This window comes from Ensifer sp. GW101-20A05 (assembly GCF_059424735.1).
In genome coordinates this window covers 1-54497 of record NZ_JBWKZT010000022.1, presented here as the reverse complement: position 1 = coordinate 54497, position 54497 = coordinate 1, and the positions used below count along the sequence as shown (strand labels likewise).

General features: G+C 59.7%; 58 protein-coding genes and 9 pseudogenes (1 of these 67 running past the window's edge). 46 read left to right on the top strand and 21 right to left on the bottom strand.

The features are described 5' to 3' along the window. Positions 1-29: the 5' portion of a TetR/AcrR family transcriptional regulator gene (locus AC070A_RS31670; RefSeq protein ID WP_494773626.1), read on the bottom strand. 634 nt of this gene lie to the left of the window's left edge; the window shows 29 of its 663 coding nt (coding positions 1-29); it begins with the start codon at positions 27-29; its stop codon lies beyond the left edge, outside the window. 145 nt (positions 30-174) lie between these two features. Between AC070A_RS31670 and AC070A_RS31665 the strand changes: the two are divergent. Then, positions 175-710 (top strand): annotated as a pseudogene (locus AC070A_RS31665) (LysR family transcriptional regulator); the annotation flags it as partial. A gap of 57 nt (positions 711-767) precedes the next feature. On the opposite strand, the gene AC070A_RS31660 reads toward AC070A_RS31665, so the two are convergent. The 3 genes and pseudogenes from AC070A_RS31660 to AC070A_RS31650 all read right to left on the bottom strand — a co-directional run bounded on the left by AC070A_RS31660 (position 768) and on the right by AC070A_RS31650 (position 3018). Continuing rightward, the gene (locus tag AC070A_RS31660; RefSeq protein WP_113737996.1) at positions 768-1781 is read right to left on the bottom strand and encodes a methyltransferase; all 1014 of its coding nucleotides are present in this window, start codon (positions 1779-1781) and stop codon (positions 768-770) included. Between the two features lie 153 nt (positions 1782-1934). After that, positions 1935-2225 carry a hypothetical protein gene (locus AC070A_RS31655; protein ID WP_112997102.1) on the bottom strand — a complete coding sequence of 97 codons (291 nt, stop codon included), beginning with the start codon at positions 2223-2225 and terminating at the stop codon, positions 1935-1937. Between the two features lie 303 nt (positions 2226-2528). After that, a pseudogene (locus tag AC070A_RS31650) lies at positions 2529-3018 on the bottom strand (HIT family protein). Positions 3019-3053: 35 nt separating this feature from the next. Between AC070A_RS31650 and AC070A_RS31645 the strand changes: the two are divergent. Then, positions 3054-3224: pseudogene (locus AC070A_RS31645) on the top strand (Rrf2 family transcriptional regulator); the annotation flags it as partial. A 24-nt stretch (positions 3225-3248) separates the two neighbouring features. Here AC070A_RS31645 and AC070A_RS31640 read toward each other — a convergent pair. Then, positions 3249-4160 carry a LysR family transcriptional regulator gene (locus AC070A_RS31640; protein WP_057248437.1) on the bottom strand — a complete coding sequence of 304 codons (912 nt, stop codon included), beginning with the start codon at positions 4158-4160 and terminating at the stop codon, positions 3249-3251. A gap of 137 nt (positions 4161-4297) precedes the next feature. Here AC070A_RS31640 and AC070A_RS31635 point away from each other — a divergent pair, with 137 nt between their 5' ends. Continuing rightward, on the top strand, positions 4298-4627 hold the full coding sequence (locus AC070A_RS31635) for a nuclear transport factor 2 family protein (protein WP_112997101.1): 330 nt from the start codon (positions 4298-4300) through the stop codon (positions 4625-4627). Continuing rightward, positions 4624-5403, top strand: a complete 780-nt coding sequence (locus AC070A_RS31630) for an SDR family oxidoreductase (protein ID WP_057248435.1) — start codon at positions 4624-4626, stop codon at positions 5401-5403. The genes AC070A_RS31635 and AC070A_RS31630 overlap by 4 nt, the downstream gene beginning before the upstream one ends. A 29-nt stretch (positions 5404-5432) precedes the next feature. Here AC070A_RS31630 and AC070A_RS31625 read toward each other — a convergent pair whose 3' ends face one another. After that, complete coding sequence (locus tag AC070A_RS31625) at positions 5433-5900, bottom strand: MarR family transcriptional regulator (RefSeq protein ID WP_113133365.1); 468 nt, start codon at positions 5898-5900, stop codon at positions 5433-5435. 144 nt (positions 5901-6044) lie between these two features. On the opposite strand from AC070A_RS31625, the gene AC070A_RS31620 reads away from it, so the two are divergent. Continuing rightward, on the top strand, positions 6045-6842 hold the full coding sequence (locus tag AC070A_RS31620) for an alpha/beta fold hydrolase (RefSeq protein ID WP_112997099.1): 798 nt from the start codon (positions 6045-6047) through the stop codon (positions 6840-6842). Positions 6843-7056: 214 nt separating this feature from the next. Beyond that, the gene (locus tag AC070A_RS31615; RefSeq protein ID WP_162728189.1) at positions 7057-8667 is read left to right on the top strand and encodes a GMC family oxidoreductase; all 1611 of its coding nucleotides are present in this window, start codon (positions 7057-7059) and stop codon (positions 8665-8667) included. Between the two features lie 390 nt (positions 8668-9057). Here the strand turns inward: AC070A_RS31615 and AC070A_RS31610 are convergent, their stop codons facing one another. Beyond that, entirely contained in the window at positions 9058-9957 is a 900-nt protein-coding gene (locus AC070A_RS31610; protein ID WP_112997112.1) for a LysR family transcriptional regulator, read from the bottom strand. 106 nt (positions 9958-10063) lie between these two features. On the opposite strand from AC070A_RS31610, the gene AC070A_RS31605 reads away from it, so the two are divergent. The 5 genes from AC070A_RS31605 to AC070A_RS31585 all read left to right on the top strand — a co-directional run bounded on the left by AC070A_RS31605 (position 10064) and on the right by AC070A_RS31585 (position 13090). After that, on the top strand, positions 10064-10804 hold the full coding sequence (locus tag AC070A_RS31605) for an SDR family oxidoreductase (RefSeq protein ID WP_113133366.1): 741 nt from the start codon (positions 10064-10066) through the stop codon (positions 10802-10804). A 109-nt stretch (positions 10805-10913) separates the two neighbouring features. After that, on the top strand, positions 10914-11813 hold the full coding sequence (locus AC070A_RS31600) for an SDR family oxidoreductase (RefSeq protein ID WP_057248428.1): 900 nt from the start codon (positions 10914-10916) through the stop codon (positions 11811-11813). A gap of 114 nt (positions 11814-11927) precedes the next feature. Next, positions 11928-12422, top strand: a complete 495-nt coding sequence (locus AC070A_RS31595) for a DUF1097 domain-containing protein (RefSeq protein WP_112997096.1) — start codon at positions 11928-11930, stop codon at positions 12420-12422. Positions 12423-12495: 73 nt separating this feature from the next. Then, on the top strand, positions 12496-12765 hold the full coding sequence (locus AC070A_RS31590; RefSeq protein WP_113737013.1) for a hypothetical protein: 270 nt from the start codon (positions 12496-12498) through the stop codon (positions 12763-12765). A gap of 163 nt (positions 12766-12928) precedes the next feature. Then, entirely contained in the window at positions 12929-13090 is a 162-nt protein-coding gene (locus tag AC070A_RS31585) for a Thivi_2564 family membrane protein (protein WP_176707576.1), read from the top strand. Positions 13091-13468: 378 nt separating this feature from the next. Here the strand turns inward: AC070A_RS31585 and AC070A_RS31580 are convergent. Both AC070A_RS31580 and AC070A_RS31575 read right to left on the bottom strand, forming a co-directional pair. Beyond that, positions 13469-13701: pseudogene (locus tag AC070A_RS31580) on the bottom strand (leucine zipper domain-containing protein); the annotation flags it as partial. Between the two features lie 84 nt (positions 13702-13785). Then, complete coding sequence (locus tag AC070A_RS31575; protein WP_492383622.1) at positions 13786-14154, bottom strand: hypothetical protein; 369 nt, start codon at positions 14152-14154, stop codon at positions 13786-13788. 224 nt (positions 14155-14378) lie between these two features. Between AC070A_RS31575 and AC070A_RS31570 the strand changes: the two genes are divergently transcribed. The 7 genes from AC070A_RS31570 to AC070A_RS31540 all read left to right on the top strand — a co-directional run bounded on the left by AC070A_RS31570 (position 14379) and on the right by AC070A_RS31540 (position 18888). Beyond that, a complete protein-coding gene (locus tag AC070A_RS31570; RefSeq protein WP_492383621.1) occupies positions 14379-14558 on the top strand; it encodes a hypothetical protein in 180 nt (59 codons plus the stop codon). Between the two features lie 115 nt (positions 14559-14673). Then, a complete protein-coding gene (locus AC070A_RS31565) occupies positions 14674-14817 on the top strand; it encodes a hypothetical protein (protein WP_492383620.1) in 144 nt (47 codons plus the stop codon). Positions 14818-14852: 35 nt separating this feature from the next. Next, positions 14853-15002, top strand: coding sequence for a hypothetical protein (locus AC070A_RS31560; RefSeq protein ID WP_492383619.1), 150 nt, complete (start codon positions 14853-14855; stop codon positions 15000-15002). 351 nt (positions 15003-15353) lie between these two features. After that, entirely contained in the window at positions 15354-15644 is a 291-nt protein-coding gene (locus AC070A_RS31555) for a DUF1488 family protein (RefSeq protein WP_113737026.1), read from the top strand. Beyond that, a complete protein-coding gene (locus AC070A_RS31550) occupies positions 15638-16450 on the top strand; it encodes a transglutaminase-like domain-containing protein (protein WP_113737015.1) in 813 nt (270 codons plus the stop codon). Before AC070A_RS31555 ends, AC070A_RS31550 begins: the two co-directional genes overlap by 7 nt. A gap of 51 nt (positions 16451-16501) precedes the next feature. Beyond that, complete coding sequence (gene nhaA / locus AC070A_RS31545) at positions 16502-17815, top strand: Na+/H+ antiporter NhaA (protein WP_113737016.1); 1314 nt, start codon at positions 16502-16504, stop codon at positions 17813-17815. 497 nt (positions 17816-18312) lie between these two features. Beyond that, positions 18313-18888, top strand: coding sequence for a DUF1003 domain-containing protein (locus AC070A_RS31540; protein ID WP_113737017.1), 576 nt, complete (start codon positions 18313-18315; stop codon positions 18886-18888). A gap of 461 nt (positions 18889-19349) precedes the next feature. Here AC070A_RS31540 and AC070A_RS31535 read toward each other — a convergent pair whose 3' ends face one another. The 3 genes from AC070A_RS31535 to AC070A_RS31525 form a co-directional block, all read right to left on the bottom strand. Then, the gene (locus AC070A_RS31535) at positions 19350-21128 is read right to left on the bottom strand and encodes an SLC13 family permease (RefSeq protein ID WP_113737018.1); all 1779 of its coding nucleotides are present in this window, start codon (positions 21126-21128) and stop codon (positions 19350-19352) included. A 160-nt stretch (positions 21129-21288) separates the two neighbouring features. After that, a complete protein-coding gene (locus AC070A_RS31530) occupies positions 21289-21411 on the bottom strand; it encodes a hypothetical protein (RefSeq protein ID WP_113737019.1) in 123 nt (40 codons plus the stop codon). Positions 21412-21469: 58 nt separating this feature from the next. After that, the gene (locus AC070A_RS31525) at positions 21470-21811 is read right to left on the bottom strand and encodes a hypothetical protein (protein ID WP_162770933.1); all 342 of its coding nucleotides are present in this window, start codon (positions 21809-21811) and stop codon (positions 21470-21472) included. A gap of 514 nt (positions 21812-22325) precedes the next feature. Here AC070A_RS31525 and AC070A_RS31520 point away from each other — a divergent pair. The 3 genes and pseudogenes from AC070A_RS31520 (at position 22326) to AC070A_RS31510 (ending at position 23152) form a co-directional block, all read left to right on the top strand. Further along, a complete protein-coding gene (locus AC070A_RS31520; protein ID WP_113737020.1) occupies positions 22326-22607 on the top strand; it encodes a hypothetical protein in 282 nt (93 codons plus the stop codon). A gap of 38 nt (positions 22608-22645) precedes the next feature. Beyond that, a pseudogene (locus AC070A_RS31515) lies at positions 22646-22842 on the top strand (hypothetical protein). Between the two features lie 49 nt (positions 22843-22891). After that, the gene (locus AC070A_RS31510) at positions 22892-23152 is read left to right on the top strand and encodes a hypothetical protein (RefSeq protein ID WP_057248419.1); all 261 of its coding nucleotides are present in this window, start codon (positions 22892-22894) and stop codon (positions 23150-23152) included. A gap of 271 nt (positions 23153-23423) precedes the next feature. Here the strand turns inward: AC070A_RS31510 and AC070A_RS31505 are convergent, their stop codons facing one another. The 4 genes and pseudogenes from AC070A_RS31505 to AC070A_RS31490 all read right to left on the bottom strand — a co-directional run bounded on the left by AC070A_RS31505 (position 23424) and on the right by AC070A_RS31490 (position 28034). Then, a complete protein-coding gene (locus AC070A_RS31505; RefSeq protein ID WP_113737021.1) occupies positions 23424-24161 on the bottom strand; it encodes an NYN domain-containing protein in 738 nt (245 codons plus the stop codon). Between the two features lie 92 nt (positions 24162-24253). Continuing rightward, positions 24254-24486, bottom strand: a pseudogene (locus tag AC070A_RS31500) (hypothetical protein); the annotation flags it as partial. A gap of 9 nt (positions 24487-24495) precedes the next feature. Further along, positions 24496-26086 (bottom strand): annotated as a pseudogene (gene groL, locus AC070A_RS31495) (chaperonin GroEL). A 139-nt stretch (positions 26087-26225) separates the two neighbouring features. Next, positions 26226-28034, bottom strand: coding sequence for an adenylate cyclase (locus tag AC070A_RS31490; protein WP_492383618.1), 1809 nt, complete (start codon positions 28032-28034; stop codon positions 26226-26228). Between the two features lie 374 nt (positions 28035-28408). Between AC070A_RS31490 and AC070A_RS31485 the strand changes: the two are divergent. The 3 genes and pseudogenes from AC070A_RS31485 to AC070A_RS31475 all read left to right on the top strand — a co-directional run. Further along, positions 28409-28584 (top strand): annotated as a pseudogene (locus tag AC070A_RS31485) (OmpA family protein); the annotation flags it as partial. Positions 28585-28614: 30 nt separating this feature from the next. Next, positions 28615-29307, top strand: a complete 693-nt coding sequence (locus AC070A_RS31480; RefSeq protein ID WP_113737023.1) for a hypothetical protein — start codon at positions 28615-28617, stop codon at positions 29305-29307. Between the two features lie 446 nt (positions 29308-29753). After that, positions 29754-30194: an ion channel gene (locus tag AC070A_RS31475; protein WP_246806013.1), complete on the top strand. Its 441-nt coding sequence runs from the start codon at positions 29754-29756 to the stop codon at positions 30192-30194. A gap of 340 nt (positions 30195-30534) precedes the next feature. Here the strand turns inward: AC070A_RS31475 and AC070A_RS31470 are convergent. Beyond that, positions 30535-30732, bottom strand: a pseudogene (locus tag AC070A_RS31470) (Tn3 family transposase); the annotation flags it as partial. A 15-nt stretch (positions 30733-30747) separates the two neighbouring features. Between AC070A_RS31470 and AC070A_RS31465 the strand changes: the two are divergent. Together AC070A_RS31465 and AC070A_RS31460 are read left to right on the top strand one after the other, a co-directional pair. Beyond that, a complete protein-coding gene (locus tag AC070A_RS31465) occupies positions 30748-31293 on the top strand; it encodes a class I SAM-dependent methyltransferase (RefSeq protein ID WP_492383617.1) in 546 nt (181 codons plus the stop codon). Continuing rightward, entirely contained in the window at positions 31290-31463 is a 174-nt protein-coding gene (locus tag AC070A_RS31460; protein WP_492383616.1) for a hypothetical protein, read from the top strand. Before AC070A_RS31465 ends, AC070A_RS31460 begins: the two co-directional genes overlap by 4 nt. Positions 31464-32239: 776 nt before the next feature. On the opposite strand, the gene AC070A_RS31455 is transcribed toward AC070A_RS31460, so the two are convergent. From AC070A_RS31455 to AC070A_RS31445, 3 genes are all read right to left on the bottom strand, one after another. Next, the gene (locus AC070A_RS31455; RefSeq protein WP_057248406.1) at positions 32240-32596 is read right to left on the bottom strand and encodes a type II toxin-antitoxin system HicB family antitoxin; all 357 of its coding nucleotides are present in this window, start codon (positions 32594-32596) and stop codon (positions 32240-32242) included. After that, positions 32593-32847 (bottom strand): type II toxin-antitoxin system HicA family toxin, encoded by a 255-nt coding sequence (locus AC070A_RS31450; protein WP_113736978.1) that lies wholly within the window; start codon positions 32845-32847, stop codon positions 32593-32595. The genes AC070A_RS31455 and AC070A_RS31450 overlap by 4 nt, the downstream gene beginning before the upstream one ends. Before the next feature lie 256 nt (positions 32848-33103). Continuing rightward, on the bottom strand, positions 33104-33571 hold the full coding sequence (locus tag AC070A_RS31445) for an Lrp/AsnC family transcriptional regulator (protein WP_492383615.1): 468 nt from the start codon (positions 33569-33571) through the stop codon (positions 33104-33106). Between the two features lie 230 nt (positions 33572-33801). Here AC070A_RS31445 and AC070A_RS31440 point away from each other — a divergent pair, with 230 nt between their 5' ends. The 11 genes from AC070A_RS31440 to AC070A_RS31390 all read left to right on the top strand — a co-directional run bounded on the left by AC070A_RS31440 (position 33802) and on the right by AC070A_RS31390 (position 44478). Further along, complete coding sequence (locus AC070A_RS31440; protein ID WP_113736977.1) at positions 33802-34863, top strand: homoserine dehydrogenase; 1062 nt, start codon at positions 33802-33804, stop codon at positions 34861-34863. Beyond that, complete coding sequence (locus AC070A_RS31435; protein ID WP_113736976.1) at positions 34863-36272, top strand: aldehyde dehydrogenase family protein; 1410 nt, start codon at positions 34863-34865, stop codon at positions 36270-36272. Before AC070A_RS31440 ends, AC070A_RS31435 begins: the two co-directional genes overlap by 1 nt. Before the next feature lie 128 nt (positions 36273-36400). Continuing rightward, positions 36401-37180, top strand: coding sequence for an ABC transporter ATP-binding protein (locus AC070A_RS31430; protein ID WP_112996366.1), 780 nt, complete (start codon positions 36401-36403; stop codon positions 37178-37180). Between the two features lie 41 nt (positions 37181-37221). Beyond that, the gene (locus AC070A_RS31425; RefSeq protein WP_057248400.1) at positions 37222-37992 is read left to right on the top strand and encodes a transporter substrate-binding domain-containing protein; all 771 of its coding nucleotides are present in this window, start codon (positions 37222-37224) and stop codon (positions 37990-37992) included. Between the two features lie 112 nt (positions 37993-38104). Beyond that, complete coding sequence (locus tag AC070A_RS31420; RefSeq protein WP_113736975.1) at positions 38105-38827, top strand: ABC transporter permease; 723 nt, start codon at positions 38105-38107, stop codon at positions 38825-38827. An 11-nt stretch (positions 38828-38838) separates the two neighbouring features. After that, positions 38839-39528 (top strand): ABC transporter permease, encoded by a 690-nt coding sequence (locus AC070A_RS31415; RefSeq protein ID WP_057248398.1) that lies wholly within the window; start codon positions 38839-38841, stop codon positions 39526-39528. A gap of 101 nt (positions 39529-39629) precedes the next feature. Beyond that, positions 39630-40895, top strand: coding sequence for an aminotransferase class I/II-fold pyridoxal phosphate-dependent enzyme (locus tag AC070A_RS31410; protein WP_113736974.1), 1266 nt, complete (start codon positions 39630-39632; stop codon positions 40893-40895). A gap of 13 nt (positions 40896-40908) precedes the next feature. After that, a complete protein-coding gene (locus tag AC070A_RS31405; protein ID WP_113736973.1) occupies positions 40909-42300 on the top strand; it encodes an aspartate ammonia-lyase in 1392 nt (463 codons plus the stop codon). A gap of 59 nt (positions 42301-42359) precedes the next feature. Next, a complete protein-coding gene (locus AC070A_RS31400) occupies positions 42360-43106 on the top strand; it encodes a phosphotransferase (RefSeq protein ID WP_492383614.1) in 747 nt (248 codons plus the stop codon). Next, positions 43103-43546, top strand: a complete 444-nt coding sequence (locus tag AC070A_RS31395) for an Lrp/AsnC family transcriptional regulator (protein ID WP_057248394.1) — start codon at positions 43103-43105, stop codon at positions 43544-43546. The genes AC070A_RS31400 and AC070A_RS31395 overlap by 4 nt, the downstream gene beginning before the upstream one ends. 20 nt (positions 43547-43566) lie before the next feature. Continuing rightward, the gene (locus AC070A_RS31390) at positions 43567-44478 is read left to right on the top strand and encodes a homocysteine S-methyltransferase family protein (RefSeq protein WP_113736971.1); all 912 of its coding nucleotides are present in this window, start codon (positions 43567-43569) and stop codon (positions 44476-44478) included. A gap of 197 nt (positions 44479-44675) precedes the next feature. On the opposite strand, the gene AC070A_RS31385 is transcribed toward AC070A_RS31390, so the two are convergent. Then, positions 44676-45704: a LacI family DNA-binding transcriptional regulator gene (locus AC070A_RS31385; RefSeq protein WP_113736970.1), complete on the bottom strand. Its 1029-nt coding sequence runs from the start codon at positions 45702-45704 to the stop codon at positions 44676-44678. A 294-nt stretch (positions 45705-45998) separates the two neighbouring features. Between AC070A_RS31385 and AC070A_RS31380 the strand changes: the two genes are divergently transcribed. From AC070A_RS31380 to AC070A_RS31340, 9 genes are all read left to right on the top strand, one after another. Next, complete coding sequence (locus AC070A_RS31380) at positions 45999-47021, top strand: sterol desaturase family protein (RefSeq protein WP_057248391.1); 1023 nt, start codon at positions 45999-46001, stop codon at positions 47019-47021. Positions 47022-47139: 118 nt separating this feature from the next. After that, positions 47140-48114, top strand: coding sequence for a substrate-binding domain-containing protein (locus AC070A_RS31375; RefSeq protein ID WP_113736969.1), 975 nt, complete (start codon positions 47140-47142; stop codon positions 48112-48114). Positions 48115-48232: 118 nt separating this feature from the next. Then, a complete protein-coding gene (locus tag AC070A_RS31370; protein ID WP_113736981.1) occupies positions 48233-49255 on the top strand; it encodes an ABC transporter permease in 1023 nt (340 codons plus the stop codon). 8 nt (positions 49256-49263) lie between these two features. Beyond that, entirely contained in the window at positions 49264-50091 is an 828-nt protein-coding gene (locus tag AC070A_RS31365) for a sugar ABC transporter ATP-binding protein (protein WP_113736968.1), read from the top strand. Positions 50092-50147: 56 nt separating this feature from the next. After that, positions 50148-50459 (top strand): MocE family 2Fe-2S type ferredoxin, encoded by a 312-nt coding sequence (locus tag AC070A_RS31360; protein ID WP_057248471.1) that lies wholly within the window; start codon positions 50148-50150, stop codon positions 50457-50459. 4 nt (positions 50460-50463) lie between these two features. After that, positions 50464-51243: a TIM barrel protein gene (locus AC070A_RS31355; protein WP_113736967.1), complete on the top strand. Its 780-nt coding sequence runs from the start codon at positions 50464-50466 to the stop codon at positions 51241-51243. Positions 51244-51248: 5 nt separating this feature from the next. Beyond that, on the top strand, positions 51249-52073 hold the full coding sequence (locus AC070A_RS31350) for a 3-methyl-2-oxobutanoate hydroxymethyltransferase (RefSeq protein ID WP_113736966.1): 825 nt from the start codon (positions 51249-51251) through the stop codon (positions 52071-52073). Positions 52074-52091: 18 nt separating this feature from the next. Further along, positions 52092-53093 carry an inositol 2-dehydrogenase gene (gene iolG / locus AC070A_RS31345; RefSeq protein ID WP_113736965.1) on the top strand — a complete coding sequence of 334 codons (1002 nt, stop codon included), beginning with the start codon at positions 52092-52094 and terminating at the stop codon, positions 53091-53093. A 51-nt stretch (positions 53094-53144) separates the two neighbouring features. After that, positions 53145-54338 (top strand): NAD(P)/FAD-dependent oxidoreductase, encoded by a 1194-nt coding sequence (locus tag AC070A_RS31340; protein ID WP_492383612.1) that lies wholly within the window; start codon positions 53145-53147, stop codon positions 54336-54338. The last annotated feature ends 159 nt before the right edge of the window (positions 54339-54497 follow it).

The window sequence follows — 54497 nt, the reverse complement described above, 5'->3', positions numbered from 1 at the left end:
GCGCGCACCGGCTTTGGGGCCACTTGCATGTCCGTCTCCTCTCCATATGCAACATAAAACATCATATCAATGATGTTTTATGTTGCAACCATTTTCGGCCGCCACAAGGTGGCGGCTTGATCGTGGAGGCAACAAGGCAGGTTTTCGAACGGGCACAGCCATCAGCCCTCCGGAGTGCCGCAGGAGAACTTCAACGATCTGGTCGCTTTCGTAGCGGTCGCGCGCGAGGAAAGCTTTACGCGGGCGGCAGTGAAGCTCGGAGTTTCGCAGTCCGCGCTCAGCCAGACAGTCCGGGGGCTTGAGGAACGCGCTTGGCCTGCGTCTGCTGACGCGAACGACGCGCCGCGTATCGCCGACGGTTGCGGGCGAACGTCTTCTCCAGACGGCGGGTCCGCGCTTTGAGGAAATCCAGGCGGAGCTTGCGGCGCTCAGCGAGATGCGTGACAATCGCGGTCAAGATCGGACGCGAGATGCGCATGGCTGTCGTCGACGCTCCGTCCTCTTTCCGCCAGCACCCTTGGCCGGAAGTCCCGGAGAACCTCACGGCCCACAACTGCATCCAGATCCGCATGCCGACCTACGGCAATATCCTGGCGTGGGAATTCGAAAAGGATGGGGTCGAGGGGAAGATGGTGTTCAACAACATCGCAATGCGTCTCGATGCGGTGAGACGCGGTCTCGGTCTTGCGCACATGCCCGATGACCTTGTGGCGATTGCGGTGTCAGCGCAAGGCAACCGATCTTGCGCCCCGGGTCTCGTTCTCCGCTCAGTCGGGCTTGAAGCCGATCACCATCGAGTCCGGCCCCAGCAACGGCTCGACGCGTGTGGACACGAAACCGGCGTCGCGCATCCAGGCCTGGCAGTCGGCGCCAGTGTAGTCGAAACCTCCACGGGTCTCGATCAGCATGTTCAGGCTCATCAGCAGGCCGAAGGCGTTGCTGCGGCGCTCGTCGTCGATGACAGCGTCGTAGACGATGACGGCCCCGCCTTTGGGCAGCGCGGCGAAGGCCTTTTCCAGCAGCATCCTCTTTTCGGCTAGATCCCAGTCATGCAGGATATGCCCCATCACGATCACATCCGCATTCGGCATCGGGCCGTCGAAGAAGTTGCCGCTTTGGAAGCGGACGCGGTCAGCGAGGCCCTGCCGGGCGATGAACTCGTCGAATATCGGCTGCACGGCGGGCAGGTCGAAGCCGATAGCCTGGAGATGCGGATGGGCTCGCGCAATCACCACCGGCACCATGCCCTGCGCCGCGCCCACATCGGCGAAGGTCGTATATTTCGACCAGTCGAACCTGGCGGCGATCGCCTGCGCCGCACCTGCGCTGATCCCGCTCATCGCTTCGAGGAACCCGCGCAGCCGTGCCGGCTCCGCATAGATCGCGGCGAAGAAGTCCTCGCTGTGCTTGGCTTCGTTCTGCGGCTCTCCGGAGTGCAGGGCTTCGGTCAGCGAGCCCCAGAAACCGTAGAGCCGGGCATTGGCCATTTCGAGGATGCCGCCGATATAGGACGGCTTCCCCTTGTCGAGGAAGAGGTCGGTATCCGGGGCATTGCGATAGCGGCCATCCTCGCGTTCGAGCAGCTTCAGGGCCACCAGGGTGTCGAGGAAGTCGCGGGCCGAGCGGGGATGCAGTTTCAGCCTGGCCTGCAGGTCCGGCAGGTCGGCCGGTCCGGCTGCGAGCTCGGTGAAGACGCCGAGCTCGACGGCGCTGAGCAAGGCTTTGGAGGCCCAAAACCCCATACCGAGCTGCATGATGTTGTCCGGCGTCGTTGCGCCCATCGCTCGTCTCCTCGTGGATCGGGTCGTCGAACTGCGCCTGGGATTGGTGCGGAAACCGAAGCGGTCCGGCGGCGCTGCGAAGCCGAGGACGTTCCGTCTCGTCGAGGACACCCTGCCAGGAAAATAGAGCGTTTCGCGATGGGCTGCAATTAATCAAGAATCACTAGCTAAGCCCACCCGAAAAGCGAGGTGAGTGATCTCAGGTGGTAGGCGGAATTGCTCGCGCAGTGTTGTGCTGATGATTTCCTCGGTCCCGCCCGCAAGCCGCTTGCGCCGGGTTTCGGTGGTGCGGGGCAGTAACGTCGTGATCGTCCACTCGACGCGATACCGGCCGAGCAGATTGTAAACCTGGCGGGTGGACAGGCGCAGCTCGGCCGCCGCTCGAGCAACGGCAGGCTGTCGTGGACCGAAGTGGTCGAGGATCTTGTCCAGCTCGCGCGCCATGCGTCGCGCCGTCGACCATTGCTCATCCGAAATCGCTCGAGCAGCCGGTGAGGTTCGATTGTGCAATCGCTTTGGCAAAGTAGGCGTTTCGCTGAAATCGTTAGCGGAAAATTAGGTCGCGTCTATCGGCTAAAGCTTACTAGCATATGACATTTTGCCGTTTGAAGTGACGAAGTAAAACCCACATTTGGCGGCAGTGCCGATTTTGTATCCGACCACATGGCAATGTGGCTCCGATCGGAGGCAGCACGGGGTCGGTTTCGGTAGGGGGCGAAATGAAATTGGTCGAGCGTTGGATGACTGCTAGGAAAATTGGATTGTCCGACGCAAGAGCTCAGTAGCTTCGGCAACAGAGGGCCCCTTGATCGGCGGGGGAGCAGCTCGTTCGCAGAACTCGCGCCAGACGAATAGCGTCAGTTCCGTTCCGTCAGTAGGGGTCTCTCCCGGCCCTTCCGCGAAAGTTTCTAGTAGCCGGTATCGGTCATCCTTCCAGAATAGCTCCTCAACCCACCCGTATATTGGGATGACATGGAAATGGATGGGGTACTCCGGCGCATGCCCGTAGCGGCCGATGTAAACCCGTTAATACACGCTTCAATGCATCTTGGACCTTTGCGAACAGCAAGCCAAGTGAGCATAACGCTTCGCTGGGGAGGTCGCTCAGGTCGTTGGTGAAAGTCTTCGAACTTATCATAAGGTAGCCGGGGAGCGACGAATTGATACGGTGGTTCACAGACCAACCTGTTGTCTCGCCAATGTGATACTGCTCTGGGACGTCGCGATTTTCAGGCATGCCTTTAGCCTGTCCGTCTTGCGAACGACACCCCGATGAGGCTCACCAAATATACCGACTACGCAATGCGATTGATGATCTATTTGGGATCACGGCCATCGGGGCTTAGCTCGATCCGGGAGATATCGGACACGTTCTCTGTCTCGCAAAACCATATGATGAAGGTTGTTCAGGACCTTGCGAACGCTGAGTTCCTGGAGTCCGTGCGCGGTCGTCGACGAGACGTTGATTTATGCACCGGGCGATTGCCCATTCGCAAATTCGCGCGCAGCCTGAATGAACGCACTAAAGGCGGCCGGCGGGTTCTTTCTGCCAGGGTAATACAGCGCGAGCGGTGCCAAGGAAGGGGTCCAATCCTCGAGAACGCGCACCAGTCGACCGGCCGCAATGTCATCGCGCACATCCGCCTCCATGACGTATCCGAGCCCAACTCCATTTTGAGCCGCTATCCTGACAAGGCTTGACTCGTCGAGGGTTATTGAGCCCTGCACATCGATCTGGACAGCGTTCCCGTCCTTTTCAAATTTCCACCGAAACAAGGCGTTGTTGGGCAGACGCGCACGGATGCAGCGAAACCGATATAGGTCGGTTGGTACGGTTGGACTGCCATGAGTGCGCAGGAAGTCTGGTGATGCGACAACGGCATTACTGCGCTTCAAACCAAGCGAGACGGCGATCATGTCGCTCGGCACCAGATCGGCTGGCCTCAGGCCTAGGTCGAAGCCCGCCGCAACGATGTCGACGATCCGTCCCTCCGTGACCAGATCGATATGCACCTGAGGATAGCGCTGCATGAACGACAAGATGAGCGGTTCGATCACCTCCCGGGCTGCTGTCGCGAAGGCATTGATGCGCAATGTGCCTGTCGGAGTTTCCTGAAGCGATTGGACCGTAAGCATAGCATCGTGGATGTCCGTGATCGCCGGCCCAACCCGCTCGACAAAGGTCCTCCCCGCATCGGTGAGCGAAACACTTCGCGTCGTACGGTTGAACAGGCGAACGCCCAGGCGCTGCTCAAGCTTTGCGATGGCATTGCTAAGTGCTGTCGTGGACATGCCAAGCTCGAGCGCGGCTGCCCGAAACGACCCGAGGCGAGCAATGCTTAAAACGGCGTCCAGGTCGGCGAGTACAGATCGCGTCATTATCCCTCTTTTCGTAATTCCTCATCCTTCTTTATCCTAGTTATCGTGTCAACCATCTTGCCCTAGGTTGTCCTTGTCGACCTCCAAAGGGGGCGAGGCCCCTAGCCGGCAAGGCTGGAAATTGATGGAGGACCAAAATGACAATCAAACTACCCAAGGGCATCGAAGCCTATTTCGACGCCGACCGGGACGGCAGCCCCGACGCTATTGCTGCCACCTTCACCGAAAACGGCATCGTGAAGGATAAGGGCAAGACCCACAGGGGCCGTGATGCCATTCGCAAGTGGATGGCAGAGGCTTCGCAGGAATACAGCTACACGGTAGCGCCCTTCTTCATCGCCACTGAAAACGGGAAAACCCAGGTGACGGCCCATGCGGTCGGCACGTTCCCAGGCAGCCCGATCGATCTGCGCTTCTTCTTCGTCCTCGTGGGCGACAAGGTCGCCGAACTGGAGATCACCGTATGACCCCGTTCCTCACCTTGCAGGGGCGTCGCGCCCTGATCACCGGCGGCACTTCGGGCGCCGGAGCCGCAACCGTGGCCCTCTTCAAGGAGCTTGGCGCCCGTGTGCTGACCACCGCACGCACCAAGCCGGCAGATTTCTCCGGTGCGGCATTCGTTGAAGCCGACCTGACCACCACGACGGGGGTACAAACCGTCGTTGACGCGGTGCATCGGGAGCTCGGCGGCCTCGATATTCTTGTGAACGTACTGGGCGGCTCGTCAGCTCCATCAGGCGGCTTTGCTGCGCTCATCGACGAGGAATGGGACAAGGAGTTCAACCTCAACTTCTTTCCGGCGGTCAGGCTCGATCGTGCTCTGATCCCTGGCATGGTCGCTCAGGGAAGTGGTGTCGTCATCCACGTCACCTCGATCCAGAGAAATCTTCCGCTACCGGAGGCGACGACCGGCTACGCTTCAGCCAAGGCGGCCCTCAACACCTACAGCAAGAGCATCTCCAAAGAGGTCTCTCCGAAGGGAGTACGGGTGGTGCGGGTTTCTCCCGGCTGGATCGCAAGCCCGGGGTCCAATGGTCTGGCCCTGCGCATAGCTGAGCAAGCCGGTATCAGCTACGATGACGCGGTGCAGGTCATCATGAACTCGCTCGGCGGCATACCGCTGGGACGACCGGCCGCGCCGGAGGAGGTCGCTGATCTGATCGCGTTCCTTGCCTCGGATCGAGCAACGTCGATTACGGGAACAGAGCATGTGATCGACGGTGGGACTGTTCCGACCGCTTGAGCATCTAGGCCCTCTACCGCCATTGCAGGTCAGGCGGGTGCGTCCCACCCGCCGATCTGGGAGTAAATCGCGTCACGAAGATACCGCACGTCGCGGTTCAAGGCAGCGAGTTGCGGTGGTGTTTGGGTCGAGGCTGCAAGCAGGGTATCGCTGAGGCAGCCTGCCCTGTGCTGCAAGGCACGACCCTGGTCTGTCAGCCCAACCAGTACCTGCCGTTCGTTGTTCAGGTTGCGTGTCCGACTTAAGTGTCCGGCTGTTTCAAGACGCTTTAAAAGCGGGGTGAGCGTGCTGGATTCCAGAGCAAGTCGGTCGGCAATTGAAACTACGGTCAGCTCGTCTTGAGCCCAGAGGACGTTCAGGACGAGATATTGGGGATATGTCAGCCCAAGTTCGTCGAGAAAGGGCTTGTATGCGCGCTGAATAGCAATGCCGGCGGTGTAGATCGCATAGCAAAGTTGGTCGGGCAGAGGCGGGGGATCGTTATAGCGTTGGGTCATTTTGAACTCCTGTACTCATTCATATAATCGAAAATATCACGAAAACCAATATCGCGATAAGAATCATGTTGACGCGCATCTCAAGATATGAAAGCTGAGAGATATCGCGATAACAATTATCGCATACGGCCAAAGGAGAGATCAATGACACGCAAGTCCATCACCACCGTTTCCGCAATCGCAGCTGCAGCCTCAATGTCGGTTGCGCTACCAGCGGCGAATGCCGCCGACACCATTCCCAAAGATCAATCCGTAAGAAACGTCGTTCTGGTTCACGGCGCGTTTGCGGACGGTTCCGGCTGGAAGGGCGTTTACGACAATCTGACGAAACGCGGTTATCGCGTCACCATCGTGCAAAACCCTCTGACGTCGCTTGCAGACGATGTTGCCGCCACCAGACGTGCGCTTGAGCGGCAAGATGGTCCTGTCATTCTCGTCGGACATTCCTGGGGCGGAACCGTCATCACGGAAGCTGGCATCTATCCGAAGGTTGCGGGCCTCGTCTATGTCTCCGCTCTCTCCCCAGATGTCGGCGAGACAACGGCTCAGCAATACGAAGGATTCGCTCCAGCAGCGGAGTTCGTCATCGAGACGACAAAGGATGGTTTCGGCTATGTCAGCCCGGCAAAGTTTAAGGCTGGGTTCGCTCATGATGTAAGCGATGCCGATGTTGCGTTCATGAGGGACGCACAGGTCCCGATCAACATGTCGGCGTTCGCCACGAAGCTCGAGAATGCAGCTTGGCGCACTAAGCCCAGCTGGGCTGTTATTGCCACCGAGGACAAGGCCTTCGATCAGGCCATGCTGATCCACATGGCTGAGCGCATCAATGCCAAAATCACCAAGGTGTCGGCAAGCCACGCGCTGTTCATGACGCAGCCGGCGGTCATCGCCGATACCATCGATCAGGCCGCCAAGACCGCGTCGGCAAAAAAGCAATGATCGCCTTTGCGTCATCGGGACAGTCCGTACGGTCCCGATGACGCTAAGCAGGGCCTACCGAACACGCGTCCCAGCGACAAAGCGAGAAACCTAGTAGGACGCCAGATCTTGACCGAGATTTAAAGCATCCCTCCCCGGCCGGCGTCTCAGCACTTGGTAAATTCTAATTAAATCCATTCACGGAGATAACCACGTGAAACTGCACCCCCATGACATGCCCTTACCGGCAAATCCGTCCTTTCCACAGAAACCGGCCGGTGACGTCTTCGACTTCATCGTCTGTGGTGCTGGGTCCAGCGGCTCGGTTGTCGCAGCGCGACTGGCAGAGGATGGAAACGCGAGCGTTCTGCTGCTAGAGGCCGGCGGAAATGATGTACCCGAGACCGTTACGAACCCTGCGCAGTGGCCGCTCAACCTCGGATCAAGCCGGGACTGGGGCTTTGTCGGACAACCGGCACCTGATCTCGATGGCCGACGACTTCCTCTCAGCATGGGCAAAGGACTTGGCGGCGGTTCGAGCATCAACGTCATGGTGTGGGCGAGGGGACATAAGGAAGATTGGAATCACTTCGCCGCAGAGGCAAGTGATGATGCGTGGGGGTATGAGTCGATCCTCCGCTACTATCGTCGGATAGAAAACTGGCAAGGCACTCCCGACCCGACGCGTCGCGGAGCAGGTGGGCCAGCATATGTGTCGCAGCCTCGGTCTCCACAGCCAGTGGCGGAGGCCCTATTAAACGCGGCGTCAGCCATGGGCGTTCCGGTCTTCGATTCAACGAACGGCGAGATGATGGAAGCCCCCGGAGGCGCATCGATCGCTGAACTCCGCATCCGGGATGGCAAGCGGGAAACCGTGTTTGAATCCTATGTTCGTCCGCTGCTGTCGCGCCCGAACCTGACGGTGATAACCGAAGCGCTTGTTACGCGTCTTGTCTTCGATGGTCAGCGGGTAAGAGGGGTGGAAGCTCTGGTAGATGGTCGGCCGCGTAAGTTCATGGCGCATTGCGAAACGGTGCTGTCACTGGGGGCGATCAACACACCAAAGGTCCTTATGCAGTCCGGTATCGGCCCGGAAGACGAGCTGCAATCTCATGGGATCCCCGTCGTGCAACACTTGCCAGGCGTTGGTCGCAATCATCAGGATCATCTGGCATTCGGCTGCACCTGGGCCTACCGGAAACCGGAAGCAATCGGCGGTAGTGGCTGCGAGGCGAACATCTACTGGAAAAGCGACGCGCGTCTGTCCCAGCCAGACATCCTCCAGTGCCAATTAGAGTTTGCGGTTCCTTCGCCGCCAGACACAGGCCTCGAAACCCCAGAGCACGGCTGGACGATGTTCAACGGTCTTGCACAGCCTAAAAGCCGCGGTCGGCTGCGGCTCTCTGGTCCCGATGTAAACGATCCCGTCCTGATCGAACCGAACTCACTTAGTGAGCCGGAAGACATGGTAGCCGCGTTGGCCGCAGTGGAATTATGCCGCGAACTCGGAAATAGCGATGGCTTCCAACCGTTGGTGAGTCGCGAAACCGCTCCAGGTCCGCGCGACAGATCAGGCATGATCGATTTTATCCGGCGCTCGGCCGTTACCTATTGGCATCAATCTTGCACCGCCAAGATGGGACGCGACACCATGTCGGTGGTCGATAATGAGCTCAAGGTCTATGGTATCGATGGCCTGCGCATCGCGGACTCATCGATCATGCCGCGGATCACTACCGGCAACACGATGGCGCCGTGCGTTGTCATCGGAGAGCGCGCGGCGGATTTAATCCGAGCGGCACATGGTTTGACCATTCACAGCAAACCCGTCGCTCAGTCCGTCTGATTTCAATAAAGAGGAGCTCGGCGCTTCGCTACGCGGATCGCCGAGTTTCACAGTATCAGCCTATAGTTTCGGCTCGCAAACGCTCCCCATTCCCGCTTTATTCACGCGCAGTGAACAGGTCGACGGTTCATATCCTTTCAAGGCGTAGGATAGAGACATCCGGACCGGGCGGCATGTTGCCGGCTTCGCGTTGTAGGAGCGGATGCTGGCCAGTATGATCCGAGCGTCTCAATTGGAGCCGTGAGCGGACCGTCCGCTGCCAGGCCACCACCACGAAAAGCGGACATCAGCGTTCTTACCGCCAGGGTCCGGGTTGGGGCACACAGCAGACCGTCTGGTTGTGGTCCGATTACACTCGATCCTTCAACCTGACAGGGCGTGCGGGGCCGACTATTCCTGGAGCCGTGCTTCACGGAAGACGCCGGCTAACCAGTCAATAAACACTCGGACCCGCGGAGACAATTGCCTGTTGCGGGGGTAGTAAAGTGACACTGGCGTAGGTGTGGGTGGAATGTTCGGTAGGACGTGGACCAATGAGCCAGTGTCGAGTTCCATCTGGGCGTGATAGAGCGGAATTTGTATCAGTCCGAGACCCTGTCTGGCTGCGGCAATGAAGCTTTCCGCGGCATTGACCGAAACGATCGTCGGAAGCTGACGATAGATGACTTTGCCGTTCACTGAAAACTCCAAAGGGATCAGTGTGCCGGTCGCTGATGACCGAAACCCAACCATGACATGCCCATCAAGCGCATCGGCGCTTTGCGGCGTACCATATCGCTTCAGATAGTCGGGCGAGGCGCATGTTACCTCTTCCAGCACGGCGACACGTCGTCCGATCATATCTCCGCCCTGTGGCTCACCAACACGCAGAACACAGTCGATGCCTTCGCGAACGAGATCCACAAACCGATCGCCTTCAGTCATGTAAAGTTCGATATCCGGATATGACTTAAAGAAAGAGGGAAGGTTCGGCATGACGAAGTGCCGCGCAAGCGTCCCATGGACATCAACGCGGAGAAGCCCTTTCGGGACCGCTCCTGCAAATGCTCCTTCCGCATCCTCGATGTCATCAAGGATTGAGATGCAGCGCTGGTAATAGGCTTCACCGTCGAGCGTTGAGCTGACATGCCGGGTTGTTCGTTGCAGAAGGCGCACCCCAAGGCGCGCCTCCAATTGTTTGACGGCATCCGTGACGGTGGAGCGTGGAAGCCCAAGATCCTCTGAGGCCGCAGTAAAGCTTTTGCGCTCCACCACACGGCTGAAAATTCGCATCGCATCCAGCCTGTCCATTGTTCGCTGTCCCCGCATAGTATTGGCGGATAATGCATGATTATCCGCAGAACGGATAGTGACATCTTCCTCCTTGTCAAAAGCGCTGAGCGCAAAGGAGAACAAAATGTCCATCACCACGAACCAGGTCGCCATCGTTACCGGCGCATCCCGCGGAATCGGCGCAGCAATTGCTGAGCGCCTTGCAGCCGACGGATTCACGGTTGTCGTCAACTATTCGGGCAGTGCAGCGCCTGCTGAGGATCTCGTCCGCAAGATTGAAGCCAAGGGTGGCAAGGCAATCAGCGCCCAGGCTGATGTGTCCGACGCGATTGCAGTGGCTCGCATGTTCGACTCGGCGGAAGCCGCGTTCGGCCACATCGATGTACTCGTCAACAACGCCGGGATCCTGAAGACACTGCCCCTTGCTGAAACCAGCGACGAAGATTTCGACCGCCACTTCGCCATCAACGCCAAGGGCACGTTCAACACGATGCGGGAAGCTGCAAAACGCCTCCAGAGCGGCGGCCGCATTGTCAACTTCTCTTCGACGACGCTGGCTCTGAACATGCCGGGCTACGCGGTTTACAACGGCACCAAGGCCGCCGTTGAGGCCTTCACCCACGTCTTCGCCAAAGAACTGCGTGGCCGCAACATCACGGTCAATGCTGTGGCTCCCGGCCCCATCGCGACCGAGCTGTTCCTGAACGGCAAGTCCGATCAGCTGATCGCCCAGTTTGCGAAAATGCCGCCGCTCGAACGCCTCGGCCAACCGGACGACATTGCCAACGTCGTATCTTTCCTCGCCGGCCCTGACGCTGGCTGGGTTAACGGCCAGATCGTTCGCGCCAATGGCGGCGTAGCCTGACCTCGGTCGGTTCCCCAGATTTCAATCATTGAGCCGGGCGGGTTTGAACACTCGCCCCTCCTTACCGCCCAACATTCCCCCAATCTGACAGATACGAAGGATAGTTCCCATGACTAAGCAAGTTATCGTCATCACCGGTGCCTCCAGCGGTTTCGGTGCCCTCACGGCCCGCGCGCTCGCCAAGGCCGGCCACACTGTCTACGCCGGGATGCGCGCTACCACCGGACGAAACGCCAAGGCCGTTGCCGACGCGGCGGCCTTCGCCAAAGACAACGGCGTCGACCTTCGCTCCGTGGAACTGGACGTCGGCTCCGACGCATCGGTAGAAGCAGGAATTGCCACGATCATCGCAGATGCCGGTCGCCTCGATGTCGTTATGCATAACGCCGGTCATATGTCCTTCGGGCCGGCAGAAGCGTTCACGCCGGAGCAGTTCGCCGAACTCTTCGACATCAACGTTCTGTCCACACAGCGCGTGAACCGCGCCGCACTTCCTCACATGCGCCGCCAAGGCAAGGGTCTGGTCGTTTGGGTCTCCTCTTCGAGCACTCGCGGCGGTACTCCACCGTACTTGTCTCCCTATTTTGCAGCGAAGGCGGCTATGGATTCGCTTGCTGTATCTTACGCAGCCGAGTTGACCCGTTGGGGGATTGAGACATCCATCATCGTTCCGGGTGCGTTTACCAAGGGCACCAATCACTTTGCTCATTCCGGCTCGCCGGCCGACACAGTGCGTGCAGCTGAATACAACGAAGGCCCTTACAAAGGCGTTCCGGAACAGGCTTTGCAAGGTCTTGCAGCGCTTGAGCCCGCCGATGCGGATGCCGGATCGGTGGCTGTCGCAATCGTCGACGTGATCGACATGCCATTCGGCAAGCGGCCCTTCCGTGTTCACGTCGATCCCTCACAGGATGGTGCTGAGATCGTCAATGGCGTTGCCGATCGCGTGCGGGCGGAAATGTTCCGCAACATCGGCCTGCAGGACCTGTTGAAGCCGGCCAATCTGTAAACATCGCAAACGTTGAAGCAGTCCCAATCGTGACGGTGGGGCTGCTCCTCCAGATCGCGCACTATCACCTCCCGATTGCGGGTTTTCCACCACCGATGAAAACTGGAAAACGAGATGACTGACAAATCGAAAAACAAACCCATCCTGACGACCCTGAGATTCCATGCCATTACGCTAATCGCCGCCGTAGTTGCCGCGTTCGCGGCCACGTCTTCAGCAAGCCTTGGCTGGCCGGTTTGGGCAATGTTTATGGGATGGGTCGCGTTCTACACGCGTGGGCACTCTGCAAAGGACGCCTTCTGCAGCTATCTTTGCCTGGCGGCCGGAATAGCCATGGGAGTGGCAGCCGTGCTGGCAGTAGGAATGTTAGTCCCCGCGACTGGGCCATTGGCTTTCGGGATTGTCGTGTTCGTCGTTGCGATGATTGTTGTATCGCTGCGAGTGGCCGCTCCACTCAACAACATTCCAGCCTACTTCCTCGGCTTGATCACCTTCTTTGCAGCGCATCTCGAACCAGGTCTCCTCGCAGTCGCCGAACTCCTATCCGTCAGTGGTCTCGGTTCCGTTGCGGCCTGGTGGGCATCCCGCCTTCAGCGGCAGGTGGCGTAAAGGAACATTCCTCGCGTCCGGTCGCCGGCTGATTGGAGGCGAGGTCTCTCATCAAAATAGAGGATGTCGTGAAATGCATACCATCAAAGTCATTGCGGCGGGGCTCTTTGTTTGCGCCGGCATAATGCTGCTTTCCAAACTGTGGACGACAACAAAATCTTTGACGGGTGCAGCATTAAGCGTCTTCCTGGCCATCTGGTTGATCATTTCTGTCGTCAATCTTTGGATCGGTGTCTACCGTGCCGGCTATTCGATCGCAGACGAACTTCCGATCTTCGCTCTCGCGTTTTCCGTTCCCGCCATCGCAAGTCTGTTTGCCGCCTGGTTTCTGATAAATAATTAGACCTCCGGGGACGGCGAAGGGTACGGCACCAACCTGGAGCTGAACGAACCTTTGTCGACGTGGCCTCGATGCCGCCGCGTCCATGCCGCTCTTCCCTTTATAGAATTCAGCCATATTTACACCTTCACTGCCGGAAGGCGGTTCCTTCAAAGGGACCTGGGGCATGTCCATCATAATCAGCATCCTGATCACGGCCCTTGTCATCGCCTTGGTGCTGTACCTCGTGCAAAAACTTCCGATTGACTCGACGATGAAGCAGATGGCTCAGATCGTCGTTGTAGTCGTCGGCATAGTCTTGTTGCTCAGCTCGCTGGACGTATTCTGATCAGTGCACGGGGCTTGCCACTACTCGACTCAGCCGACGCCACCGGCCGGGAGTTGCTCTCAGCCCGCTTTTCCCGCCTTTGCGGTGCGGATTGGCGAAGGCGTCAACAAACCTGCGCGCCAGCCGGGGTTGCAAATCGCAAAAGGCTCAATTGTCGAACTGCTGAGCCGGCTCGCTTGAGCAGCGCTAGATGTGGAGCCTCAACAGGTTGTCTTCGGTTAGACCGAGGCGACTGATGGGTGTTTTGGACTTTAGGCTGAGGGTTTTCCTGAGGTGCTTGAGACCGAGGTGACGGCAAGCCCTGGCGAAGGCTTTCGATCTGTAGCAGGAGCCATAGCACCTACGGAAGGAGCGAGTGGACGCCGCTGAGACAGCGGTGCGCTCGACGACAATCCTTCCGGTCTGGCGCGGCATGCGGCCCGGCCGCAACGAGCGGTCCGCCATGCCGGCGCGTCCATCGCACTGGTAGCGCTCGATCCACCGCGCCACAATCTTCGCCGACACGCCGTAGACCTGCGCCGCCTCGGCCTTGAAAAGACGGCCTTCGCTGACGACCGTGCCATCTCCTCTCGACGCAATGGCGCCAAACGGGCGTTCTTGTGGATGTTCATTCGGACCCTCCGGTGCGTGCTGAAGCCTGGTAACTCCAGTCTCCCCGGTCCGCTCCGAACGGACAGCCTCCTGAAAGCTCACCGCTAGAGCAACTCATTCCGGTCCTTGGTCGCTCTTGCCCGCCGCCTTCTGCCCTGCGTGTCATCACCACTCCTGCCTTGAGTCTCGCTGCTCGGCGCGCCGCCTTCATTATCCCATTCTTCAAGCGAAACCCTCCTCCGCGCCGCGGAAGCAGGATCCGGGGTGTCGACGTCAAAACCCGCCACGGATGCTTCGCTGGTGATTGCATCCATGAGATCCGTGTCTGAAATATCCAGATCAGGGAATACGCGCCGCACTGCACCTAGGGCTTCAGACGTCGCAAAAGGCCGGGCTTCTTTTTGACACGCGCTCAGAAAGGCGCCGATCGCCGCGCGCACCTCAGGCGATATCGTTCGGGAGTGCTTTCTCATCATCACCTCCCAGTGCATGAGGCCTCTGAATCTAAACGCCGCCTGCGTCTCATAGTTCCTGGTTCCTGGCGAACTGCTACCGCCGGCGCAGACGGATGGGAGGCCTTCTCGCAGCAAACCCTGCGGATTAAGGGAGTGAATTGTATCCAGTTGAGACCTCTCCTTACTGTCGGCCGAAAACAAAGACGCCGAGGACCTTGTTTAAAGCCCATTTGAGGCCAATGATGAACGCTACAGACATTCTGCAGCGCAATGGCAACCCGACCCGCCGCGACGCAGCAACACATCTCTTTACCGTCGGTCAAGCCGTTCGGCTGAAGGGCGAGCATCGTGGATCGGCTCTGCCAGCGGACATCTACCACTTCACCTTCATGCGCCCGCCGAGCGACGGTTCGACGCAATAGCGCATTCGAAACGACGACGAACGTCATGATCGGGCGACGACGAAGGGCAGGCTCGAACCGGTGTGCATGGCGTCGGCCGATGACGGCGCAACTCTCACCGAAAGGATGTTCGGTCATGGCCAACGGACAGAAACGCAGCAATCGCGAAATCAGAAAGCCGAAGCAGAAAAAGGCTTCGCCCAATCTTGAAAGCCAGTTCGGCAACCAGGTCAGGGCCGCCGCGACCGCCAAAGCATCGTTCGGCAAGGGCAAGCACTGACAATACGACGCTTCTGCAGAACGGAGAGCATGGCGATGAAGATCGTGATTGAGTTCTACCGGGTCCGAAATGTGGACGACGCGCATGCGGTCCTCGACCGCGAGAGCGTGGAAGCTGCCGATCTCGACGAGGCGATAGAGTTTGCGCTGGATCTTTCGAGGACGCTCGACATGCCACAGCCATGACCATCGCCGACGGTGATGGAAGCACGATCCATTCAAGCAGGCTCGGCTCCATCGAAAATCTTGATGAAAGGCCACCATCATGAACGCTCGCCGCAATGAAATTGAAGCCGGGCGACATGCACTTGCAATCAGCATTTGGGAAAATGAAGGTGGGACGTCAGCACCCGAGCTAATGGATCATCAATACGGCCGCCACATTGAAACGGATCGCCCCTGGAGGATCTATCACGTCTCCATAGGCGCACCGGCGCCTGTCGACGACAACCTTCGCTATATAGAGCGGCGGATAAAGCGGATCAGCCTATCGGCACCAACGCGGCCCGCGTCGCGCGAAACAGAGGTTCGCTAATGATGACGCTGTTACTTCCGAATCCGAGCCGCAGCGTCGATGAAAAGCGAAACGCCGTCCGCTTCATCGGCCATGACGGTATGTTCGAGGTGCGGTTCTTCGTCGAGGCCGAGGCGCTCGTGATGGCGGATGCCGAATTGGGCAGGTCGGAAATCTCGGAATCGAAGCTCCTTACTGCTTTCGACGCGTTGCGCCTTTCCATCTACAAAGTCGGACGCAAGGCCTATTCCAGTGGCCGCGATTCCTACACACTGACCGCCGCCGATTTCCGCCAGGATGGATTCAGATGCTGATCCGCTACGGCTATGAGATCACGCTGAACTTCCAACAACCGACCGCGTTGGTATGCCTGCTGTCGGTCCACGAGGATCGCGCGGCCGATATCCGGGTTCCTGAAACGATAGTCACTGCCCCCGATGTGCCGACATCGACCTATCGCGATCTCTTCGGCAACCGATGCCGGCGGCTTGTCGCGCCGGCGGGTGACCTGACGATATGGGGCGATGCCACAATCGAGGACGACGGCAAACCGGATAAAGTGCTGCCAGCCGCCCAGGAGCTCCCGGTGCCGGAGTTGCCGGACGATTGCCTCACCTACCTCATGGGCAGCCGCTATTGCGAAACCGACCGTCTCAGTCAGAGCGCTTGGGACATGTTCGGCACGGTCGCGCCCGGTTGGGGTCGTGTGCAAGCGATCTGCGATTTCGTCCACCACCATATCCGCTTCGACTATATGCAAGCCCGGTCGACGCGGACGGCCTTCGAAGTCTTTCATGAGCGCGTTGGTGTCTGCCGCGACTTTGCACATCTTGCGGTCACGCTTTGCCGCTGTCTCAACATTCCCGCGCGCTATATCAACGGTCATCTCGGCGACATCGGCGTCCCGGTCTTCGACCCGATGGATTTCAGTGCCTGGGTCGAGGTCTTCCTGGACGATGGATGGCACACGTTCGATCCGCGCAACAATACGCCGCGTGTCGGCAGGATCGTGGTTGCGCGCGGCCGTGACGCGGCCGATGTCCCTCTCATCAACTCGTTCGGGCCACACGTCCTCAAGTCGTTCCGGGTGTGGACTTATGAGGTGCCGGCCTTGCAATAGCCCGCTGGGAACATTGCCAGTCGCGATCAAAACGCAGGAGCGGTTCACGGCATGAAGGACAGCCTCTCACAGCTTCCAAGGGAACCCGCGGATCGGCTTACTAAGCCATTCATTCGATTCCTCCGCATTGAGGCTACGGCGGGCATTATCCTGCTGCTCAGCACGCTCTTGGCGCTAGGCCTCGCAAACACAGCGTGGTCGTCGTCGTTCCTCGCCTTATGGGAGATGCCCGCGGGCGTCAGAGTTGGCGACATCGAGACCTATCGTTCTCTGAAGCACTGGATCAACGACGGGCTGATGACGCTCTTTTTCTTCGTCATCGCCCTTGAGCTAAAGCGCGAGCTGGTGCTGGGGGAGCTACGCAATCCGCGAATAGCCGCTCTACCCATCGCCGCCGCTCTCGGGGGAATGGCTGTGCCGGCCGGACTGTTTTCGCTGCTTGTCGGCGGCGGGCCGGGTGCGAGCGGCTGGGGCACTGTGATGTCCACGGATACGGCCTTCGTCATCGGGTGCCTTGCGGTGCTCGGTTCGCGCGTGCCAGGGAGCTTGCGGCTGTTCCTGCTCTCACTTGCGATCTTCGATGACGTCGGCGCCATCCTGATCGTGGCGATCGGCTATGGCGAACCCTTGAATTGGGTCGCACTCGGAACCGCCGGTCTCGGCCTTGCCGTCGTATCTGGAATCGCGCGTCTGGGCATCCGCAGCATTCCGGTCTATTTCGCGATAGGTGGCGGCATCTGGCTGGCATTCGACGCATCGGGCGTCCACGCGACGCTCGCCGGAGTGATTCTTGGCTTAATGACGCCGGCGCGGAGGTGGGTAAGTGACACCCGCCTCCATGCGATACTCGACCGGGTGATCGCTCATCCGCCCGGCGACCATTGGAGCCGCGACACCGTGGCACGCAGCGACCTCCATCGGGCAGACGTCGCGACCCGCGAGGCACTGTCGCCGATCGAGCGCCTCGAGATTGCTCTCCATCCCTGGGTCGCATTCATGATCATGCCGTTTTTTGCCCTCTCTAACGCGGGCGTTCCGATAGGCGACGCAAACTTCGACATTCCCCTCACGATCGCAATCTTCGCCGCCTTCGTGGTTGGCAAGCCCGTTGGCATTGTGCTCTTCAGTTTCCTCGCCGTGAAACTGCGCTTTGGGACTCGTCCAGACGAGCTATCGTGGAGTCTGTTGGCAGCCGGAAGCCTGCTGGCCGGGATCGGCTTCACCATGGCTCTGTTCATTGCCGACCTTGCTTTCGAGCCCGAGCTTCTGAACTCCGTCAAGCTCGGCGTTCTCGGCGCTTCCATCATCTCGGCAGCCCTGGGTCTCCTGGCATTGACCTTGCTGACGTCTCCTGGCAGACGGTAGTCCAGCTCGCTCCGTCGGCAGGCCCCTTGCCGATCTGCGTTCCGGCCGGCCCCACGGCCGTTATGGTCAGGACCCCCACGCCGCAGCAGGATACCGATCCGCGTTCTATTGTCTGGATCGGCGATTGCCTGCCCTCAACTCGCGATAGACGCGGCGGCATAGTAGCAGCCCGTCTTCCCGATGTTCGAACAGCCACTGCCCCTCGATCGCGGGAGCATGAGCGCAGTTCATTGGGCTAAACCTCACAGAGTCCGGATTACCTGATTGAAAAGCGTAGTAATATTCCGATTCTGACGTGCTGGTCTGCGCGCCACCTTCCGAACCAGGCTCAGGATCCTTCCTCCTTGCGTGGATCGTCGCCAACCTGACGCAAGAGCTGGGTCGAGTAATGGTTCAAGCTTTGGAGTGACCGTTTTGCATGCGACTGTTGCTCCGTTGCGGAACCAGCGATTTGGTGAAGGCTGCAACTGGTGAGCGCCTGAATCGTGGAGGAAGGTATGTCCAGGGAAACAGAAGAGAACATCGACGAACGGCAAGAGATTGCCGACCGTGCGAGCCGCTATTTGGGAAGGCCGGCCGCGTTGCTTACGGATCGAGAACGCGCGGTTTTTCGACGCCATCTCGCCCGACGCGCAATAACGCGGGACCCGAATCGCTCTTTTGACGAGAAGCTGACGTCCGGGCAACGTTTGGCAGACAAAGTGGCCGAGTTCGGTGGCTCGTGGACCTTCATCATGACTTTCGCGCTAGTACTCGCGCTGTGGGTCGGAGCGAATGTACTTGCAACTACCCGCGCCTTCGATCCTTATCCCTTCATCTTTCTCAATCTCATTCTATCGATGCTGGCAGCCGTTCAAGCACCCGTGATCATGATGAGCCAGAACAGGCACTCAATCAAAGATAGGGTCGATGCGACACACGACTATGAGGTTAACCTGAAGGCGGAAATTGAGATCATGGCGCTGCATGACAAGCTGGATCAGATGCGCGACATTGAACTGAAATCCCTGATTGACAAGCAGCAGCAACAAATCGAGCTGCTGGCAGGACTTCTCATCAATCGCAGCAAATAGGTCGTTGGCGCATGTCACTCAGATAGTCATTCGGACGAATGACAATTCCCTTGGCTACCTTGGGTCGAACAGGTAGACCGCAATCAGCAAGGCCCATGGTTTGAGACATTCGCTAGCCTGCAAAGAACGAACTCACAAGCGCTTCACGGCCCGTCACTTGTCCATGGTCATGGCGAGAAAATGGGAAGCTATCCCGGTGGCTTCTCCTCCGCGCCCCAATTAAGGGCACCGGGTTCCCACCAATCCATCGGTGGCGTACTGCGCATGAATTCACTCTTGCTTCCCGGCGTCGGAAAGCTGAAAATTCGACGCTCTCGGTCTTATCGTATTTCTATTGGGCGGACACGGCGGCATTGGCGCCTTGGCGTCGTGGCGATCGATCTGCTCATTCTGGTCCCGACGGGCAGACTTTAGGCTGACGCCACGGTGAACCTGAAATCGGAATTGAAACGACGCTTGCACTAAACGGGCGGCCAAAACCACAGGATCAGTGGCACGCCGATTAAGACCACAATGAACGAGAGCGGCAGCCCCAACTTCCAATAGTCGCCGAAGCGATAGCCGCCCGGGCCCAGCACCAGGGTGTTGCACTGGTGTCCAACAGGCGTGAGAAAATCACAAGCCGCCCCCACCGCGACTGCCATCAGAAATGCATCCGGATTGTAGCCAAGGCGCTGAGCAAGGGTGACCGCGATCGGGGCGACTACGAGAACGGTGGCTGCATTGTTCAGAAACGGGGTTGCTGCCATTGCGACCACCATGATCATTGCAAGGGCCCCATAGGGGGGCAAGGTGGTAGCAAGTTGAGCAAGGCCTCCGGCGATAAGGTCGGCACCACCGGTCGCACGGATCGACTCGCTGACCGGAATGAGAGCGCCCAGCATTATCAGGATGGGCCAATCGACAGCCTCGTAAGCTTCCCGAAGCGAAAGTGATCCGAGCAGTACCGTCAGCACAGCAGCCGTAAAGAAGGCCGTGGCGACGGGCAACAGGCCGAATGCCGTTAGCACCATGGCACCAGCCAGGACCACCACCGGAATCAGACCTTTTCGGGGATTCCCCAAGCGGATTTCGCGCCCGGCCAACGGAAGAAGTCCGAGTTCCATCAACCTGTTCGGGAGAAGCACGAGATCGCCCTTCAAAACGAGAACGTCGCCTGATCTTAACACGATGTCGCGCAATCGATCAGTGAAGCGCTCGCTGCTTCGGCTTACTGCGAGCAGATTGATGTTGAAGCGATCATGCAGCGCCAAACGCTTGGCGGTTTGCCCGATCAAGACTGATTTCGGGCCGATCACCGCCTCAATTCCTGCAATTTCCTCGTCGGTTCCCTTCGCTTCCGTGGGGCGGTCGTGCCCCTCCAGTTCCAGACGTGCACGACTGATGCCTCGCTCGAGCGCCTGAGGGTCTCCCTCCAACAGAACGATATCCCCTTGGCGGAGTTCCACGTCCGGCAGTGGAGTCACGCGCTCGACCCGATTGCGAATGAGGCCAGTGACAAGGACCTCCTCGTCCAACAAGATCGACAGGTGGCTGATCGACTTGCCGATGACGGACGAAGTGGCAGTAACACGCGCCTCTGTCATGTAGTCCTTGATGTTCAGCGCCTTCTCCATTGTCGCGACCGCCTTGCGTTCCTTGGGAAGCAGCCGGTAGCCAAACGCCAGAAAGACTACTCCCGCTGCGGCAAGCCCTATGCCGACGGGGGTGAAATCGAACATGTTGAATGGGCGGCCCGTCAGTTCTTCGCGCATTCGGGAGACGACGATGTTCGGCGATGTGCCGACGAGGGTCATGAGCCCACCAAGCAAGGAACCAAACGCCATCGGCATGAGAAAAGACGAGGGGGAAGCTTTCGACCGGCGCGCCATCTGGAATGCGACTGGGATCATCATCGCCAGTGCGCCGATGTTCTTAATGAAGATGGAGAGAACCGAGACAGTCGTCACGAGAATGACAACCTGACCCTGCACAGAGGTCACGCTGGGCGCCACCCGATGGAGCAATGCCTCTATGACGCCACTGCGCTCAATCGCGGCGCTGACGACAAGCGCGCTGGCTACAATGATGACAATATCGTCCCCGAAGCCGGAGAACGCTGCCTTGTGCGGCACGATACCGGTGAAAACTGCGGCAAGCAGCGCGAGAACTGCAATGAGGTCGTAGCGGAGCCGTCCCCATATGAAAGCGACCATCAGGCTGATCAGAATGGCGAAGGCGAACGCCTGAGCCTGTGTCATGGATAAAGTCCCGACCTACTTTTCCCAATGCCAGGTCCATTTTACTCGCCTGAAAGATCTAATGTCGGGATAACTTACCGGCCTCATTCAACAGCGCGGCACCTCGAAAGTCCGTGCAGGGTGTTTTCCAGCTTCGTAAAGCGGATGCACGCATAGACGACTACAGGATGCTTCCGAACAGGACCGAATAGACAATCACAGCAATCGCCAGCGTAAACGCAAGCGATACGGACAGGCGCGTGAAATCGTAGGTACTGAAGCGGGCGGGGATGAAGTTTTTCATTGCGATCTCCTATTTTCCGTTCTGGTTGGTCTACCTATTACGCGGCGTCTGCTGCGCTTCAGGATAGTGAGCGACGGCGGCTCGTGCTGACCTTGCCGAGGACGTCCGCTGGAACTTGGATATCGGTCATAATGGTTGCTACCAGTTCGTCGCGCTTCGCACGATTGTCGTAGCCTTTAAGTGCTGCGAGGTCCGTGCTGCTGGCAGTTGCCATTCGCCCTGCCGCACTTGAACAGATGCCCGCAAGCGCAGCCACTCTGGCCTCGTCGGACGCCTGAGTGCTGGCAGTTGTGGTGGTAATCCATCCAGCATTGAAACCGATGATCGGTGCCGCGAAAAGTCCAACGACTAGACCGATTGCATAGGGCTTTGTCCGCTCAAGGACTTGATCGAGTGTCATGATTGCATTCCCTCTAATCAGGTGATTATCGGGATCGTTGCGGGCCCGCGCTCCGACCAGGAGCCAATGGCAACCCAGATTTTTTACAGTGCGCTTTAAAAGAATTAATGTAAACAACCAATTAAAATCCTCATTCAAGAATATATTTCAACTAATGATCGTGCATGATTTTGGGCCGAAAACGACAAATTTCGATTTTATCAGTGCTACTATATTTATAGTGTCCGAACATTTTTTCGCTAAAACAGATTTTCAATCAATAAACATAGTAAAGCCGTTTTCAAGGCATACAGATTTATGATGGTTTTGAGGCCAGCTTGGCTTTTTGCTTCATCAGAGGCAGTAGGCCCGCCAAACTCACCAATCTCGATTCCGCATGTTCAGGTGCGGGGCCGTCGTTACGAGCGTCGTCCGTTGAGGCTATAGCGACGGTAGCTGTTCGCGCTACTATTGGCGGCAAACGGCCGATCCTGGCTGAATCTCGCCGACGTATGCCACAGAAAAGGAGGGCAGCATGTTTGCCCGGACGAAACATCGAACAGTCCATTTCGACCAACCATTCTGGATGCCAAAGCTCGGTGAGATAGTGGCTCCTGGCGACTACCAAGTCGATGAGGACGAGGAGTTGATCGAAGGCATCTCGTGGCTCGCCTATCGCCGTGTGGCGACCTTTATCACGATACCAGCCACGGCCGCGAACAAATACCGAATGCGTCTGGTAGCGATTGATCCCGAGGATCTTGAACGCCTGATAGCCGTCGATCGCCACGAAGCCGCAATCTCGCCGTCACCCTAACCGTGACCGCAACGTTAATGCGTCAGCATTGATTCCCGATCGGTCTGTTGGCGCGCCTTAAAGATCGCGCAAATATTTCACCCCGTCCGGCGGAAACGATCACATCATGGCCAAACTCCCCTTCAGGGACAACTCGCCTCGGTATCGCATCCGCAATGATGAAGTCGGCCAAGAGCGGGTGAGCAACGAAGATAATCTGCGGCCGATTGAACGGGGCATGGCGCTCGATAACTGAGCAGCGTCGCCAGTCGTGGCACAGGCGACCGCCGCAAGGAGGGCCGCAGATGAAAAGCAAACACGAAGAACACGCGCTCGTCATCAGCGCATGGGAATCCGAAGGGGGCGCGCCGAACAGATCCGGACAGCTCGATCAGTATGGTCGCCGTTTCGACGGAGACGGAACCTATTCGATCTATCACGTCTTCACGGGAGAGACCGCAGAAATAGGCCCTTGGAAGATGGAGGGGCTCAGCCCTAAAAATGCAGTGCGGGCGCTGCGTATTCTCAATACCCCCAAGCTGGCCGGCGATCGCCTCCACCTGTGAACAAACACCCGTAGCGCTTTTTTTGACGGGAGGCCCCGCGGTACGGCGCGTCCTTAACATACCGTCGGCTGAAGCCCAATTATGTCGGAGATCGCTACTCCATGCTGCAGAGCCCGCTACGGAGCTGATACGGCCGTTTGCACTCCCAGGCGTTAGCGGAAGAATCGATATGCGCATTCTCTGGAATACTTGATCTCTGAACGCGGCGACCGCAACGGCTGATTTTGGCGTCTGGTGCGAATTTAGGTTGGAAGGCGTATGCCTGCAATCGCTACTGGGCCTTGGTTCCTTGCTTCAGGCGAATGCTGACGGGTCTACCCTCCGCCTGCTGGACCTCGAACTTGTTTGTCTTTCGGATGAGGTCGCTGAGCTTTCGAAACCCGAAGGTACGCGGATCAAAGTCTGGTGCCAAGTTGAGCAGTTGCTTGCCAACGGTACCGAGGTTTACCCACCCTTCCTCGGTTTCTTCTTGGGCAAGAACTTTTTTTATCAACGGCACGGCGGCGCTCACCGGTTGCAAAGACTTTGCGGCTGATCCGGCATTCTGTTCGTCTTTCACCGCGCCTGGGAGCAGGTTCTCAGTGTAGATGAATCGGCGGCAGGCCTGCCGGAAGCTCTCCGGAGTCTTTTGTTCGCCAAAGCCAAAAACGTCGATGCCCTGCTCGCGAATACGGGCGGCCAGACGCGTGAAATCGCTGTCGGACGAAACGAGGCAGAAGCCATCAAAACGACCACTATGCAGCAGATCCATGGCGTCGATCACGAGCGTGATATCTGAAGCGTTCTTGCCGGTCGTGTAGGCGAACTGCTGCTGCGGAATGATCGCGTGTTTCGCAAGCACATCCGCCCATGCCTTGGAACGCGTGCCCGAGAAATCGCCGTAAATGCGGCGGACGCTGGCCTCCCCGATCTTTGCCACCTCTTCGAACAACCCGTCGGCGATCTTTGCCGAGGTGTTGTCGGCGTCGATAAGGACCGCAAGGCGTGGTGATCGAGGCTCAGACGGCATGCTTTGCTCCTCTCGTCCAATCGTCTAAGCTTAGCAGCCGCTTCGCCATCGCACTATCCGGCTTTCGAGCCAGCACTCTTGTTCGCCCGCATCAGTGCCATCAGCATTGGGCCGAGCGAGAATTCCCCTCGCCGCGCCGCTGCGCGTGACGTGCCGCCCGTCACCCAGCCGCCCCAGCTGAATCCGATGATCATTGTGGCGAGCGCCGTGGCGACGCAGGCCCATACGAGAAACTCTTGGATTGCTGGTAGCTCTCGAAACGCTGGGCGATCGAAACGGTTCTGTTTGGGCTCCGCCGCCCAGCCGTGCTGACCGAACGATCCAGGCACTGTTCTCAGTATCCCATCCCACCCATGCCGCCGTTACCGGCCGGCCGGGCGGCTTCTCTTGAGGGAATGTCGGCGATCATCGCTTCGGCAGTGATCAGAAGTGCCGCGATTGAGCCGGCGTCCTGCAAAGCGGTCCGCACGACCTTCGCCGGGTCGACGATGCCAGCTTTGATCATATCGACATAGGTCTCCCTCTGCGCGTCAAAGCCCTGGTCGTGATCCCTGCTGTCGGTGAGTTTTCCCACGACGATCGAGCCTTCGACACCGGCGTTCTCGGCGATCTGCCGGATCGGGGTTTCAAGCGCCCTGAGCACGATCGAGATGCCCGCTGTGACGTCCGCATTCGCTCCCGTCAGTCCGACCAGGACCGACCTGGTGCGCAACAGGGCAACACCACCGCCAGGAACAATGCCTTCCTCAGCCGCGGCGCGTCGTGGCGTTTAGGGCATCGTCGATGCGGTCCTTCTTTTCCTTGACCTCGATTTCGGTCGCGCCGCCGACGCGGATTACCGCGACGCCGCCGGCGATTTTCGCCAGGCGTTCCTGCAGTTTTTCTTTGTCATAGTCGGAGGTCGTCTCCTCGATCTGTGCCTTGATCTGCTGGATGCGCGCCTGGATGGTCGCTTTATCGCCGGAGCCGTCGATGATCGTGGTGGTGTCCTTCTCGATCAGCACGCGCTTGGCGCGGCCGAGCATGTCGAGCGTAACGTTCTCGAATTTGATGCCGAGATCCTCGGAGATCATCTGGCCGGCCGTGAGGACGGCAATGTCTTCCAGTATGGCCCTGCGGCGGTCGCCGAAGCCCGGCGCCTTGACGGCAGCGACCTTCAGGCCACCGCGCAGCTTGTTTACGACCAGCGTCGCCAGAACCTCGCCCTCGACATCCTCGGAGAGGATCAGCAACGGTTTGCCGCTCTGCACGATCGCCTCGAGTATCGGCAGCACCGCTTGCAAATTGCCAAGCTTCATTTCGTGGATGAGGATGTAGGGGTCCTCCAACTCCACGCGCATCTTCTCGGCATTGGTGACGAAATAGGGCGAGAGATAACCGCGGTCGAATTGCATGCCCTCGACAACGTCGAGTTCGGTCTCGGCAGTCTTGGCTTCCTCGACGGTGATGGCGCCTTCATTGCCGACCCTGTCCATCGCCTTGGCGATCATCTCGCCGACTGTCGCGTCGCCATTGGCGGCGATGGTGCCGACTTGCGCAATCTCGCCCGAGGACTTGACCTTCTTGGCCCGCGCCTGGATTTCCTTGACGACAGCAGCGACACCAAGGTCGATGCCACGCTTGAGATCCATGGGGTTCATGCCGGCGGCGACGAGCTTGACACCTTCGCGCAGGATGGAGGCAGCGAGCACAGTCGCCGTCGTGGTGCCGTCACCGGCGAGGTCGTTGGTCTTAGAGGCCACCTCGCGCACCATCTGCGCGCCCATGTTCTCGAACTTGTCGGCCAGCTCGATTTCCTTGGCAACGGCGACGCCGTCCTTGGTGATGCGCGGCGCGCCATAGGCCTTCTCGATGACAACATTGCGCCCCTTGGGACCCAGCGTCACCTTGACGGCGTTGTTGAGCAACTCGACACCGCGTAGCATGCGATGGGTTCGCCCTCGATTGAAACCCAACACATCCGAAGCTTACTTCGGCGAGAAAACCTATCTCTCAAAGGCGTATAGCGCCCGTAATTATGGTATGTTCCTGTGTCGTGACGGCCGTCTTTGTGTGGATCAGCCCCTAGGGCCGAGAGACCGGGGCCCCCTTCGGAAGCAGCATCGATGCCTGAACTTCGTCCACCGCTGGCAGCCCGGCCTTCCTGATGTCGGCGACCATTCTCGCCCGATCAGCGGGCTGGAAGTTGCGCGATTTCAGTTCAGCCACGATGTTCGGAATGAAATCGGGGTGCATCTCGTCCAATTGCTTGGCCTCCCGGCGGGCGTCGTCCATCATGTTCGCGTTCACGTAAATGACTGCTGCAACCGCGTGGTAGAGCGGAAACGTCTGCAGATCCGCCTGGCGGATTTCGATCACTGCAGTTCGGTTGTCACGCAACATATAGGCGGCGAGCGCACGTGTCCCGTGATAGTAGCCACCGCCGCTGGGGTTGAGCTCGATGGCGCGATCCAGTAAAGCTGCCCCACGCTCCCATTGCCCACTTTGGGCAACAAGAGTGCCGAACTCGCCCAGAAGCTCGGTATCGTTAGGGTTGGTCTCCAACGCTTGTTCGCCGACTTTGAACGCCTCCGGAACCTGCTGGTTGAAGAACAGCGCAGTCATTAAAGCCTGCAGGGCACGGGTGTTGCCCGCATCCAGTTGAACTGCGCGCCGAGCGGCGCCTAGGCTGCGCTCGACCGGCGTCGGCGTGCCGGACCTTGTGTTGAACCGAAAACGTTCCTCGTCGAGATAGATGATCGAGAGCATGGCCCAGCCCGTAGCGAAGGTTGGGTAGCGTTCGATGGCGTTCTCGAGGCAACTCCGCACGTTCGCATGCTGCTTCACCGTCAACTCGGCGCGATAGGCGTAGAAACCAAGCGTGCAGGTGTATAGGCCAACATCGTCAGGGGGAGGGTTGACGGCATCCGCTTGGGCCATGATTCCATATGGCTGAGCGACCGTGGTCGCAACCTTGTTGGCAACGTCGGATTGAATACTGAACAGATCGCGGCTGTGAATGTCGTCGTCGTAGGTCTCGGACCAGAGAATCTTGTCTGTCTCGGTATCAACCAGACGTGCTGTCACGCGCACCCGCTGGCCTGCAACACGCACGCCCCCGGCGAGTAGGAACCGCGCACCAAGCTCGCCGCGCACCTGAGAGGCGGGCACTCCCGGCAACAGCGATTTGGACATCTCACGCCCGAACACGTGGATTTCCTTGAAGCGAGGGAGGACCGTCAGCAATTCCTCGGTCAGACCAGCCGAGTAAAGCTCCGCTTGTGGCCCATCGCCAAGATCGGTGAACGGGGCGACGAGCAGCGTCGGACCTCCCTCGGAGAGGAGGGCGTTCGACCGGCCGGGCAACAGGAGAGAGGATAAGGCGAAAGCGGCAATGCTAATGCCGAGCATTGCGCCAGCCCCGATCCCTACTGCCGTCATACGGCGCAACTGGACGCGAAAGCCGCGCACTGCAAGTGTCTTGGCTCCCTCCGCAGAACTAGCTTCGAATGCGCCGTTCCACTCGAAAGACGGCGCGTATCCACCTTTGGGGATGTCGATCCTTATCGGATCACACTGGCCCGCGACCAAGTAATAGCGCTCCAGCATGCGACGGAGGCGTCCCGCCTCGATCCGGACAACGGGATCGTCCTGCGTGAACCCTTCGCTCCGCTTGAACACCTCGACCGCAATGGAGTAGCCCTTGAGCCGCCCCGCACGACCCGCGAGAGCTTCTTCCGTGACATAGGTCAGGAACGCGGCACTACGACCAACATGCGGGAATTCGGGGCTGGTAATGATGCGGTCGAGTTGAGCGCGGATGTCATCCGGGCTCGGAGCAGGGCGAGATGGGGGCGACGCAGCCTCGTCCCAGGCTGACAATTCGTTCTGCATGGCTTGCACCTCAGCCACTTTACTACAGATTATATTCACTTTCGAATGCAACCTACTGCTGAAACTGGTCTTCGTCCAGAGAGGCCCCTGAACATACTGGCTGCGTCCAGTTCTCCTGATCCGAAGCAACGTGCTCCTGTCGAAATGGCCGGCACACGATCTACCGAAACTACGTCCTGCCGGATTGTAGGTTACTGTTAGATACCTTGCACTTTCGACTTCGCAGTTCACAGGTTGATGGGAAACCTTCCATCTCCAAGTCAAACCTTAATCGAGGGCGAGACATGCGCAGGTCCAACCGGGTCATATTGTTGCTTTCCTCAACCATCCTCGCAGTTGCTATGGTTGAGGCATCTGCCCAGGAACGCCACGCCTACTTCAGCCAGAAACGCGCCGACGCTATCAATGAGGCGCTCTCGACCACTTTTGCGGTTTCCCCGACCGCCTTTTTTCAGTGGGTGCCGGAGAGGAATGGCCGATCGATCCGGATCATCCGGGGTCGGCCGACAACCGGCGCGTCCAGTTGATCAACCTGGGACTTTTGAAGTAGCGGGCTCGTGGCCCAACCGGAGGACGAACATTGCCTAGGATCTCACATATCTGCATAGCCGCTTTCGCGGCGGCCTTCGTTTCCACGTCGCCGGCCCTCGGGCAGGACGCCATCTCGGCTCCCGCCCAGAAGACGATCGGGGCGACGAAATCTAAAATGGTGCCGTCGCTGGCTGTCCTCAATTCCGCAGGCGCAAAGCTTGAGAACGGCAAGCTGACGATGAGCGGTATTTCCGCGGTTTCAATCGTCTTCGCCGACCGCCCGGTGCGCTCTGCAGGTCATGTCCTGACCTCCGAATTCATCAATCAATGGGGCGAGGGAGCGGACAGCTTCGCCAAGGACCCGCCCAATGCGACGATATCGGTCTTGAGTGCCAAGGGAGATTCCGTTGCCGATGCGGTGGTCGTCCTGAAGACGCCGAAGCTCGAAGGCGCAAACCTGACCTTTGAGGTCGCGGTCCTCGAAGGCGATCTCGCCGGAGCAGATGGCCCCGCGTCGCTATTCATCGACTGGTTTGCGGCACGCGGTCCTTATGGCGGCGTTGCGGTTGGAGGCGCTGGTTTTCGTGCTCCTGTCTGGCGTGGCGCCTACTATGCGCACCCGGCCTATGGGGGAGCCGTCGCAGCGGGGGCCGTGCTGGGAGCGGCTGCTGTGGCGTCCGAATATCACCCGTACTATCGCCCGCCGACATGCGGGTACTACCCCTATCCGCCCTGCTACTGAACTCTCAGGGGGAGGGACGCAAAACTAGGCAAACATCGGCGGGCGCTGGCCGCAGATCCTGACAGCCGATGGAGACCCAGCCATGCCGTTGACGTTGCTGTTCAGAGTAACAGCATTCGGGAAGCAGTTTAGCCCTCGCTCCACACCCGGCGTTCACTGCGATGGTGACGTACAATGTGCTGGCCCAGCTTTCTGGCGATCCTCTTCGTCAAAGGCGGCCTGGTCGGCGAACTGCTGCTGCGCGCGGTCGTATTACACGCGGTGTTGGGACTGTTGCTCGTCCAGACGTAGTTGTCTTCGAACGATCGAGTTCTGTGATGGTCGCCACTACCCTGATCAGCGACGCCCCTGCAGACTGCCGCGCCTACGGATGGCAAACATCAAGGATGCAACGAGTGGAAGTCATCTCTACGCCAAAGCCCGTTCTGGAAATATTCGTCGGCACCTTGTTTTTGATCGTCGTCATCTTCGTGCACGGCGCCGGGATCCGGTCTATCAGTCGGCAGTTCAACGAATCTTGGGTGCACGTAACCAGCGCCACGCCGCATTGGCGGCTCAACATCATGCTGGCGGCGACAATCGCCGCTCTAGCGCTCCTGCATTTTGCGGAGACACTGATATGGGCGGTTCCCCTCTATGTGAAGGAGATTATTCCTTCGATGCGGGACAGCTACTACTACGTCCTGGAGAGCTACACCACGCTCGGCGAGGGCAGCGTCACTCTTCCAGACAGATGGCGGCTACTCGGCCCGATTATAGCAATGTCCGGCCTGTTCACCTTTGGTTGGACGGGGAGCGTGCTGGTCAGCATCATGACCGACTTCGGGAGGTTCGACCGACTGCAGGCAAGGCAGGAGCGTACAGACGAGGACAAGGCGGAGTCATGAGGCCGACGCCCTCGAAATGCCGCCTGCGGTCACATGTTGGAAATGGCATTCATCTCGTGGAATGTCCACGGTTCAAACTGAAAGGGGAACAGCGCGACGACCACGCCGCGAAAAATATGGACGGCGTCGATGAGCATTGCGACGCTCCAGTAGATGCCTCCTCATTCCCTGTCATCACGCGGGACATGGTGAAATATGCCAAGCCCGATCCAGACCTGTTTCTCGCGGCGGCGAGATGGTTGGCGGAATTGATCAGAGAGCAAGGGCCGGAGAGGCTGCGGAATTGAAATAGGTGCCTGCGATGCCAAGGGTCGTATCAGTCTTTCCCAATGTTCGCGAAGTAGAATTTCGATACCTGCTCCCTGCCATAATGCGGGTTGATGTCGCTGCGCCTAGATCTAGCGGCCCGGTCGCTGGCGCGGAAGAACTGGCCGTCGGAGGACGCGGTGGTTCCATCGCCCCAGAGTTGCGAGTACCGGGTTTGATCTGTCGTAGCCGATGCCAACCGACCTGCCACCTGACGAATAATAGCACCGCGCCAAGGACGAAAATTATGACGACGGACACCAGATTGAACGAACCGCGTGCTGAACGGAGACGTAAAGACTCCCGGCTCGAAAAATTGCTCTTCCGCCTCGAGGCCCAGCGCATCTGCCTCGAATGGGCCTTCCGAGAAATAGCCGGCCGGCCGGGCATTGTGTTCGAGATGGGCCTGGGTCACGGTCGCACCTACGACCACCTGCGCATCCACCTCCCCGAGCGCGAGATCTATGTGCTGGATCGCGAGATCGACTGTTTCGCCGACTGCACGCCGCCACAGAATTATTTGCTGCTCGGCGACATTGAGGACACGCTTGCTTCCGGAGCCACCCGCTTTGGCGGACAGGTCATCCTGGCACATGCGGATATGGGTTCGTATGTCGAAGCGAACAATATTGCGACAAGCGCCAAACTGAGCCGATGCCTCCCGGCGGTCCTTTCGCCACATGCCATCGTCCTGTCCGATTTGCCGCTCGAACTTGCGGGGACCCGTTCCCTACCGCGTCCACCGGGCGCGCCCAAAGACACGTATTTTCTCTACGTCAATGGGCCGCCGTGATCCGCCGGCCCCAACGGATTAAGCCACAACTCTCCCACGCGATGTTCTCGATCATCGACTTCTTCCCGACATTCGCAAAGCTTGCGGGCGGCAACGTGCCGGACGACCGGCCGTCGGACGGGATCCTGCTGCTCGGCGACAATGACGCGGACGTCGCGAACATTTGCTGACATTGGTCCGCTCTGATCTGATCGCCGTCCGCAGGAAGCAATTCCGGGCCTTTTTCGCCGACGTGGCGCCCGGCCGCAGCGGCCCTGGCGGCGCAACGCTGCTGGGCGGAGCGGGAAGCAGCGCCGCACCGATGAACGGCCATCCCCACTCGTGCCATTTAACGACAAATCGAGACGTCGAGATCCTCACCGTCATGCACGCTCACCAGCAATGGCCGCAGGTTCTCTAGTCACGACCAACAAAACGCGTCGGCGCGATGAGCGATGATCCGCTCATCAGCCTGCCCGTTACGGCAACGTGACCTATTCCCGGCTTCGTCCGAAAAGCACGGCGCTCATGCTACCCCACTCCCCGGGACATCATCACTGCTAGTCAAAATCAGACGGGAAGTGCAGGTTTTCGACGGAAAACTGGAAGCGATCAGCCCAATCTAGCGCGTCGGCGCGATGAGCGATGATCCGCTCATCAGCCTGCCCGTTACGGCAACGTGACCTATTCCCGGCTTCGTCCGAAAAGCACGGCGCTCATGCTACCCCACTCCCCGGGACATCATCACTGCTAGTCAAAATCAGACGGGAAGTGCAGGTATTCGACGGAAAACTGGAAGCGATCAGCCCAATCTTGGTTTCCAGCTGCGAATGATTCACATGACGATTGTGCCACGTGTTCCCGTTTTGTGCGTTCAGGATCGCATAATGTATCGACTGGAATGCCAGCCCTGCGAGGAAGCGAATGGCCGGAAATGAGTCTGTGGCCATCTGCGTCCAATGGGGCGCTACGCCGAAAGACGAGCCTCAGCGAAGTGCGCCGCGGCTTCTTCCAATGCCTCCTCGGCCCACTGATTGAGACTCTTTCCCGAAAGTTCTGCAGCCAGGGCAGCTCGGCGGTGCACTTCAGGAGCAACACGAAACATCATCTTGCCTGAATAGGGCCTCTGAGGCTCTTTGCCGATGCTCTTGCAGGCCTCGAGGTAATCATCGACAGCCTCATGGAACGCCTTCTTCAGTTCACCAACGCTGTCCCCGTGAAACCCGACTACGTCAGAAATGCCTGCAATCTTACCGAAGAACAGTTCGTCCTCCGCGTCGAATTCTATGCGAGCGTGATAACCATTGTAAGTCATAGTGTTCATGGTTCTACTCCAATTTGCGTCAGGAACTCGCGAGCATCGCGAACCTGATAACGCTTTGCCTCCTTGTCGGGATGAGGACGATGGAAGCTCGCGATTATGCCGTCCTTTTCGAACTTAACGCGAGAGCCGTTTCCTTCGATGACGTTCGCGCCGGCAGCCACAAGCAGGTTTTCTATAGCGGCCCACTCAATGGCTCCCGAGACCGGATCTCTGAATACCGCCGCGAGGGTCTTTTTCTGCTTGCTGTTCATGCTAGCAAATATAGTGGTGCTTGCTATTTCTGCAAGCGTTATTTCCGATGCTGATGCGACTGCGGCGCATTGGTCCGCGTGTTGGGGCCTTCGTGTCCGCAGTTCGATGGGTTCGACCTCTACCTGCGCACCCGTTACGCTGCTAAGGTCCGTGCGTTCGTCGCTTTCCTGGTAGAAAAGAGGCGACAGGCAAATACCCAGCGTGCTGAAAGCGGCCCAATGTGAGAACGCTTCAGGCCATGCTCGCGCCCCCGAGTTAATCCGCAATCGGGACGTACATGCCGGTCTTGATATCCTTCAAGACGACATTGGTGTGAATGCGCTTGATCTGAGGGTTTTCGGACATCAGGTTGGCCGTAATCTCGTCGTACTGGCCTACGTCGCGCGCAGTGATTATGGCGATAAGGTCGACTGCGCCGGTCACATAATAGACCTGCTGAATGTGCTCTTGCTTCGCCAACCACACTCGAAATTTTGATAGGGCGTCGTAGTTTTCGCGTTCGATTTCCATTCCGGCAATGAACGTCATTGGGTTCCCGACCACCTTGCGATCGACGATCGCAATCTCTGCGGTAATGATGCCGGTGTCGCGCATCCGCTTCAGGCGACGCTGCACGGCGGAGGCCGAAAGGCCGACGATGTCGCCGATTGCTTCGGCTTTCATCTGACAATCGACTTGAATGAAGCTCAAGATCTTGCGGTCAAAGTCGTCGATCAAATCCATGGTGTCATCTCTGCTCAAGTGCCTGGCGGACATTATGCACGGGGGCGTGCGACGAAGGTGCCGATTTCTGCCGGCTTTGAGGCCTTCTCCTTGCCGCTCGGTTTGCGTGGATTCTGCGCATTTGTCACTGCTGCGTTGCATTGCGGCCTATTGTTTGGCCGTTTCGCAATCTTCCTTCTGCCGGTCCCGGTCGTCATGCTCTCCCCCATCGCCCATGATGAGGAACCGACATGGTACAGTACAACATAGCTCTTATTGGATTCGGCGGGGTCAATCGCGCCCTTGCCCAGCTTGTGGCCGAGCGAAACGACCTCTGGCAGTCGGAGCTCGGTTTTCGACTGAACATCCTTGCGGTTACAGACCTCAACCTCGGTTCGGTCATTTCGCAAAACGGCATCGATCCGCGCATGCTCGTCGAAACAAAATTCGAAAAGGGGGGCTTTGCCCGCCTTTCCGGCGGATCGGCCGAGGCTGACAATGAAAAGGTCATCCGGCAGGCCCCCGCCGGAATCGTCGCTGAAGCCACCTTCACCAATCCTCAAAATGGCGAACCGGCCGTTTCCCACTGCCGCTGGGCGCTCGAGAGCGGCAAACATGTCGTGACCACTAATAAAGGCCCGGTGGCGCTCGCCGCTCACGAGCTTGTGGCCCTTGCCCGCCGCAACAACGTTCACTTTGAATACGAAGGGGCGGTGATGAGCGGCACGCCCGTCATCCGCCTAGCCAAGAATACGCTTTCCGGCGCCGGACTGAGCGCTTTTCAAGGCGTTCTAAACGGTACGTCGAACTTCGTCCTCGGTCGCATGGAGGCCGGGCTCGGCTTCGCGCAGGCAGTGCAAGAGGCGCAGGCGCTCGGATACGCCGAGGCAGACCCGACCGCAGATGTCGAAGGATACGACGTCCGACTAAAGGTGGTCATCTTGGCAAATGAACTGCTGGGCGCCGCGCTCAAGCCTTCCGACGTCTCGTGCCGGGGGATTTCGTCGCTCACCGCGGCCGACATCCAGGCTGCAGCCAAGGACGGATGCCGCTGGAAACTGATCGGCTCGGCGGCTCGCCGAAAGGATGGGGAAATCGAAGCGTCCGTGGCACCGCGCCGACTGGACCTCGACCATCCGCTCTGCGCGGTGAACGGCGCCACCAACGCCGTTTCCTTCACTACGGACCTCCTCGGCGCCGTGACGGTTACCGGACCGGGCGCTGGCCGCGTCGAAACCGCCTATGCCCTCCTCTCCGACATCATTGCCATCCACCGCGGGTCACGCGGCAGCCTGGCGAAGGAGGCCGCTTGATGGTCAGCCCGAAGCTTCAGATCGCATCGAGTGCGGAGGAGATCACCGTTCTCAATCCTTTTGACGGCGCGATTGTCGGAACCGTTGTGGCCAGCAGCCCGGACGATGTCGGTTCGCTCCTGGCCCGCGCGAGACGCGGGGCCGCGCAAGCGCGGGCGCTGCCCCGGCACCACCGCGCCGCCATTCTGGAAAAGGCGGCACGGCTCATTGAGGGGCGGCGTGAGGATTTCGCACGCACCATCGTTTGCGAAGCCGGCAAAACCATCGTTCAGGCGCGCAAGGAGACGTTGCGCTGCGTGAACACGTTGAAGCTCTCTGCAGAAGAGGCGAGGCGAAACGCCGGCGAGATCGTTCCTTTCGACGCCTATGCCGGTTCTGAGGCGCGCCAGGGATGGTTCACGCGCGAACCGCTCGGTGTCATCGCAGCCATCACGCCCTACAATGATCCGCTGAACTTGGTCGCCCACAAGCTTGGTCCGGCTATCGCCGGTGGCAATGCCGTCGTGTTGAAGCCCTCGGAGCTGACACCGTTTTCGGCGCTCAAGCTGGTCGATGCGCTGGCTGAAGCAGGCTTGCCGGCCGGGATCGTCACTGTTGCCATTGGCGGTGCGGATCTCGGGCGCGCCATCGTGTCGGCAAGGGAGGTGCGGATGGTTTCCTTTACCGGCGGTTTTGCGACCGGCGAGGCGATCACTCGCTCCGCCGGACTGAAGAAGCTCGCAATGGATCTCGGTGGCAACGCTCCGGTCATCGTCATGGCAGACAGCACGCTCGACAAGGCGGTGGAGGGCTGCATCTCGGGCGCTTTCTGGGCGGCCGGCCAGAACTGTATCGGCACGCAACGCATCCTCGTACAGACCGCCTGTTATGATCGTTTCCGCGAGGCCTTCGTAGTGGGTGTGGCCGGGCTTCGCTGCGGGGACCCGGACCGTGAGGAGACGGATGTCGGCCCAATGATTTCGGCGGCTGCGGCCGAACGGGCGGAAGCGGCGGTCCAGCATGCGCTCGATGCTGGCGCGACGCTCCTGTGCGGCCACCGGCGCGAGGGTGCGCTTTACCATCCGACGGTGCTTGAAGCCGTGGCGCACGACACCCCCCTTTGGCGGGAAGAGGCATTCGCACCGGTGGTGATACTCGAGCGCTTTGATACGCTGGCGGAGGCAATCAGCATGGCGAATGAACCAGACTATAGCCTGCACGCCGGCATCTTTACCAGCAGCCTGGCAGATGCACTAGAGGCCGCCGCCGGCATCGAGGCCGGCGGCGTCATGATCAACGATTCCTCGGACTATCGCTTCGACGCCATGCCGTTTGGCGGCTTCAAGCATGGCAGCATGGGGCGCGAAGGCGTGCGCTTCGCATACGAAGACATGACTCAGCCGAAGGTGATCTGCATCAATCGGAATTGATGCGGAGAAAACGCTAGCCATCGCCAAAATCTGCGGAAATGCGCTTCATATACAGATAACTGCGCGGCAAAGCCGCGCACGCGATCGCTAAACTGCACCGCAACAAGCCACGAAAAGTGGGGGAACGCATGAAAACGGACATCTCCTGCGCGCTGCGCGTCGACGACGTATACAAGAGCTATGGCACGCACGAGGTGCTCAAGGGCATCTCGCTTGCTGCAAGGAAGGGCGATGTTATTTCCCTGATCGGCTCGTCTGGATCCGGCAAGAGCACGTTCCTGCGCTGCATAAACTTTCTTGAGATCCCCGATCGGGGCCGCTTCGTTATCAACGGCGAAGAGGTTCTCATGAAGACGGGATCGGACGGTCGCGCCCATCCCGCCAACCGGCGTCAGGTGGAGCGTCTACGCACCGGCCTCGGCATGGTTTTCCAGAGCTTCAATCTCTGGGCGCACATGACAGTGCTGGAAAATGTCATCGAAGCGCCCGTTCATGTCCTCGGCATGGGGCGCAAGGAGGCAGTCGAGAAGGCTGAAGCACTCCTGCAGAAGGTCGGCCTCTACGAGAAGCGCAATGTCTATCCGGCTTTCATGTCGGGTGGCCAGCAGCAACGCGCCTCGATTGCAAGGGCGCTGTGTGTCGATCCGTCGGTGATGCTGTTTGACGAGCCGACATCCGCACTCGATCCGGAACTCGTCGGCGAAGTGCTGAAGGTCATTCGCGACCTCGCCGAAGAAGGCCGGACGATGCTGCTCGTAACCCACGAGATGAAGTTTGCCCGAGACGTCTCCAGCCACGTGATGTTTCTGCACCAGGGCCGCGTCGAGGAAGAGGGCCGACCGGAACAGATTTTCGGCGCTCCGGCCAGCGCCCGATGCCGCGAGTTCACAAGCTCGTCCCGCCACTGAACGTGCGCGACCGCCAATCATAAGAGAGAAAGGGAACCTACATGAAGACCGCATCCTTCCTTGTCGCCGGCACGATCCTTATCGCCTCTGCCGGCAGCGCAGCCGCCGACGTGCGATTTGGCATCATGAACGAAGCTTACCCGCCGTTCTTTACAAAGGACGCGACCGGCAAATGGGTGGGCTGGGAAATCGAACTGATGGATGCCGTCTGCGCCGAAATGAAGGAAACGTGCTCGGTCGTGGACATGTCGTGGGACGGACTGATCCCCGGTCTTCAGTCGCGAAAGTTCGACGTCATCTGGTCGTCCATGTCGATTACCGATGAACGCAGCAAGACGATCGCCTTCACCAACAAGTATTATAATACACCGAGCAAATTGATCGGCGCGCAGGACGGCAGGGGCGGCACCAGCGTCGACGACATCGCCGGCAAGACCGTCGGCATCCAGGTGTCCACGATCCAGACGGAATACTACAAGAAGCACTATGCGAGCGTGGCGTCCGAGAAGACCTATGCCACGCTCGACGAGGCGTTCCAGGATCTCGCTGTCGGTCGTGTGGACTACGTCTTCGGCGATTCCATTCCGCTGATGACCTTCCTGCAGTCGGACTTCGGCAAGGATTGCTGCGAGGACAAGGGCAACGTGAAGGACGATCCGCAGGTCCTTGGGCAGGGTATTGGTGGTGGCTTGCGAAAGGACGATGCCGAGCTGCTCGCGAAGCTGAACGCTGCAATCGCCGCCGTTCGAGCCAACGGTACATATGCCGCAATCTCCAAGAAGTATTTCGACTTCGATCCCTACGGCGAATGATTGAAGCGGAGGGGCGTCAACGTGGCGCCCCTTCAGCTCACTCCGGACGATACTCCCTCAAAAAGAACAGTGTGCGAGCCGCAGCGACTCGGACGCCGAGGAACCATTTCCTATGCCGACAAGTCTATCCATTCTGGAACTGCTTTCTCCCTATCCGCCAGGATGGGGCGGGGTGCTGCTTCAAGGCGCGGCCTCGACTATCCTGATTTCGCTTGGCGCGTACCTGCTCGGCATCATGATCGGGTTTGTGGGTGCGGCAGGAAAACTCAAGGGCAGCCGCCCGGTGTCCGCCGTGCTTGATTTCTATACGACGGCCGTTCGTGCCATTCCGGAACTGATCCTCATCATTGGCCTCTACTACGCCGGAACCGACGGCATCAACAGACTGCTATCCTCATTCGCTTTGCCGCCGATCGAGATTAACGGCTTCTTCGCCGCCGTTGTCGTGCTCGGGATCGTTCAGGGCGCGTATATGACCGAGGTATTGCGCGGCGCGATCCTCGCTGTTCCGACCGGCCAGATCGAAGCTGCCAATGCCTTCGGCATGCGACCTTGGCTGCGGTTCCGCAGGATAGTTCTGCCGGCGTTGATGCCGAACGCTCTACCGGGACTGGCCAATCTATGGATGTCGGTCACCAAAGATAGCGCCCTGGTCGCCGTGGTCGGTTATCAGGAGCTGGCGCTTGCCACGCGCCTGGCCGCAGGCAACACCAAACATTACTTCCTGTTCTTCTTCGCCGCAGCCTTGATCTACCTGGCAATCACGCTCGTCTCCAACGTCATGTTCAGCAGTCTGGAAAGCTATTTCCGGCGCGGTCAGCCAAAAGCAGCCTGAAGGGACGGACTATGGATTTCTCATGGGTTTCCAACTACTGGCCGCTGATCGTAGCCGGCGCCACACAGACCGTGTTGCTGCTCGTGATCTCCGTCGGCTTCGGCTTCGTCTTGGCGATCGGCCTTGCGCTCGCGCAGGTGAGCGGTCCGCATTGGCTGCGCTGGGTAGCCAAAAGCTACTGCACGTGTTTACGAGGCACGCCCCTGCTCATTCAATTGTGGCTGCTCTACTACGGTATCGGGTCGCTGCTCCCGATGATCCCGGGGCTGCGCTCGAGCTTCCTTTGGCCGATCGTGCGCGAGGGGTTCTTCTTCGCGGCGGTGAGCTTCACGCTGAACTATGCAGCTTACGAGGCTGAGGTGCTGCGTGGTGCGCTGCTCGCAGTCCCGAAGGGCGAGCTGGAAGCCGGACAGGCCTTTGGCATGGGCCGATGGACATTGTTGCGACGCATATGGCTGCCGAGGGCGATCCGTATCGCGCTCCCAACAATCACTGGTGAGGTAGTTCTGCAACTCAAGGCGACGCCGCTCGCCTTCACCGTCACGGTGATGGATCTCTACGCCGTCGCCTACAAGATCAGGCAGGACACGCTCCTGGTCTACGAGCCGCTTGTCGTCGTCACGCTCTTCTACGTCTGCCTCACCATCCTCATCACGCGCGCCTTTCGGGTCGTCGAGATGCAGGTGCCGATACGGCGTTGAAGCTCGGAGCGCACTCCAAATCCGATGTTCAAAGGATCGATGGCGCCGCCCGTAAGGCCATTTCCTGGAAACCTCCGGGACCCAAATCGCAGGAGGACGCGATGACTATCTCGAAACTTTCAGACCTGCCAACGCACGGGCCCAACATGAGGGCGCCTGGCGCAAGGGCAGATCTCAGCCGCGACACGCTGGCGCTGAGCGCCGGGCTTGTCATCGATCCGTCGACCAAGGCGATCGCCCCAAATATCTCCATGTCTGTCAACAACCTGCTTGAACCGGGCAACGGAGCCTTTTCCGCAGATGGCGTCGATGATCTGACGGCTCTGCCATTTCTTTACGCGCGCTGGACCAACCCGACGGTTCGCCAGCTTGAAAAGCGGCTCGCCGCCTTGGAAGGGGCCGACGACGCGGTTGCGACGGCAACGGGCGTGGCAGCCATCGGCGCCACGTTTCTCAGTTTCCTGAAAAAGGGTGACCACTTGATCCTCAGCGACGTCTGCTATGCAGGCGCCAACGAACTTGCACGGCGCATCCTGCCGGATTACGGCATCGAGGTCACGCCGGTGAACATGGCACGTCCTCAAGATGTGGCGGCCGCCTTCCGCCCCAACACGAAGCTCGTCCATTGCGAAAGTCCGTGCAATCCGATCCTGCGCCTGACCGATCTCGGGGCTATTGCCGCACTCGCCAGAAAGCATGGCGCACTGATGTCGGTCGATTCAACGCTTGCGACCCCCGTCGCCACGCAGCCGCTACTGCTGGGGGTTGACCTGGTCATCCATTCTCTCACGAAATTCATCAACGGCCATGGCGATGCCCTGGGCGGGGTTGTCTGCGGCCGTAAGGAACTGGTGGAGAAAATTCGCTCGCGCGCCGGCGTTTACCTTGGCGCATCGATGCCTGCGATGAACGCCTGGCTCATTTTGCGCGGCATCGACACACTGTTTCCCCGCATTCGGACGATCTCCGAGTCCGCTTCAAAGATCGCGGCCTTCCTCCAAGACCATCCTTCGGTCGTGGCCGTGACTTATCCGGGGCTTGCCTCCCATCCGCAACATGAGCTGGCGAAGCGCCAGATGGACGTGTTCGGCGGCATCGTGACCTTTCAAGTGAAGGATCCGGGGAGGATGGCCCAGCAACTCGCCGGGCGCCTCAAGATTGCCCACTATGCCTTTTCACTCGGCCACCAGCGCTCGATCGTCGTGCTGCTCGAAACGGATGAAATGATGAAGTCCACCTACCAGCTTACCGGTGAACAGCTCGAGGACTATTGCCGCTTTGCTGGCGACGGCGTGTTCCGCCTGTCGGTCGGTCTCGAAGCGACAGACGACCTAATCGATGACCTTGATCAGGCCATTTCCGAGTGAGGCAGGGCTGACCATGACAAAAATGCGCATCGAAACCGATCATCTTGGCCGACGGGAACTGCCGGCTGATGCCATGATCGGCATCCATACGCGCCGAGCAACGGAGAACTTCGACGTTTCCGGCATCCGGCTCCAGGATTTCCCCGAGTTCATCCGCTCGCTGGCAATGGTCAAGAAGGCCGCTGCGGCGACCAATCGGGAGCTGGGCCTTATCGATCCTGCGATTGCGCAGGCCATCGATCGGGCGTGCGACAGGCTGATCACCGGGGAAATCCTTGCGCCGCATTTTCCTATCGACATGATGCAGGGTGGGGCGGGGACCTCGACCAACATGAACGTCAACGAGGTCATCGCCAATCTGGCGCTTGAGGCGCTGGGGCGGCCGGTCGGCAGCTACGAGGTGGTCAATCCGAACGATCACGTGAACCTGAGCCAATCGACCAACGACGTCTACCCGACCGCCATCCGGCTGACCGTGTTGCGGGAAGGCGAAGTGCTGGTCGCGGCGTTGCAGGCCTTGGTCACTGCCTTGCGGTCGAAGGGCGACACCTTCGCAGGCATCGTCAAGGTGGGCAGGACGCAGCTTCAGGATGCTGTCCCGATGCTCCTCGGCCAGGAGTTCGAAGCTTTTGCTGAGACGCTGGAGGAGGACGTCGCGCATTTTCTGGGCACGGCTGAATTGATGCGCGAGGTCAATCTCGGTGGCACGGCGATTGGTACCGGCGTCAACGCGCCGCCTGGGTTCTCGGCGGCGATCTGCGCGCACCTTTCCATGATGTCCGGGATTGCGGTGAGGCCAGCGCGAAATCTGGTCGAGGCGACATCCGACACGGGCGCGTTCGTGACGCTTTCGGGGGCGCTGAAGCGCACAGCGGTGAAGCTCTCCAAGATCTGCAATGACCTTCGCCTGCTGTCGAGCGGTCCGCGCGCCGGTTTCGGTGAGATTCGGCTCCCGGCCCTCCAGGCCGGCTCCTCAATCATGCCGGGCAAGGTCAATCCGGTGATCCCCGAAATGGTAAACCAGATTGGCTTTCAGGTGATCGGCAACGACCTGACGGTCACACTTGCTGCCAGCGCCGGCCAGCTTCAGCTTAACGCAATGGAACCGGTCATCGTGCTCAACATCCTGCAGTCGCTGCGGCTTTTGGTGAGAGGCCTTGACGCGCTTCGTACCCGGTGCATCGACGGGATAGAGGCGGATGCCAAACGTTGTCAGGCGCTTTACGACGGGTCCCTCGTCCTTGCTGCCGCTCTCAATCCCTTCGTCGGATACGCAAAGGCCACTGCCTTTGCCGACCGGGCGCTCGCAGAAGGCATCCCGCTGCGCGAGGCGGTCGAGCGCGACAGCGGGCTGAGTGCTGCCCAGATCGACGCGATTTTCGGCGCTGGTGTCGTCAAAAGCTGAAGGGACGGACAATGGCTGTTTTTACAGATCTATCGGAGGCCGAATGCAATCAGATCGCGATGGCCTATCGCCTTGGGCGCCTGACCTCGGTGATCGGCATTGCCGATGGCGATGCGGAGACCACCTTCCTTTTCCGTTCCGAGCGCGGTGAGTTCATCATTACCCTGTTCGAGAGCTTCGCCGACCCGTTTGATCTTGAGCGCGCGTTCCGTACGATGGAGACGCTTGCTGCCGCTGGCGTTCCCTGTCCCGCGACCTTCCGCACGGATGCGGGTGCGGCAACGATCACCGTGTCGGGCAAGCTCGTCGCGGTTGTTGGTTTTGTGCCCGGGGCGCGGGCAAGTGAGATCACCACCGGCAAGTGCCACGCACTGGGTATCTGCGTCGCGCGGATACACCAGACGCTGAGGCGCGCAGTGGAGGCAGTGTCGGACGAGTTGCCAAGTGGAGCTGTTCACGGCGCTATCAATCGCGACAACGTGTTCTTTCTCGACGGAGAGGTGAGTGGTGTCATCAATTTTCGACTGCGGCGCGACGACGTTCTGATCACCGAACTCGCCCAGGTGCTGCTGCATTGGACCGCGAAGGCAAACGGTGCGCTCGACAGGACGCTCGCCGGCGCGCTACTGACCGGCTATACAGAAGTTCGTAGCCTCAGCGAGCTAGAGCAACAGGCCTTGCCGGGCTTCACCATGGCGGCCGCGGCGATCTCGTTTGCGCAGTGTGGCAGGTTTGCCGAACTCGAAGACGCCGCGCAATGCGCCTTCCGGTCTGCGAAGGTCGTTGTCGAGGAGATGCGGTCATGAAGCGCATCCTCGATCGGGCGGACGAGCGCATTCTCGCCGAGTTGACCCGCAACGCCCGGATCCCCCATGCGGAGTTGGCCGAGAAGGTGAACCTTTCGCGCAATGCCGTGCGCCAAAGGATCGAGCGACTGGAGCGAGATAGCCTCATCCTGGGGTACACGATCGTCGCAGGCGAGGGAAAGCCGCGCACCGCGGGGGTCACCGCACTGATGTTTGTCTACCGTCATGACCGCATGCGCGGTGGTGAGGTTATCCAGGCACTCAAGCGCTTGCCGGAGGTCGTCTCCTGCGACGTCATCAGCGGCGAGTTCGACCTCGTTGTTCGGGTCGAGGCGAGTGCGACGGACCGCATCCGTGAAATCTGGCAGGAAGTGTCCGTCCTGCCCGGTGTTCGGGACACGCTGACGGCATTCGCATTGTCCTCGATGATCAAGCGCTGACCGGGATGGGAAGGAAATCCATGAAATCCGTAAGAATCCTCGACGGCGGCATGAGCCGCGAGCTTGTCCGCCTCGGTGCGCACCTCAGGCAACCGGAGTGGTCTGCACTCGCGCTGATTGAGAGCCCGGCGATCGTTCGGCGCGTGCATGAGGAGTTCATTGCCGCAGGCGCCGACATCATCACCACCAACAGTTACGCGCTGGTACCGTTCCACATTGGCGAGGAGCGGTTCCGCCTAGAGGGCCGCAGGCTGATGTCCCTTGCCGGACGTCTGGCGCGTGAGGCGGCCGACGTGAGTGTGGACCGAACGGTGCTCGTCGCCGGATCGTTGCCGCCGATTTTTGGCTCCTACGAGCCGCAGCGCTTCATGCCGGACCGCGTGCACGACTACCTCGGCGCGCTGGTTGAGGAACTCTCGCCGTCGGTGGATGTCTGGCTCGGAGAAACCCTCAGCTTGGTGGCTGAAGCCGAAGCGGTGCGGATCGCGGTGGCCGGCACCAGCAGACCGCTCTGGATATCATTCACGCTCGATGACGAACCGGGTGCCGAGCGCAGGCCGGCAGCGCTACGCTCCGGCGAAAGCGTGGAGGAGGCCGCGCGCTGGATCGCCGGATCTGGTGCGGCAGCACTGCTCTTCAATTGCAGCCGCCCTGAAGTCATGCGGCGCGCCGTCGAAGAGGCGGCCTCCGTTTTTGCGCAGGAACGGTGCACCATCGAGATCGGTGTTTATGCCAATGCGCTCGCCACTGAGGAGCAAGGCGCAGCAAACGAGACACTTCATGCGGTTCGCAACGACTTGTCTGTCGACGGCTACTCCAGCTTCGCCTGTGAATGGGCAGAGAGCGGCGCGACGATCATCGGTGGCTGCTGCGGTGTCGGGGCATCGCACATCCGTTGCGTCTCTGCCCGGTTCAAGGTGGGTGAAAGATAGCCTTCCTTTTCGGAGTGCATGGATCACCGGGTCGATTCCCCTCAAGGCGACAGATTCGTGGTTGGCCTCCGAGGCTCTCAGTCACTTTGTCCGCATCGAAATCTGGGCAGCGTCCTGAAGTGCACGCTCTAATCTCAGTACGGCAGATAATGCGTCGTGAGGAACCGCGCTAGGACAATTGCTTGCATGGTGCGTTTTCAGAGGTTCTCGCGCGTGTACATCTCGAAAGGGACAATTTTCGTGTAGCTCGCTTTCGCGCCCTCCGACGCGACGGCAGCGATCATGCGTTTGATCGCCTCGTTGGCGAGACGTTCCAGGGGGTGGGCAATCGACAGCGTCAGAGCACCATCGAGTAGGGCGCTCTTGACGTTGTCCATGAGTTCGTAGCCGACGACAACCAGAGTGCCGGCCCGTCCGGTCGTACGAAGGGCGGCAAGCACTCCGCTGATGCCGCCGCCCGCCACGTAGAGGCCGGCAAGATCGGGATGCTGGTCCAACAATCGTTCAGTCATTTCCTGCGCAACCGCGGAGGATTCGAAGGTCGACAGCGGCTCAAGCAGCAGGAATTGGGGAGCGTGTTCCCTAAAATACGAGCGGAAGCCGGTTTCGTTCATCTCCTGATTCCGGTAGCGCGGATTGCCCATCAGCAGGCCAATCTTGCCGGGCCTCTTGCAGATGTGGTCGAAGGTCCAGGCCGCAGTGCGGCCGACTTTCCAGTTGTCGAGCCCGATGTAATGGATCTGACCAGTTGCCGCGAGCTGCGAGATCAATGCAAAGACCGGTATCCCTCGGCCCTGGATTTCTTCAAGCGCTTGAGTGACGACAGGATGCACCGCGGTGGTGATGCAGAGCGCGTCGCATTCGCTGGCGAGTGTCAAGGCACGCTCCGCGGTGTTCTGCGGCGCCAGGTCTTCGAGATGCTCGATCCTCAATTCGACCTCGACCGCCTCGACTGCAGCTGCGGCTTGCGACAAGGCGCGTGCCACGAGTTGGTAAAAGGGACGATGCGGCTGAAGAAGGATCACGCCAAAACGGTACTTCGGGCGCGCGGCGGCATTGCGCGCCTGGATCGCACCCAAGCCGTAAAAGCCGATGCTCTCGGCGGCCGCCTGAACCTTTTCCCGCGTAGCCGTCCGGACATTTTCCGCGCCTGATAGAACCCGGTTCGCGGTGGCAATCGACACGCCCGCCGTTTCTGCGAGATCGCGGATCGTCGGTCTCTTCATTGGCCCCCGTGATATAAAATGTATCATTTCGTCTAGGAAATGAGATGAATGACACGATCATCTAATGAGAGACAATTGCGCCTTGATTTAACACCCGTCAAGTTGCCATTGTTCGTTTCAGAGATTGGCGTGTGGGGAAAACAGAAGCCCAAACGCCTGGGAGAGAAATGCAATCGACATCGCGGGATTCTGTGCTTTGGGCCTTCGCCCGAAGAGAGCAGCTCTGTGCCCGGAGTAAACGTCGATGCCTTTTCTTCCTTGCGAGCAGCAAGACGCTTGTCGGGAGGCATGACGATGGATGATCTTAATTACGGAACCCGTAACAAGCGCGGCGACTGGGCGCCCAACGGGCGCATCGAGGTTGCGCCGTTCTGGGCCTGGCCCCCGAAGATTCCGTCCGTTCTCAGATGGTTGCCTGAATATATCTGGCCGTGGAACGCCTTCCACATGGCAACGGCGCTCCTCTACTGGTTCTATGTCGTTCCGGATGTCGAGGTGATGAAGGCGCTGGACTGGCAATGGGCGCTGTGGCTCTACGCGGTGAACGCGGCTGCGATCTTCGTCTTCTACGGTTCGGTCGAGCTCTTTTTCTACGTGAAGCGCAAACAGGGCAACCGCTTCAAATACAATGTGAAATTTCCAAGCGAGCAGCCGTCGGACGTCTTCTGGTTCAAGAGCCAGAACATCGACAACTTCCTGCGCTCGTTCTTTTTTTCGATACCGCTGTGGACGCTGGTCGAGGTGTTGTTCCTCTGGGTCTTTGCCAACGGCTGGGTGCCGTGGCTGAGCTGGTCAGAAAATCCGTACTACCTCGCGTTTCTCGTTGCGGCAGCCCCCATGATCCACGAGGTGCATTTCTTCATTATCCACCGGCTGATCCACTGGGGCCCGCTCTATCGCTGGATCCACTCCGTCCACCACAATTCGGTGAACCCTTCGCCGTGGTCCTCGCTCTCCATGCATCCGGTCGAGGGCTTCCTCTACCATGCCGTGGCCTTCTGGCACCTAGTGATCCCCTCCAATCCGATCGTGGCGATGTTCCAGCTTCATATCGCCGGCTTCGGAGCGGTCAACGGGCACATCGGTTTCGACAAGCTCGAGGTTACGGAAGAGACCCCGCTCGATACCCATGCCTACGCTCACTACCTGCACCACAAGTACTTCGAGGTGAACTATGGCGGGGACGGTCTCATCCCGCTCGATAAGTGGTGCGGCACCTGGCACGACGGCACCAAGGATGGCGACGTCCAGATGCAGGCGCGCTTCGCCAAGAAGAAAGAGCGCATGAACGCCAAGACGGCGCGTGCGAACTCATGAGTTCACCAAGGCCTGGGGGCTCCGCGAGGAGGCGGCCCCCCAAGGCCGAAGGGTCGCAGGGACCCGGATTTCTAGCATTTTAACCCGCCAACCGGCGCAAACGGGGGAGGAAAACCCGATGACAATGCTGACCACCATGACGAAGGCCTTCGCGGCTTCGGTTGCGATCTGTCTCACCGCAAGCGTTGCGCTCGCCGCCGACATCGCCGTTGTCGGCGGAAAGACCGATGATGCTTTCTGGAGCAAAATCAAGAAGGGGGTCGACGATGCCCGCTTCGTGGTCGAAACCAACGGCGGCAAGGTCACCTATCTGCAGCTCCAGACCTACGACAACCTCGGACCGGATGCGGCAGGCTTGGTGCGCACAGCCATCAGCCAGGGCGTCACCGGTCTCGTCGTGCCCAATTGGGTGCCCGAAGCCGAGGACGAGGCGATCAAAGCTGCCGCCGACAGCGGCATCAAGATCATCCTCATGAATGCCGGTTCGCTCGACAAGGCGAAGGAACTCGGCGCGATCAACTACGTTGGTTCGGACGAGTATCTCGCCGGTATCGCGGGCGGGGAGTACTTCGGCAAAAGCGGCCAGAAGAATGTGCTCTGTGTCAACACGCTTCCGGGCAGCGCCAACCAGGAAGCCCGCTGCAAGGGCGTGATCGACGGGATCACCAAGGCCGGCGGAACCGGCAAGCAGTTGCCGCTTCCAGCAACGAGTTTTGGCGATCCCACCGCCATCGCCGAAGCGATCAAGGCGACGCTGACGCAGGACGGCACGATCGACGGCGTCATCACCATTGGTGCCGGTGACGCGGACGCGGCGGCGAGCGGCATCCAGCAGGCCGGCAAGGTCGAGAGCGTCAAGCTTGGCTCCTTCGACTTCAACGAGGCCGGCCTCGACCGCATCAAAAATAACGCACAACTCTTTGCCGTCGACCAGCAGCCGTATCTTCAGTCACTGCTTTCAGTCTCGCTGCTCGCGTCTCACATCGACTTCGGCACGGATCTTCCGGTCAAGCCCGTTCTGACCGGTCCCGGGATCGTCGATGCATCGAACATCGAGTCGACGCTCTCCGGCGTCTCCAAGGGCGCACGCTAACCCGAGCGCTCGCCGGCCGCTCCCTGCACCTCCTCCAGGGAGCGGCCCCGTTACAACACGGCAAAGCCGGGAAGGGGAAACCATCATGAACTCGAAAACCGCAAGCCAACCACTCGCCATGGGGCAAACGTCAACATCTTCTAACGTCTCCGGCTTTTCCGTCGGCGGACTTTTCCGCAGACCGGAAGCCGGCGCCTTTCTCGGCCTGTTCGGCGTCTTCGCCTTCTTCCTCGTCTTTGGAAGCATCGATTTCCTGAAGCCGGCGGGTGCCGCAAGCTGGCTGAACGTCGCGGCCAATCTTGGCATCGTCGCCTTCCCGATCGGTCTTCTGATGATCGCCGGTGAACTGGACATTTCCATCGGCTCGATGATCCCAGCCGGCTCCATGACGGTCGCAATCATCTCAGGCTACTACGAGCTGCCGATCTGGCTCGGAATAGCTGCCTCGCTCGCTCTCGGCGTCTTTGTCGGTCTGGTGAACGGGATCCTCGTGGTCCGCACCAATGTGCCGTCGCTGATCGTCACGCTCGGAACCCTCTTTGCGGTTGCAGGCCTCGTTCTTGGACTGTCGGTTCTCCTCACAGGAACCACCAGTGTCGCCCTCAAGGCGCCCGCGCTCGCGAAGTTCCTCTTCGGCCAGTTCGTCGCCAACACCTTCCAGGTGATCATCTTTTGGTGGCTGGCACTGACGGCGCTCTATGTCTACGTGGTTCACTACTCGCCCTGGGGCAACTGGATCTTCGCCATGGGCGGCGACAAGATCAGCGCGCGCAATGCCGGCATCCCGACGGCTCGTCTGACGATTGCACTCTTCGTGTTGTCGTCCACCAGCGCCGCCTTTGTCGGCATGTGCCAGGCGATACTCTTCAATTCCGCTCAGGTCTCGGCCGGCATGTCCTTCATCTTCAACTCGATCATTTCGGTGGTCGTCGGCGGCGTGCTGCTCACCGGTGGCTTCGGCTCCATCATCGGCATCTTCTTCGGCACGATCACCTTCGCCGTCGTCAACCAAGGTATCTATTTCACGTCCTTCGACCGCAACTGGTCGAGCCTCATCATCGGCGTGATGCTGCTTCTGGCCGTGCTGATGAACAACACCTTCCGCAGCATGGCGCTCTCCTACTCGCCGAAGAAGAAGTGAGGTCCGACATGTCCGCGCCCATCCTCAAGCTCAGAAACATCTGCAAGTCCTTCGGTCCGATCGATGTCCTCAACGACATCTCGCTCGACATCTGTCCTGGCGAAGTGCTGTGCCTGCTCGGCGACAATGGCGCCGGCAAGTCCACGCTAATCAAGACGCTTTCAGGCGTCTACCGCCCGACATCCGGCACGATGGAGATGGACGGCAAGGCCGTCGAGTTCAACGGCCCGCGCGACGCCAGCAGCCGCGGCATCGCGACGGTTCACCAGTTCGGCGGCACGTTCCCGCTAATGAGCATCGGTCGCAGCTTCTTCGTCGGCGTGGAGCCGACCAGAAGCTGGGGGCCATTCAAGGTATTCGACCGGAAGAAGGCAAACGAGATAGCCATCCATGCCATCCAGGACTTCGGGATCACCCGGATCGATGACGGCGACCGGCTGGTCGGTGGCCTTTCAGGCGGGGAGCGGCAATCGCTCGCCATTGCCCGTGCCGTCCATTTCGGCGCGAAGGTCCTGATCCTCGACGAGCCGACCGCCGCCCTGGGGGTGAAACAGGCTACCCATGTGCTCAGGATCGTCAACGAGGCAAAACGCCGGGGCCTCGCCGTCGTCTTCATCACCCATCAGGTCATGCACGCGATGGCCGTGGGTGACCACTTCGCGGTGCTGATCCGCGGCGCGATCGCCGCCGATTTCCGCAAGGGCGAGAAGACGCGCGAGGAAATCACCGACCTGATGGCGGGAGGCGAGACCATGGCGGAACTCGAAGCCCAGATCGACGGCTACATGACCGCCCATGACGGGCACGCGCCCCAGATTGCCGGTGCGGCGGTCTAGCCGGCCGCACTCCGAAGAACCGAAACGCACAAAATGAAATGCCAAAGGATGAAGACATGGGGACTTGGACCCGCGCCTGCGCAACCGACGATGTCGAGCTTGAGGATTTGCTCCGTTTCGATCACGGCGGACGCTCATTTCTGGTGATCCGCAGCCCGGAAGACGAGTTCTTCTGCATCGACGGGATCTGCACGCATGAACGGGTGCACCTTGCCGATGGCCTCGTCATGGACGGCATCATCGAATGCCCGAAGCATAACGCGCATTTTGACTACAAGACCGGCGAGGCGACGCGCGCGCCTGCCTGCATCAACCTCAAGTCTTGGCCGGTAAAGGTCGAGAACGGCGACGTATTCGTAGAGATCTGACGATATGACACAGTTTGCATTGGCCGCTTGCGCGGAAATGATCTGGCGGGATCGCTCCATCGAATGGAGGGCCTCGCGTCTCAAGGAAATGGGTTTTGGCGTCGGCCTATGGAACTGGCCGGACCACGATCTGGCGAAACTGGAGGCCACCGGCGCCACGTTCACCATCATGAACGGCTATCTCCGCGGGAGGCTCACCGATGACGACGGAGCGGCCGAACTCCTTGAAACCGCACGAGAGACGGCCCGGATCGGAAAGAGGCTTGGTGTGCAGCGTCTCAATCTGCACGGGACCGGCCTTGGCGAGGCTGGGCTCCCAGTCCAGCCCATCGAGGTGGTAACAGGGGCGATGTGGCTGAAGGCGCGCGACACGCTTTGCCGTGTCGTCGACATGGCAGAGGAAGAGAGCGTCACCTTCACGCTCGAGAACCTCAACCTTCCCGTCGACCATCCGGGCGTACCCTTCGGTCGGGCCGAGGACACTTTGGCATTGGTCGCGAGCGTCAATCACCCGCGTCTGCGTCTCAATCTCGACCTCTACCATGCCCAGATCGGCGAGGGGAACCTGATCGAACTCTGCCGCAAGTGCCTGCCCTTTATCGGCGAAATCCAGGTGGCCGATGTGCCTGGCCGCTTTGAGCCCGGAACCGGTGAGGTCAACTGGAAGGGCATCGCCACGGCTCTAAAAGCCATGGGTTACGCCGGACCGGTTGGCATGGAGGCTTTTGCCTCCGGCGATCCGGAACTCGCGCTTGAATCCTTCCGCAACGCGTTCACGGTGTAACTTCGATGGTCCACAAGAATACCCGTCCGACTGTAGCCGACATCCGCGCCATGAAGGCGCGCGGCGAAAAGATCTCCATGCTTTACGTCACGACGCTCGAGGAAGCGGCGGCGGCCGATGCCGCCGGGATCCACATGCTCTCGATCGAAGGGCGCTTCTTTTCGCCCGAAATGCGCGAGGCGGCGGGCCGATGCTTCGTGCAGGTTGGTCTGCCCTACGGCGGCTGGGGCAAGTTCGAGGGCCGCCCGCTTGCAACGGCTGACGACTATCTGCGTGCCGCCTTTCACTTTTCTGCCATGGGCGGCGACTGCTTCTACTGCGCCGCCTCGCTCGAAATTCAGAAGGTGCTCTGCGACAACCATGTGCCGGTCGTGGCCCACGTCGGGCTCATCCCATCCTACATCACGTGGACTGGCTTCCGTGCGGTCGGCAAGTCGGCGGCCGAGGCGGTCAAGGTCTTCCGTCACGTCAAGCAACTCGAAGCCATCGGTTGCTTCGGCGCGGAGCTGGAGGTCGTGCCGGACAGGGTCGGTGAGCTGGTCTCGAAAAACACCTCGATGATCATGCTCGGCATGGGCGCCGGTCCGGGAGCCGATGCCCAATATCTCTTCGCCGAGGATGTGCTTGGCCATACCAATGGCCATAGGCCGCGCCACGCCAAGACCTATCGCAATTTCTCGGCCGAATTCGAGCGGTTGCAGAAGGAGCGCGTCGCTGCGTTCCGCGAGTTCATCGATGACGTCAACAAGGGCGTCTATCCCCAGCCCCAGCACAACGTCGCAATCACCGACACCGAATTGACCGCATTCAAGACCGAACTCGGTCTTTGATCAGTAAAGGAAAATCAAATGCTTAAAGTTGGCCTTCTCGGCGCGGGTCGCATCGCCTGCGTACACGCAACGGCGATCTCCAGCCATTCCGGCAGCAGACTTGTTGCCGTATCCGACATCAACATGGCCGCTGCCGAAAAGATCGCCACCCAATACGGCGCTGAGGCGCGCGACACGGCGGCTATTCTGGGTGATCCGTCGATCGATGCCGTGCTGATCGCCACGTCGACTGACACCCATTCCGATCTCATTGAAAAGGCAACGGCCGCTGGAAAGGCCGTCCTTTGCGAAAAGCCGGTTGATCTCAGCCTCGCGCGGGCGCAGGCCTGCCAGAAGGCGGTTTCGTCCACCGGTCGGCCCGTCATGATCGGTTTCAATCGCCGGTTCGATCCTAGTTTTTCGGCGCTCAAAAGGGCAACTGATGCAGGCGAAATCGGCAAGGCGGAACTTCTGTCGATCACCTCCTTCGACCCCGCGCCACCGCCTGTCGCCTATATCAAGGTCTCCGGCGGTCTCTTCCGGGACATGATGATCCACGATTTCGACATGGCGAATTTCATCATGGGTACACCACCGGTCACTGTTACCGCGGTCGGTTCGTCCATCGTCGATTCAGATATCGGTTCGGCAGGCGATGTCGACACGGCTGTGGTGACGCTCACCTACGCCGATGGCCGCATCGCTGTCATCAAGAACAGCCGCCGCGCCATTTACGGTTACGACCAGCGCCTTGAGTTGCTTGGCTCCAAGGGGCTACTGCAGGCCCAGAACATGCTCGAAAACACCGTCGTGAAGTCGACAACCGAGGGCGTGACCGGCGCAAAGCCGACCTATTTCTTCCTCGAGCGCTATATGCCCGCCTATGCGGCGGAATGGGCAGCATTCGTCGAAGCGGTGGGCGGCTCCAAACCGCTGCCTGTGACGTTGGAAGATGGCGTCGCCGCCTTGGCAATGGCGGAGGCAGCCACGTTGTCTGTAAAAATGGGTGCCCCCGTTTCGCTTCGATCCGTTCTCGGCTGAGCCCCTGACCTTAAGCGGTCTTCGGGCCGCTTCCTCATGATGGAAAACGCAATGACGCACCATGTGATCATCGGCGCGGGCGAAGCCGGCTTGCGCGCTGCTGCAGCCTTGCGAGACGCGGGCGAGAGGCACGTAACCCTCGTCGGTGGCGAGCATATGCCGTCCTACGACCGGCCGGCCCTCTCCAAGCCCGACGGCGAAACGGGCCTTTTTCATCGCCCGATCGCGGTCGACCTTGCCGGATTGGAGGTCGTGCTCGGGCGAACCGCGAAGGGGATCGACCGGGAAACGAAAGCGGTCATCCTGACGACGGGAGAACGCCTGGCCTACGACCGTCTGCTGCTTGCGACGGGGGCGAGGCCGCGGCGGTTGGCCTGCGATCCCGCAGGTCATGCCTTGATGCTGCGCACCCTTGGCGACGCCGAGGCGATCTACGGCAAGGCGGACGCCGGGGGTAGCGCCATCCTCGTCGGCGCAGGCCTCATCGGTCTGGAACTGGCGGCGGAATTGACCCGCCGCGGTATGACGGTTCGTGTTCTGGAGGCCGGACCACGGGCGCTTGGTCGAGGCGTGCCCGCCGAAATCGCCGACGTGATTGTGAGCCGTCATCGCCGCTCCGGTGTGACGTTTGACTTCGACGTCCGTATCGAGCGCGTAGAACACAAGTCCGTGGTGCTCGCTGACGGTGCGCGGATCGAAGCGGATCTCGTGGTCGCTGCCGTCGGCATCGAACCGGAGGTTGGTCTTGCTGTTTCGGCCGGGCTTGCATGCGCCAATGGGATCGAGGTCAATTCCCGGCTCGTGACGTCGGATCCTTCGATCTTCGCGGCGGGGGACTGCGCAGTAATCGACCATCCACGCTACGGCCGCACACGGTTCGAAACCTGGCGAAACGCATGCGACCAAGGCGCCCACGCCGCCAAAGCGATGCTCGGGGAGGCCGCAAGTTTCGAGACACTACCATGGTTCTGGTCGGATCATTTCGATCTCGGCCTGCAGGCCGTCGGCTTGCATGACCCGTCACGGCGGTCCGCGCGCCGCGACTTGGCCGATGGCGGTTGGCTGCGTTTCGAGCTGGACGAAAACCACGTTCTTCAGGCGGCGGCAGGCATAGGGCCTGGAACCTCCGTCTCCCGTGACATCCGTCTCGCCGAGAAGCTGATCGAGAGGGGCGCTTTCTGCGCTCCCGAGGCGCTCGCCGATCCGGGCTTAGGATTGAAATCGCTTTTGAAGGTTGCGGCATGATGGACACCGTTTCGGACCACCATATAGACGGCAAACACTTCGCCGCGCAGCTCAGAGCCAAGATCGCAGCCGAGGTATCCGAGCTACAGCGTAAACTCATAAAATTTCTTGGCATTTATCGGCCGCCGTGATTCAAGGCTTCGAAATAGGGAAGCATTT

Coding starts and splice junctions, on each gene's coding strand:
- AC070A_RS31660 (WP_113737996.1), bottom strand. CDS start 1,781: ATGGGCGCAACGACGCCGGACAACATCATGCAGCTCGGTATGGGGTTT.
- AC070A_RS31655 (WP_112997102.1), bottom strand. CDS start 2,225: ATGGCGCGCGAGCTGGACAAGATCCTCGACCACTTCGGTCCACGACAG.
- AC070A_RS31640 (WP_057248437.1), bottom strand. CDS start 4,160: ATGACGCGATCTGTACTCGCCGACCTGGACGCCGTTTTAAGCATTGCT.
- AC070A_RS31635 (WP_112997101.1), top strand. CDS start 4,298: ATGACAATCAAACTACCCAAGGGCATCGAAGCCTATTTCGACGCCGAC.
- AC070A_RS31630 (WP_057248435.1), top strand. CDS start 4,624: ATGACCCCGTTCCTCACCTTGCAGGGGCGTCGCGCCCTGATCACCGGC.
- AC070A_RS31625 (WP_113133365.1), bottom strand. CDS start 5,900: ATGACCCAACGCTATAACGATCCCCCGCCTCTGCCCGACCAACTTTGC.
- AC070A_RS31620 (WP_112997099.1), top strand. CDS start 6,045: ATGACACGCAAGTCCATCACCACCGTTTCCGCAATCGCAGCTGCAGCC.
- AC070A_RS31615 (WP_162728189.1), top strand. CDS start 7,057: ATGCCCTTACCGGCAAATCCGTCCTTTCCACAGAAACCGGCCGGTGAC.
- AC070A_RS31610 (WP_112997112.1), bottom strand. CDS start 9,957: ATGGACAGGCTGGATGCGATGCGAATTTTCAGCCGTGTGGTGGAGCGC.
- AC070A_RS31605 (WP_113133366.1), top strand. CDS start 10,064: ATGTCCATCACCACGAACCAGGTCGCCATCGTTACCGGCGCATCCCGC.
- AC070A_RS31600 (WP_057248428.1), top strand. CDS start 10,914: ATGACTAAGCAAGTTATCGTCATCACCGGTGCCTCCAGCGGTTTCGGT.
- AC070A_RS31595 (WP_112997096.1), top strand. CDS start 11,928: ATGACTGACAAATCGAAAAACAAACCCATCCTGACGACCCTGAGATTC.
- AC070A_RS31590 (WP_113737013.1), top strand. CDS start 12,496: ATGCATACCATCAAAGTCATTGCGGCGGGGCTCTTTGTTTGCGCCGGC.
- AC070A_RS31585 (WP_176707576.1), top strand. CDS start 12,929: ATGTCCATCATAATCAGCATCCTGATCACGGCCCTTGTCATCGCCTTG.
- AC070A_RS31575 (WP_492383622.1), bottom strand. CDS start 14,154: ATGAGAAAGCACTCCCGAACGATATCGCCTGAGGTGCGCGCGGCGATC.
- AC070A_RS31570 (WP_492383621.1), top strand. CDS start 14,379: ATGAACGCTACAGACATTCTGCAGCGCAATGGCAACCCGACCCGCCGC.
- AC070A_RS31565 (WP_492383620.1), top strand. CDS start 14,674: ATGGCCAACGGACAGAAACGCAGCAATCGCGAAATCAGAAAGCCGAAG.
- AC070A_RS31560 (WP_492383619.1), top strand. CDS start 14,853: ATGAAGATCGTGATTGAGTTCTACCGGGTCCGAAATGTGGACGACGCG.
- AC070A_RS31555 (WP_113737026.1), top strand. CDS start 15,354: ATGACGCTGTTACTTCCGAATCCGAGCCGCAGCGTCGATGAAAAGCGA.
- AC070A_RS31550 (WP_113737015.1), top strand. CDS start 15,638: ATGCTGATCCGCTACGGCTATGAGATCACGCTGAACTTCCAACAACCG.
- nhaA (WP_113737016.1), top strand. CDS start 16,502: ATGAAGGACAGCCTCTCACAGCTTCCAAGGGAACCCGCGGATCGGCTT.
- AC070A_RS31540 (WP_113737017.1), top strand. CDS start 18,313: ATGTCCAGGGAAACAGAAGAGAACATCGACGAACGGCAAGAGATTGCC.
- AC070A_RS31535 (WP_113737018.1), bottom strand. CDS start 21,128: ATGACACAGGCTCAGGCGTTCGCCTTCGCCATTCTGATCAGCCTGATG.
- AC070A_RS31530 (WP_113737019.1), bottom strand. CDS start 21,411: ATGAAAAACTTCATCCCCGCCCGCTTCAGTACCTACGATTTCACGCGC.
- AC070A_RS31525 (WP_162770933.1), bottom strand. CDS start 21,811: ATGACACTCGATCAAGTCCTTGAGCGGACAAAGCCCTATGCAATCGGT.
- AC070A_RS31520 (WP_113737020.1), top strand. CDS start 22,326: ATGTTTGCCCGGACGAAACATCGAACAGTCCATTTCGACCAACCATTC.
- AC070A_RS31510 (WP_057248419.1), top strand. CDS start 22,892: ATGAAAAGCAAACACGAAGAACACGCGCTCGTCATCAGCGCATGGGAA.
- AC070A_RS31505 (WP_113737021.1), bottom strand. CDS start 24,161: ATGCCGTCTGAGCCTCGATCACCACGCCTTGCGGTCCTTATCGACGCC.
- AC070A_RS31490 (WP_492383618.1), bottom strand. CDS start 28,034: ATGCAGAACGAATTGTCAGCCTGGGACGAGGCTGCGTCGCCCCCATCT.
- AC070A_RS31465 (WP_492383617.1), top strand. CDS start 30,748: ATGACGACGGACACCAGATTGAACGAACCGCGTGCTGAACGGAGACGT.
- AC070A_RS31455 (WP_057248406.1), bottom strand. CDS start 32,596: ATGAACACTATGACTTACAATGGTTATCACGCTCGCATAGAATTCGAC.
- AC070A_RS31450 (WP_113736978.1), bottom strand. CDS start 32,847: ATGAACAGCAAGCAGAAAAAGACCCTCGCGGCGGTATTCAGAGATCCG.
- AC070A_RS31445 (WP_492383615.1), bottom strand. CDS start 33,571: ATGGATTTGATCGACGACTTTGACCGCAAGATCTTGAGCTTCATTCAA.
- AC070A_RS31440 (WP_113736977.1), top strand. CDS start 33,802: ATGGTACAGTACAACATAGCTCTTATTGGATTCGGCGGGGTCAATCGC.
- AC070A_RS31435 (WP_113736976.1), top strand. CDS start 34,863: ATGGTCAGCCCGAAGCTTCAGATCGCATCGAGTGCGGAGGAGATCACC.
- AC070A_RS31430 (WP_112996366.1), top strand. CDS start 36,401: ATGAAAACGGACATCTCCTGCGCGCTGCGCGTCGACGACGTATACAAG.
- AC070A_RS31425 (WP_057248400.1), top strand. CDS start 37,222: ATGAAGACCGCATCCTTCCTTGTCGCCGGCACGATCCTTATCGCCTCT.
- AC070A_RS31420 (WP_113736975.1), top strand. CDS start 38,105: ATGCCGACAAGTCTATCCATTCTGGAACTGCTTTCTCCCTATCCGCCA.
- AC070A_RS31415 (WP_057248398.1), top strand. CDS start 38,839: ATGGATTTCTCATGGGTTTCCAACTACTGGCCGCTGATCGTAGCCGGC.
- AC070A_RS31410 (WP_113736974.1), top strand. CDS start 39,630: ATGACTATCTCGAAACTTTCAGACCTGCCAACGCACGGGCCCAACATG.
- AC070A_RS31405 (WP_113736973.1), top strand. CDS start 40,909: ATGACAAAAATGCGCATCGAAACCGATCATCTTGGCCGACGGGAACTG.
- AC070A_RS31400 (WP_492383614.1), top strand. CDS start 42,360: ATGGCCTATCGCCTTGGGCGCCTGACCTCGGTGATCGGCATTGCCGAT.
- AC070A_RS31395 (WP_057248394.1), top strand. CDS start 43,103: ATGAAGCGCATCCTCGATCGGGCGGACGAGCGCATTCTCGCCGAGTTG.
- AC070A_RS31390 (WP_113736971.1), top strand. CDS start 43,567: ATGAAATCCGTAAGAATCCTCGACGGCGGCATGAGCCGCGAGCTTGTC.
- AC070A_RS31385 (WP_113736970.1), bottom strand. CDS start 45,704: ATGAAGAGACCGACGATCCGCGATCTCGCAGAAACGGCGGGCGTGTCG.
- AC070A_RS31380 (WP_057248391.1), top strand. CDS start 45,999: ATGGATGATCTTAATTACGGAACCCGTAACAAGCGCGGCGACTGGGCG.
- AC070A_RS31375 (WP_113736969.1), top strand. CDS start 47,140: ATGACAATGCTGACCACCATGACGAAGGCCTTCGCGGCTTCGGTTGCG.
- AC070A_RS31370 (WP_113736981.1), top strand. CDS start 48,233: ATGGGGCAAACGTCAACATCTTCTAACGTCTCCGGCTTTTCCGTCGGC.
- AC070A_RS31365 (WP_113736968.1), top strand. CDS start 49,264: ATGTCCGCGCCCATCCTCAAGCTCAGAAACATCTGCAAGTCCTTCGGT.
- AC070A_RS31360 (WP_057248471.1), top strand. CDS start 50,148: ATGGGGACTTGGACCCGCGCCTGCGCAACCGACGATGTCGAGCTTGAG.
- AC070A_RS31355 (WP_113736967.1), top strand. CDS start 50,464: ATGACACAGTTTGCATTGGCCGCTTGCGCGGAAATGATCTGGCGGGAT.
- AC070A_RS31350 (WP_113736966.1), top strand. CDS start 51,249: ATGGTCCACAAGAATACCCGTCCGACTGTAGCCGACATCCGCGCCATG.
- iolG (WP_113736965.1), top strand. CDS start 52,092: ATGCTTAAAGTTGGCCTTCTCGGCGCGGGTCGCATCGCCTGCGTACAC.
- AC070A_RS31340 (WP_492383612.1), top strand. CDS start 53,145: ATGACGCACCATGTGATCATCGGCGCGGGCGAAGCCGGCTTGCGCGCT.